Origin of the sequence: Methylobacterium thuringiense (genome assembly GCF_022179645.1) — a bacterium.
Lineage (GTDB): Bacteria > Pseudomonadota > Alphaproteobacteria > Rhizobiales > Beijerinckiaceae > Methylobacterium > Methylobacterium thuringiense.
The window spans coordinates 277,568-335,238 of record NZ_BPRA01000008.1 but is presented as its reverse complement, the minus strand read 5'-3'; the positions used below and the strand labels follow the sequence as shown (position 1 = coordinate 335,238).

Annotated in this window: 37 protein-coding genes, 3 tRNA genes and 6 pseudogenes (1 of these 46 cut by a window edge); 18 read left to right on the top strand and 28 right to left on the bottom strand. The window is 64.7% G+C overall.

Annotated elements, in window-relative coordinates; all coding sequences use genetic code 11:
- Positions 1–488 precede the first annotated feature (488 nt).
- From MFF07_RS10415 to MFF07_RS22520, 10 genes and pseudogenes are all read right to left on the bottom strand, one after another.
- A complete protein-coding gene (locus MFF07_RS10415; protein WP_238231826.1) occupies positions 489–1,238 on the bottom strand; it encodes a methyltransferase domain-containing protein in 750 nt (249 codons plus the stop codon).
- Positions 1,239–1,651: 413 nt separating this feature from the next.
- Positions 1,652–1,936 (bottom strand): annotated as a pseudogene (locus MFF07_RS10410) (IS481 family transposase); the annotation flags it as partial.
- 199 nt (positions 1,937–2,135) lie between these two features.
- A pseudogene (gene tnpC / locus MFF07_RS10405) lies at positions 2,136–3,657 on the bottom strand (IS66 family transposase).
- Between the two features lie 68 nt (positions 3,658–3,725).
- Positions 3,726–3,944, bottom strand: a pseudogene (tnpB, locus tag MFF07_RS10400) (IS66 family insertion sequence element accessory protein TnpB); the annotation flags it as partial.
- A gap of 22 nt (positions 3,945–3,966) precedes the next feature.
- Positions 3,967–4,227, bottom strand: a complete 261-nt coding sequence (locus MFF07_RS10395; RefSeq protein ID WP_238231822.1) for a hypothetical protein — start codon at positions 4,225–4,227, stop codon at positions 3,967–3,969.
- The gene (gene tnpC, locus MFF07_RS10390) at positions 4,194–5,801 is read right to left on the bottom strand and encodes an IS66 family transposase (protein WP_238231819.1); all 1,608 of its coding nucleotides are present in this window, start codon (positions 5,799–5,801) and stop codon (positions 4,194–4,196) included. Before tnpC (MFF07_RS10390) ends, MFF07_RS10395 begins: the two co-directional genes overlap by 34 nt.
- 111 nt (positions 5,802–5,912) lie before the next feature.
- Positions 5,913–6,260 (bottom strand): IS66 family insertion sequence element accessory protein TnpB, encoded by a 348-nt coding sequence (gene tnpB, locus MFF07_RS10385; protein WP_056483226.1) that lies wholly within the window; start codon positions 6,258–6,260, stop codon positions 5,913–5,915.
- Positions 6,257–6,658, bottom strand: coding sequence for a transposase (locus tag MFF07_RS10380; RefSeq protein WP_238231817.1), 402 nt, complete (start codon positions 6,656–6,658; stop codon positions 6,257–6,259). The genes tnpB (MFF07_RS10385) and MFF07_RS10380 overlap by 4 nt, the downstream gene beginning before the upstream one ends.
- Before the next feature lie 44 nt (positions 6,659–6,702).
- Complete coding sequence (gene tnpB / locus MFF07_RS22690; protein WP_373322306.1) at positions 6,703–6,882, bottom strand: IS66 family insertion sequence element accessory protein TnpB; 180 nt, start codon at positions 6,880–6,882, stop codon at positions 6,703–6,705.
- A gap of 55 nt (positions 6,883–6,937) precedes the next feature.
- Complete coding sequence (locus MFF07_RS22520) at positions 6,938–7,345, bottom strand: transposase (RefSeq protein ID WP_373322303.1); 408 nt, start codon at positions 7,343–7,345, stop codon at positions 6,938–6,940.
- Here MFF07_RS22520 and MFF07_RS22685 point away from each other — a divergent pair.
- Entirely contained in the window at positions 7,324–7,515 is a 192-nt protein-coding gene (locus MFF07_RS22685; RefSeq protein ID WP_373322305.1) for a transposase domain-containing protein, read from the top strand. The two genes, MFF07_RS22520 and MFF07_RS22685, sit on opposite strands and share 22 nt — an antisense overlap.
- A 534-nt stretch (positions 7,516–8,049) precedes the next feature.
- Here the strand turns inward: MFF07_RS22685 and MFF07_RS10365 are convergent.
- The 6 genes and pseudogenes from MFF07_RS10365 to MFF07_RS10340 all read right to left on the bottom strand — a co-directional run bounded on the left by MFF07_RS10365 (position 8,050) and on the right by MFF07_RS10340 (position 17,236).
- A complete protein-coding gene (locus MFF07_RS10365; protein ID WP_238231816.1) occupies positions 8,050–9,765 on the bottom strand; it encodes a glycosyltransferase family 61 protein in 1,716 nt (571 codons plus the stop codon).
- Entirely contained in the window at positions 9,759–10,583 is an 825-nt protein-coding gene (locus tag MFF07_RS10360; RefSeq protein WP_238231814.1) for a class I SAM-dependent methyltransferase, read from the bottom strand. Before MFF07_RS10360 ends, MFF07_RS10365 begins: the two co-directional genes overlap by 7 nt.
- Complete coding sequence (locus MFF07_RS10355; RefSeq protein ID WP_238231812.1) at positions 10,573–11,487, bottom strand: DUF4214 domain-containing protein; 915 nt, start codon at positions 11,485–11,487, stop codon at positions 10,573–10,575. The genes MFF07_RS10360 and MFF07_RS10355 overlap by 11 nt, the downstream gene beginning before the upstream one ends.
- Positions 11,488–11,722: 235 nt before the next feature.
- Entirely contained in the window at positions 11,723–15,769 is a 4,047-nt protein-coding gene (locus MFF07_RS10350; RefSeq protein WP_238231811.1) for a glycosyltransferase, read from the bottom strand.
- A gap of 452 nt (positions 15,770–16,221) precedes the next feature.
- Positions 16,222–16,444 (bottom strand): annotated as a pseudogene (locus MFF07_RS10345) (IS3 family transposase); the annotation flags it as partial.
- 162 nt (positions 16,445–16,606) lie between these two features.
- Positions 16,607–17,236: pseudogene (locus MFF07_RS10340) on the bottom strand (transposase).
- A 252-nt stretch (positions 17,237–17,488) separates the two neighbouring features.
- Here MFF07_RS10340 and MFF07_RS10335 point away from each other — a divergent pair.
- Together MFF07_RS10335 and MFF07_RS10330 are read left to right on the top strand one after the other, a co-directional pair.
- On the top strand, positions 17,489–18,799 hold the full coding sequence (locus tag MFF07_RS10335) for a UDP-glucose dehydrogenase family protein (protein WP_238231846.1): 1,311 nt from the start codon (positions 17,489–17,491) through the stop codon (positions 18,797–18,799).
- Positions 18,800–18,855: 56 nt separating this feature from the next.
- Positions 18,856–19,833 (top strand): UDP-glucuronic acid decarboxylase family protein, encoded by a 978-nt coding sequence (locus tag MFF07_RS10330; RefSeq protein ID WP_238231809.1) that lies wholly within the window; start codon positions 18,856–18,858, stop codon positions 19,831–19,833.
- Between the two features lie 382 nt (positions 19,834–20,215).
- Here MFF07_RS10330 and MFF07_RS22515 read toward each other — a convergent pair.
- From MFF07_RS22515 to MFF07_RS10300, 6 genes and pseudogenes are all read right to left on the bottom strand, one after another.
- Positions 20,216–20,422: pseudogene (locus MFF07_RS22515) on the bottom strand (transposase); the annotation flags it as partial.
- 196 nt (positions 20,423–20,618) lie between these two features.
- Positions 20,619–21,689: an IS630 family transposase gene (locus MFF07_RS10320; protein ID WP_238231807.1), complete on the bottom strand. Its 1,071-nt coding sequence runs from the start codon at positions 21,687–21,689 to the stop codon at positions 20,619–20,621.
- A 101-nt stretch (positions 21,690–21,790) separates the two neighbouring features.
- Positions 21,791–23,437 (bottom strand): DUF6538 domain-containing protein, encoded by a 1,647-nt coding sequence (locus tag MFF07_RS10315; protein WP_238231805.1) that lies wholly within the window; start codon positions 23,435–23,437, stop codon positions 21,791–21,793.
- Between the two features lie 86 nt (positions 23,438–23,523).
- Positions 23,524–23,599, bottom strand: a tRNA-Phe gene (locus MFF07_RS10310).
- A gap of 80 nt (positions 23,600–23,679) precedes the next feature.
- Entirely contained in the window at positions 23,680–23,883 is a 204-nt protein-coding gene (locus tag MFF07_RS10305; RefSeq protein ID WP_238231802.1) for a DNA gyrase inhibitor YacG, read from the bottom strand.
- The gene (locus tag MFF07_RS10300; protein ID WP_147816979.1) at positions 23,880–24,587 is read right to left on the bottom strand and encodes a Maf-like protein; all 708 of its coding nucleotides are present in this window, start codon (positions 24,585–24,587) and stop codon (positions 23,880–23,882) included. Before MFF07_RS10300 ends, MFF07_RS10305 begins: the two co-directional genes overlap by 4 nt.
- A 188-nt stretch (positions 24,588–24,775) precedes the next feature.
- On the opposite strand from MFF07_RS10300, the gene MFF07_RS10295 reads away from it, so the two are divergent.
- The 11 genes from MFF07_RS10295 to MFF07_RS10245 all read left to right on the top strand — a co-directional run bounded on the left by MFF07_RS10295 (position 24,776) and on the right by MFF07_RS10245 (position 39,089).
- Positions 24,776–24,849, top strand: a tRNA-Gly gene (locus MFF07_RS10295).
- A gap of 251 nt (positions 24,850–25,100) precedes the next feature.
- Positions 25,101–27,761 (top strand): pyruvate dehydrogenase (acetyl-transferring), homodimeric type, encoded by a 2,661-nt coding sequence (aceE, locus tag MFF07_RS10290; protein WP_238231800.1) that lies wholly within the window; start codon positions 25,101–25,103, stop codon positions 27,759–27,761.
- The gene (gene aceF / locus MFF07_RS10285) at positions 27,730–29,157 is read left to right on the top strand and encodes a dihydrolipoyllysine-residue acetyltransferase (RefSeq protein WP_238231844.1); all 1,428 of its coding nucleotides are present in this window, start codon (positions 27,730–27,732) and stop codon (positions 29,155–29,157) included. The genes aceE and aceF overlap by 32 nt, the downstream gene beginning before the upstream one ends.
- Before the next feature lie 53 nt (positions 29,158–29,210).
- Positions 29,211–31,019, top strand: a complete 1,809-nt coding sequence (gene lpdA, locus MFF07_RS10280) for a dihydrolipoyl dehydrogenase (protein WP_238231797.1) — start codon at positions 29,211–29,213, stop codon at positions 31,017–31,019.
- A 349-nt stretch (positions 31,020–31,368) separates the two neighbouring features.
- The gene (locus MFF07_RS10275) at positions 31,369–32,688 is read left to right on the top strand and encodes an MFS transporter (RefSeq protein WP_373322302.1); all 1,320 of its coding nucleotides are present in this window, start codon (positions 31,369–31,371) and stop codon (positions 32,686–32,688) included.
- 105 nt (positions 32,689–32,793) lie between these two features.
- Complete coding sequence (cyoA, locus tag MFF07_RS10270; RefSeq protein ID WP_238231792.1) at positions 32,794–33,933, top strand: ubiquinol oxidase subunit II; 1,140 nt, start codon at positions 32,794–32,796, stop codon at positions 33,931–33,933.
- Positions 33,934–33,988: 55 nt separating this feature from the next.
- Positions 33,989–35,992, top strand: a complete 2,004-nt coding sequence (gene cyoB / locus MFF07_RS10265) for a cytochrome o ubiquinol oxidase subunit I (RefSeq protein WP_238231790.1) — start codon at positions 33,989–33,991, stop codon at positions 35,990–35,992.
- A 5-nt stretch (positions 35,993–35,997) separates the two neighbouring features.
- Positions 35,998–36,627, top strand: coding sequence for a cytochrome o ubiquinol oxidase subunit III (gene cyoC, locus MFF07_RS10260; RefSeq protein ID WP_238231788.1), 630 nt, complete (start codon positions 35,998–36,000; stop codon positions 36,625–36,627).
- Positions 36,624–37,007, top strand: coding sequence for a cytochrome o ubiquinol oxidase subunit IV (gene cyoD / locus MFF07_RS10255; protein ID WP_238231786.1), 384 nt, complete (start codon positions 36,624–36,626; stop codon positions 37,005–37,007). The genes cyoC and cyoD overlap by 4 nt, the downstream gene beginning before the upstream one ends.
- A gap of 13 nt (positions 37,008–37,020) precedes the next feature.
- Positions 37,021–37,779 carry an SURF1 family protein gene (locus MFF07_RS10250; RefSeq protein WP_373322301.1) on the top strand — a complete coding sequence of 253 codons (759 nt, stop codon included), beginning with the start codon at positions 37,021–37,023 and terminating at the stop codon, positions 37,777–37,779.
- 488 nt (positions 37,780–38,267) lie between these two features.
- Positions 38,268–39,089, top strand: coding sequence for an SGNH/GDSL hydrolase family protein (locus MFF07_RS10245; RefSeq protein WP_238231784.1), 822 nt, complete (start codon positions 38,268–38,270; stop codon positions 39,087–39,089).
- A 79-nt stretch (positions 39,090–39,168) separates the two neighbouring features.
- On the opposite strand, the gene MFF07_RS10240 is transcribed toward MFF07_RS10245, so the two are convergent.
- Positions 39,169–39,243: transfer RNA gene (locus MFF07_RS10240), tRNA-Val, on the bottom strand.
- Between the two features lie 218 nt (positions 39,244–39,461).
- Here MFF07_RS10240 and MFF07_RS10235 point away from each other — a divergent pair.
- The 4 genes from MFF07_RS10235 to MFF07_RS10220 all read left to right on the top strand — a co-directional run bounded on the left by MFF07_RS10235 (position 39,462) and on the right by MFF07_RS10220 (position 52,259).
- Positions 39,462–41,681, top strand: coding sequence for a glycosyltransferase family 2 protein (locus MFF07_RS10235; protein ID WP_238231783.1), 2,220 nt, complete (start codon positions 39,462–39,464; stop codon positions 41,679–41,681).
- A 115-nt stretch (positions 41,682–41,796) separates the two neighbouring features.
- The gene (locus tag MFF07_RS10230) at positions 41,797–43,101 is read left to right on the top strand and encodes a UDP-glucose dehydrogenase family protein (protein ID WP_238231782.1); all 1,305 of its coding nucleotides are present in this window, start codon (positions 41,797–41,799) and stop codon (positions 43,099–43,101) included.
- 375 nt (positions 43,102–43,476) lie between these two features.
- Positions 43,477–50,889, top strand: a complete 7,413-nt coding sequence (locus MFF07_RS10225; protein ID WP_238231781.1) for a type I polyketide synthase — start codon at positions 43,477–43,479, stop codon at positions 50,887–50,889.
- A complete protein-coding gene (locus MFF07_RS10220) occupies positions 50,886–52,259 on the top strand; it encodes an aminotransferase class I/II-fold pyridoxal phosphate-dependent enzyme (protein WP_238231778.1) in 1,374 nt (457 codons plus the stop codon). Before MFF07_RS10225 ends, MFF07_RS10220 begins: the two co-directional genes overlap by 4 nt.
- 76 nt (positions 52,260–52,335) lie before the next feature.
- On the opposite strand, the gene shc is transcribed toward MFF07_RS10220, so the two are convergent.
- The 5 genes in view from shc to hpnA are tightly spaced (at most 39 nt apart) and all read right to left on the bottom strand, a layout consistent with a single transcriptional unit that may run on beyond the window.
- Positions 52,336–54,351 (bottom strand): squalene--hopene cyclase, encoded by a 2,016-nt coding sequence (gene shc, locus MFF07_RS10215; protein WP_238231840.1) that lies wholly within the window; start codon positions 54,349–54,351, stop codon positions 52,336–52,338.
- Positions 54,352–54,390: 39 nt separating this feature from the next.
- Positions 54,391–55,710: a hydroxysqualene dehydroxylase HpnE gene (gene hpnE, locus MFF07_RS10210; RefSeq protein ID WP_238231777.1), complete on the bottom strand. Its 1,320-nt coding sequence runs from the start codon at positions 55,708–55,710 to the stop codon at positions 54,391–54,393.
- Positions 55,710–56,552, bottom strand: coding sequence for a presqualene diphosphate synthase HpnD (gene hpnD / locus MFF07_RS10205; protein ID WP_238231775.1), 843 nt, complete (start codon positions 56,550–56,552; stop codon positions 55,710–55,712). Before hpnD ends, hpnE begins: the two co-directional genes overlap by 1 nt.
- The gene (gene hpnC, locus MFF07_RS10200; RefSeq protein WP_238231772.1) at positions 56,549–57,448 is read right to left on the bottom strand and encodes a squalene synthase HpnC; all 900 of its coding nucleotides are present in this window, start codon (positions 57,446–57,448) and stop codon (positions 56,549–56,551) included. The genes hpnD and hpnC overlap by 4 nt, the downstream gene beginning before the upstream one ends.
- Positions 57,445–57,671, bottom strand: the 3' end of a protein-coding gene (hpnA, locus tag MFF07_RS10195; protein WP_238231770.1) for a hopanoid-associated sugar epimerase. Its footprint extends 799 nt past the window's final position; only the last 227 of its 1,026 coding nucleotides appear in the window; its start codon lies off the right edge, out of view — the gene reads right to left on this strand; its stop codon occupies positions 57,445–57,447. The genes hpnC and hpnA overlap by 4 nt, the downstream gene beginning before the upstream one ends.

Genomic DNA, 57,671 nt, shown 5'->3' with positions numbered 1-57,671 from the left:
AAAATTTGAAATACGACTGTCGATCACCTTCGTAAGAAAGTCCGCATGTGCGCGCATGTCTTGGTTCGCGCTTGAAATCTTTTCCCATATATCAATAACGTCAGAGCGAGAAAGTACAATTTTTACTGTGCAATTAAAATACACATATTCACCACACAGGTAGTCAACGCGCTCTGGCCACACGTCATGGTCCCTCTCTGCTTTTTCCAAAGTCGAGTCTATATCAACCAGGTATTTTAGCCGCAGATGAGGCATCGGAATTGCGTGTCGCTACTCATGTTCTTGATTGATATTAGCATAAGGCCCCGAGTATGGCCGCGCATTTTTTGAATGGCAAGATGTCGACCATCCCGGCGCAGCCAGCCAGTGGCGTAAGGCTAACTTTCTTACCAGACCGCTTGCTACAACGTATGGGAGCAATTGCGGTACACTGATGTGTCGCGGTGCCCACTGGCGAAGAGTCGTAGGTCTGCCGCGACGAGGCCACCCTATAACTTAAGATGATACTTACCGCCATAAGTCGAAAAATCGACCGCCCCTGGATACCTCTTCCGCAGAGTCTGAAGCAGGTCCGAGGGCACATCCACTGTCATCAGTTCGGAATTTTCTATACGAAAATGCGTGGACATGAGACGGATATAATGGTCGTAAAAAACCCTATTTATGTGTTTCTTGAAGAAAACTTCCTCGACAACATCGTTGCCTACCGCAGGGTGGTAGCCTCTGTCATTGTAGAAATCTCGGATTTCTCTCTGAGAGCAGAGCAGGTGCATGAACGCCGGCATTTGCCAATGTGAGAACGCGAGCATTGGATCATCGCTGTTCGTAAACAGATGAGATCCGTAAGCGCAGGACCATGCGGGGCCGAACATATGAAAGTTCTCGCCTCCGCTGCGGGTGACACGCTTCATTTCAAGAAAAGCGTCTTCAAGTGGAGCGACATGCTCTAGAAGAGACAAGGAAACGACCGCATCGAAGCTTTCGTCTGCAAAGTTCGTGCGTTTTGTTATGTCTCCTATTGTAACTGGATACTTTCCTGCGTGTGCATCAATGTGGTCCTCCCACAGAGTTAGAATATGAATCTCGCTTGGTTTGAGCGGGGCTACGAATTCATCAATCTGACCTTCTGAATATCCAAGACACAGAACTTTCTTGCCTTCGAGGTTCGCATATCGACGGAGGTAGTGTCCGTCCCAATTGCTTATGACACCAAGGCACGGAAGGTCGGAGGGTTTCATTTTAGATCCCATTGATGCTCGGTCTGAGGTTGTACTAAGCGCCTTCCGCGCATTGGCAAACCCTTCTGGCCTGCTGCGCAGAAAAGTTGCCCCCTCTGACACCCTGGAGACAACCATGCCCGCACCAGCGGCGAGCGCTCCCGCTCGCGTGTATCAGATCGGGAAGCGGTAGATGGCTGCCCTCCTCGACCGAGCCGTGTTCTTCGCGGCTGCGCGCAAGGCGCCGTTCGGTGGCAGTCTGACCTAGCGCCAAGTCAATGGCATGCACGCGCTGCTTGCTGGACGCCTGTCCGACAGCGCTCGCGACGAACTAGCTGTCGTACTGCCTCGCGACCCGAAGCATGAGACCGAGCACACCATGTGGCCGGTCTCGGAGAACCAGAGCTATTGGACGGCCTCTCGTATCCGTCAGGTCTGGTCAGGTGCGGAATCGTCGGCTGCTGAACGTAGAGGCAGTCGTCGAGCGGCGGCAGGGTGTGCCGTCGAAAGGCGAGGATGATCGCTTCATCATTGACCGCGAGTACGGTGGAGCGCGGCTCGTTGGGCCCCATCTGGGCTTCCGCCGTCATCGCCCGTTTGCGCCGTCGTGGGGTTGACGCCGTAGTGCCGGGCCAGCGCCTTTGCGCTTTATTCAAGAGCTGGATCGCGCGATGAAGTGACTCCATGGTGGTGGCGCTTCTATGATGTATCCGGCCAATAGCGCGTCCCTCGCAGCATCGTGCTCAACCGTACCACCAGCACTCCCGGAACCATAGTCGATCGGCCAGATCGAAGGGCAGATCACCCGTCTGAAGCTCGTAAAAGCGGCAGATGTTCGGCCGCATCAAACACGACCTGCCCGAGGCCTGGCTGATATGAGCACCACAAATTAATCAGCATAGATAGTAAGCGCTGTTTTCAGGCCTCGGCTTTGAGGGCTGGCATTGCCGGGTAGGCCCATGGCAGTAGGTCGTCGAGACGACGTTGTGGGTGACCCTCGACGATGCGGGTGATGACGTCAGCGAGGTAGGCGTGCGGCTCGACGCCGACGAGCTTGCAGATCTCGATCAGTGAGGCGATCACTGCCCAATGCTGGCCGCCGCCATCCGAGCCGGCAAAGAGCGCGTTCTTCCGATTCAAGGCCAGGGGCCGGATAGCGCGCTCGACGATGTTGGAATCGATCTCCACCCGGCCGTCGTCGAGGAACAGATTTAGGCCGGCCCAGCGTGACAGGGCGTAGCGTATCGCATCGGCGAGCTTGCTCTTGCGGCTGACGAGGCCGAGCTTCTCGCGCAGCCACGGCTCCAGCGCCTCGATCACCGGCCGGCTTCGCTCCTGACGCATGGCGCGTCGCTGGTCGGCCGGGCGACCACGGATCCCGGCCTCGACCCGGTAGAGCGCAGCGATGCGTGCCAACGCTTCCGTAGCGATCGGCGAGGCGGCGGCGAGTTCATAGAAGGCGCGACGGACATGGCTCCAGCAATAGGCCAGCCGCACTGCGCCGCCCTTGGCCAGCACCTCGTAGGCCGCATAGCCATCGACCTGCAGCACGCCTTCGAAACCAGCCAGATGCGCGATCGGCCGGCTAGCGGTGCGGTCGGGCGCGTAGACGTAGGCGACGCCCGGAGGGTCCGATCCGCCCCAGGACCGGTCGTCGCGAGCGTAGGCCCAGAGCTGGCCGGTCTTGGTGCGCCCGCGCCCAGCGTCGAGCACGGGAGCCGTGGTCTCGTCGGCGAACAGCTTGCCCGAGCGCTTCAGGGTCTCCAGCAGTCGCTCGTGCACCAGCCGGAGCAGAAAGGCGGCGCGCCCGACCCAGTCGGCGAGCGTCGAACGATCGAGGACGACGCCCTGACGGGCGAAGATCTGGGCCTGGCGATAGAGCGGCAGATGGTCAGCGTATTTGGCGACGAGCACCTGCGCGACCAGCGCGTCGGTCGGCAGGCCGCCCTCGATCAGCCGCGCCGGTGCCGGGGCCTGCACGAACGCGTCCTCGCAGGTCCGGCAGGCGTAGCGCGGGCGGCGGATCACCAGCACCTGGAACTGCGCCGGCACCACGTCGAGGCGCTCGGATACGTCCTCCCCGATTCGGTGCAGGGTGCCCGCGCAGCATGGGCAGGCGGTACTGTCGATGTCGACAAGGGTCTCGACCCGCAGCAGATGAGCCGGCAGCGCCGCGGCTGGTGCGACGTTTGCCGACCCGGGCAGCCTTCTTGGCCGGCTCGGCCTCCTCGGCGGCAAAACCCGCGGCCTCGACCTGCTCGGCCTCCTCCAGCCCGAGCAGGAGTTGATCCTCGGGAAGGCTCTCGGCCCGGCGTCCGAAGCGGTGGCGCTGCATCGCCAGGATGATCTGGCGCAGCCGCTCGTTCTCGGCCTGCGCCTCGACGAGTTGCGCCTTGAGCGTCTCGGGATCGTCGGACGGGGGTGAAACAGGCTTGGCCACGGAGCAGATTAGAGCATATTCGCCAGTATCTTACCACAGTTCGAGAGCCGCCGGAGCAGCCTTTTTGCTCACCCTGCGACCGCCGGACCGATGACCGTGCGAGCCGCGTGAACACGCTTCCAGTCCTGACCTTCGAGCAGGGCAGCGAGTTGCGCCGCCGTGAGGCGTACGACGCCATCCTCGATCTTCGGCCAGCAGAACTGACCGGCCTCCAGGCGCTTGGTCGCCAGGACCACCCCGCTCCCGTCCCAGAACAATAGCTTGGCCCTGTCGGCTCGCTGTATTCGTCCGGCGTGGACCGCGGCGGCGTTATTTTGTCGTGCTGCGGTGGATTTCGATGAGGTTGCGGAGGCTCTCGATCCCGAACTCGGAGAACGCCATGGTTCCGTCCGGGTGCTCTGGGTCGTAGACCCAGATCAGCCCGTCTTCGGGCTCCAGGTCGATAGCGATATCGGCGAGCCAGTCCACATCCTCGCCGAGATCCCTTGCGACGAGCGCCAAGGTCCGGACCGAATGGACCTTGTTGATGTGCATCGTCAGGCGGCGATGGCGGTTGTCGAAGGCGGGCACCAGTTCCACGGCGGCAGGTCGTCGAGCCGATGGATCGGATGCTCGGCTACGCGGGCCAGGACGTCGGCGAGCCAGGCCTGCGGGTCGACATCGTTGAGCTTTGCCGTCTGGATCAGCGTCACTATTGCGGCGGCACACTCGGCGCCGCGGCTGGAGCCCGCGAACAGCCATGCTTTTCGACCGAGGGCGAAGCCGCGCAACGCGCGCTCGGCGGCATTGTTCGTGAGGCAAACCCGCCCGTCGTCGAGGAACGAGGCAAACCTGTCCCAGCGCCTGAGCATGTAGTCGATCGGCTTGGCAACGGTCGCCGAGCGCGAGAGCCTGACGCGCTGCTCACCAAGCCAGGCACGCAAGTCCTCGACGGGCGGGCGGCTCCGGTCCTGTCGGACCTGGAGGCGCGCGTCGGCGCTCAGACCGTTGATCTCGCGCTCGATGGCAAAGAGCACGTCGATGCGCTTCACGGCCTCCACGGCGATCGGCGACACCGGCGCGGCGCCAGGGCCACGCCGCGAACTCGCGGCGATGTCGGCGAGCTCGAAGAAGCCGCGACGGGCATGGGACCAACACAGCGCCGGTACGACCCGTCCGCCCGGACGCGCGGGATCGTAGAGCCCGTTGTAGCCGCCATAGGCGTCGGCCTGCAGGATGCCGGACCATGCCGCGAGGTGCGCGTCGGGATGCTCGTGCCGCCGGTCGCGCGAGGCGCAGTAGAGCGCCGCCGGCGGATCGGCGCCGCCAAAGGGCCTGTCGTCGCGCACATAGGCCCAGATCCGGCCCGTATCGGTTTTGCCTTTGGCCAGGATCGGCACCGTGGTGTCGTCGGCGTGCAGCCTCTCGGCCGTCATCACGTGCCGGGCGATCAGATCGTGCAATGGCGCCAGCGCTGCCGTCGCCGCGCCGACCTGGTCGGCCAGCGTCGAGACGGAGAGGTCGATGCCTTCGCGGCCGTAGCGTTCGCTCTGACGGTTGAGCGGTTGATGCTGACCGAACTTCTCGAACAGCACCATGGCCAGCAGGTTCGGCCCGACGAAGCCGTGTGGGGTCACATGGAAGGGCGTCGGCGGCTGGGTGATGGCCTCGCACGCGCGGCAGGTGAACTTCTCCCGGACCGTCTGGATCACCTTCCACTGGCGTGGGATCACCTCCAGGGTCTCGGTGACGTCCTCGCCGAGCTTCGACAGCTTCATCGAGCCGCAGCACGGGCACGACGAAGGCGCTGCGATCACGACCCGCTCGCGCGGAAGATGCTCCGGGAACGGCTTGCGTGATGGACGGCGGCGTGGCGCCGGAGCCGGCAACGAGGCCTGCAGCGCCGCAGCTTCTGCCGAGAGTTCGTCCTCCGTAGCTTTGGCCTCCAGCTCCTCAAGCTGCAGTTCCATCTGGTCGATGAGCCGCGCCGTGCGCTCCGATCGCTGGCCGTAGAGCTCGCGCCTGAGCTTCTCGATCATCAGCTTGAGGTGGGCGATCATCGCTTCAGTGGAGGACGCCGCGGCCTTTGCCTTCAGCGCTTCGGCGACGGCGTGGGACGCTGCAGTCTGTGCCTCGATCCTGGCCTGGCGCTCGCTGAGGATCATCGCATGCGCCGCCGCCAGATCGGCGGGAAGCGAGGGCGAAGACGGCGATGAAGGGGCGGCGCTCACGACGGTGAGGGAATCACATCCTCCTGCAAACGCAAGCAAAAAGGCCTATCCGATTGCCGTCGGACGCCAAGTCTCCACCGGATTGCGCCAGTCGATCCCGGAGAGCAGATACCCCATCTGTGCGGGCGTGATCGCGACGACCCCGTCGGCTGGGGACGGCCACAGGAAGCGGCCCTTCTCCAGCCGCCGCACGTAGAGGCTCGCCGCCTGCCCGTCGTGCCAGATCACCTTCAAGAGGTCGCCCCGGCGCCCGCGGAAGCAGAAGACGTGACCGCCCAGCGGATCGCGCTTCAACACCTCCTGCGCCAACAGCGCCAGCGAGGCGAACCCCTTCCTCATGTCGGTGTGACCGGTGGCCAACCAGACCTTTACCCCGAGCGGAACCGGGATCATCGCAAGCCCTCGAGGCCGCGCGCCAACGCGAGCATCGCGTCGACCTCGATGCCGCCTTCGACGATGATCCGGCGGCCGGCGGACAGGACGATCTCCACCCGCGGCGACCGCTCCGGCCGCGATGCCGGATCCCGATTCCTGCTCGCGCCATCCAGCACTGGTGCCGGCAGCGGTGCCGGACGCGACGGCTCCGGATCCGACGCGACCGCGACAGCCAGGAAAGCGCCACAGGCCGGCCGCGCTTCCAGCCGCTCACGCCAGCGATAAATCTGCTGCGCCTGGATGCCGTGGCGCTTGGCCGTCGCGATCACGTTGCCGCTGGCCTGGGCCTCCGTCACGACAGCGCGCTTCTCCTGAACACTCCAGCGGTGGCGCCGGACGTAGCTCGCATCGTCCACCCGAGCATCTCCAGCAGTGATGCCGGCACCGATGCCGGATCAGATCACCGAAAAGCTGGACGCCGACAGACCTCTGAACAAGACGGCCTTCGCCGTATGCGTACGGCTCGCTTCGAGCGGAACACGTAGACCGTGCCGGAGAACGGATCCGCGCCCATCGCATCCCGTACCATAACGGCCAACCCGTCCATGCCCTTGCGGAAGTCCACTGGCCGCGTTGCCATCATCACGCGCACCGTACCGGACGGCCCGATCATGCCGAGCCCTTCAGCGCCCGGATCACCGCCGCGATCTGAACTCCGCTCGCGCCCGGTCCGACGCGGACCGCGACGCCGGAGATCTCCAATTCGATCCCAGTGGCGGCCGGATCGCGCCGTCGCGCATATCGGGACCGATTCGCAGGTGCAACGAGCGGCTCAGGCGTCGGCTCCGCGACGAGAGGAGGAAGAATCCAACCGCTGTGGGAGCCCGCTCGGCCTCAAGCGCGCGCCGCGCCTCCCGCCGCCAGCCAAACACCTGTTGCGGCGTCAGCCCTTGGCGGCGGGCCACCACCGACACGACCGCGCCGGGCAGAAGCGTCTCATCCAGGACCGCAGCCTTGGCGTCGGCCGACCAGGCCCGCCAACCACCTGCGCCGTTGATGAACTCCAGCCGCCTCGGCTCAAATCTACTCTCAAATCCAGACACGAGCCGATCCCCACGCCCCCGGCAATGGACATCAGCATCCAAACTCGTCACGCCAACCGAAAGGGCGGCTCCAGACACCGCTTACCATCGACACGCAGGCGTGGCTGGTCGACGTGCTCCCGCGGCTACCCGACCATCCCGCCCGGCGCATCGACGATTTGCTGCCGTGAAACTGGACCGAGCCTCAGCCCCGGCAGATCGCCGCCTGACACACGCCGGAACCAAGACCGCAGCCTTCACCGCAGGCGTACGATGTGCGCGCACTCTGGCCGCGTCGTTCGTATGCGGATCGCCATCGTAGGCCCTTGACACCACATCCCAGAGCTCAACCGCCGGCTGCGGTCCTCATCGCCTTCGTATGGGACGATCGTCAGGTCAACGGGCTCGAAGCGGAGACGGCCGAAGCCGCGCAGAAGGCCAATCCGGCTGCGCGCGCCATTTCAACCTTGGGTTGCAGTACGCAGTACGCAGCCGCAGTCTATCGGAAAGGCCTAGCCAAGCGCAGATTGGTCTATACGATTAGTCAATCCGAAAACTACTACGACAAAGCCAAGGACGCACTTAACAAAATAGCTTCTCCATCTCGCAAAGGCCACCATGGCGGGCGTACTCGGCCGGCAGATTTAAATCTAGCGTCATCAGGGGTAGCCCACATTACATCGTCTTCGAATTTGCTGTAAACAACTTACCATTTCGAACTATATTCAAAAATGTTTCTCGATCACTCGCTGTAATTCTACACAGTCGACGATCATATCGCGCGATCGCTGAATTTCAGTATCAGGATACCCAAGTTGCCGTAGCTCACTCTCGTAAACTTCAGAATAGGAATCTTCACAGACAAGGATTGAAGCACAATGGCCGGAAATCTTCAGCATGTCCGCGATAAACTGATGTGCCCAACTGTTTTCAAGCACGACAGCATTAGCGTTCGGCGGGGCAAATACCATGTTAGCAAGACCCGCGCCATGTGGAGCGACTACGAAGGTAACCTCACGGAAAAGTGCGATTTGTTCGTCCATCGACATGCCACCAAGTTCCACCGCTTCAAACCCATGGATCGAAAGGTAAGCAATGACCTCCGCTTCGTTGATGACCTTCCGGCGCGGTGTACTTGCTGCGCGCGCATCTGCACGCGAAATATAAATTCGGCGCTCTCGGGTCGGTGGCCCGATTAGCAGCTTTGCCCGATACCAGTCGGCGACAGCGGGCGTCAATTCGTGATGAGAGAAAAAGCTTGGTATGATCAGATTTGAGAAACGGTAAGCTCCAACCTCCGGCACACGAACAAAATCAATCTCGCGTCCAAGCAGGCGTTCGATCAAGCTAGTCTCTTTGTGGGTAAACCGGTTTGAGATAGCAATTCGAGGATATTCGCCGACCAGCATCGCCACTCGTGGATCATCGAGCATTTTAAGCCGCGGTAGCCAATTTAGTAGCAAGTGGTAGTGAGCTGCATCGCCTCCGAGAAGAAACGTGAAGTGCCCGGCTGATGGTATATTGAAAACAGGTCCTGCAGCTCGAATCGTCCAGGAAGCTCCAAACTCTGGCCAGCACTCTACAAGATGGGGTCGCTCACGTTCGACATAGCCGACTTCCTCTATATATAGGCGATCAGCAGTTAGAACTTTCCAAGAAGCGGATGGAAGCACAATTGCATGCGAAAGCGCAGCAAATTCCAGTGGGCGAGCGAGCGGGTTATAAGTCCTTGCATGCATGTCGAAGATGGTATCGGCTTCTTGATGCCGCCCGAACTCGCCTCCTGTTGCCGCAGCTGCCGTACGTAATGACACGACCTCAACCCGCTGCGCCATCAGCGGCTCCAGAGTTTCGACGGCAAATTTGTTCGGGAGACCAATTGCCTCCCGGAATGCCCGCAAGATCTTCTCTGCCAGGCCCGTAGGAAGATTACCTCGCCAAACTAACCACGACCTCGCAAATACGGATGGTGAGAAATCATCTCGCGCTACGTCACCAAGAAAAGTCATGCCATTGAGTATAGGATCAGACAATATTTCTTGATTGAGTAACGCGCTTTCCTCAGACGACAAAGCCAACGCAATCACGAGAACCGGTCCCATGACGGCCTCTCCTAGTGTTGAGCGGAAGGCCTGCCAGCCACCACCGTTCAGCACACCGAATGTTGCTGAACCCTCATTCTGTGAATTAGAAAACCGCTCTCGTGTAATCTGGGCAAATTCGGACAGAATGGCGGAATGTCTGGTATCGACGCTGCTACCGGCCACATGTACAACCATGATACCAGCCGATTTAGCCGATGCGACCGCGGCGAGTTCTGCCACCACCACTTCGAAGCTGATACTCCTTGCGCTGAGCTGTGCCGCAAGCACTTCGCAGGCGTTGGACAGCGGAATCGCTGGGCTTGGCCCTTCCTCACGGGCTGGCTGCAGCGTCACCATGCCTTGACACCCACGAACTGGACGCCGCGCGTGACGAGTTCCTCAACGCCGTACCCGATGGCTCGGCAACGCTCGAAATTTGGATGGCGAGTCGCAGGTTCGTCGTGAGGGTCTGTGCTCCAGGATGCAAACGACGAGGTCAGAAATTGGTCTTTATAATCTTCCAGAAAAAGCCTTTTATAATAAGAAAAAGGTTTTCTGTTCATCGCAGTCTCAAAAATATGGATGTCGGTTTGGGTGCCGCCCAGTTCCAAGACCAGCGCACAAAATTCCTCTGCACTTGTCAGAAGATGTGCCCAAGGCTCGAAATTAAGATGCGGCAAGTGATGGCCCCAAGGCGAGTTCCAGATCGGATCAAATTGGAGATATATTGGAGCCCCCTTTCGAGCTACTCGCACTGCCTCGGAGAGGGCCAGTAATGGATTAGGAATGTGCTCAAACGCATTGATGCTGAAAACAAGATCAAAAAGACTATCTCGATAGTGAAGCCGCTGTGCATCGCAATAATGGAAATCGACCTTGCTTAGATCCAAGTGTCCACCATGAGCCTCGGACCGTGATGCTCTTTCCCGAGGATTAAATTGCTCGTCGTCTAGATAGTTAATGATGTCTATGGCAATGACATTCTTGATGCGGTCCATCAAGAATGGAAGATGATCACCATAGCCTCCACCGATATCTAGTGCGAACGCATAGTGATCATGCCGGCCCAAAATAAAATCGATCAGATCGAACATGTTGTGTGCTTCGGTTTTATGACGAAGAAGGAAATCCTTGTCGTCAAAAACTTGCATTACAGCGGTATCATTATCTGACATTTGAGTCCCCCAAGCGTGAATAATTTTCGCGAATAGTCCGATATTCTTCCGAGGCCATGAAATTGGCGACAAGATCTGAAGGTTTAATGGTTTTCAGATTTAATGCTGAAATATGGTGTTCAAGACCAAGCTCATCCGGATCTCGCTTAAGGAGAATTCTATAAAGAAGAATCAAAAATATTTCATTATCGTTTTCTGTGAGCAGCTCAGACATTATTGCAGAAATCTTTTCAGCCGCTCCTCGATCAGTAACTTCGTCTGCTGCTGTTAACAACGGGAGTAATCGTTGGTTGATTTCTGCTGTGTCGATCCCTCGGGATATGAGCGCCCGATCGTAGTTATTTTCGACCGATAGTGTGTCTGGAGCCATTGGCCTATGTTCGGCACACGGTATGAGCGAAAACGCGCGAATCAGGGGAAGAGCCATATAGCTCCCATCCATCACCCTCAAGGTCGTCTCGATTGCCAGGATCTCAGCACGGATGAGCGTCGTCGGAACGCGCCTGACGAGAGGATTACGGATGAGTGAAGGCTTCTGTCCAGACTGCCCATTCTTGTGTTGTAATCTACGAGCGACATGGCGAGTAAAAGATTGCATATCAGTCGGCCGCCGAAGAAGTGCTTTGAGATAGATGAGAATTTCTTGTGGCTTTGGCTCAGCTCGACAGTGTTTAAGATAGGTACGGATGACCGTCAGCGTTGGGCTTCCGGAGGACGAGCGCGAGTTGGGTCCACTAACCCCAAGAATACCATAAATGCGGCGCCAATCCGGTTGCTGGCTGGTGCGCAACGCCTGATGCATAGTCTGCATCATATTATATAGAGAAATATTTTGGACGCGCGCTTGCCAGTAGGTTATTTCGTCTTGGGTCGGCTGAGTACCGAAGATGATCCAATGCGACAACTCGATTGGGTTCGGTAACGGCTCCTCACTGCCTCCGGCAGGGCTATACGGAAGCTTTGCTCCCGAGCTGAGCCAACGGCCGAGTGGGGACGCCTTTTTGCCAAAGTGGTTCACTGGACCGAATCTCCCGTCGTGCGAGTGTCGACGGACAAGCAGTAGTATCCCGTCCGATCAAAACGAACCTGCATTCTTGCGCGGTACGCCGCGTCCAACCAAATTGATGTTAGCTCCCAGATCACGCAACAGCCTCATCAGAAACACGTCGGGCCATCACCTCGCAACACATCTGCTCGAAAGCCGCGCCGATTACCGACCAGTCGTAGCCAGCCGCCTCTTGGTAGCCGGCTTCTGCGAGCGCGCCTCGAAGTGCACTATCGGCGGTGAGGATTCGCATTACGCTCGCAAGGTCGTCTCGCGATGCAAGCAGTCCGGTCTCTCCGTGCCGAACCAAATCCTGAAACGCAGCACAGTTACGGTTGGCGATTACCGCTCGCCTTGCGAGCCAGGCCTCAAGGATCACCATGCCGAAACTCTCACTTGAGCTCATGTTTGTCAGGAATAGGCACGCGGCGAGCGCGCCCCGGACGATCGTCCGGGGTTGCTGCCCCAGATAGTTGACGTGCGTATCTGATATCGGCGCTCCATCATCGTCTGGCCCGATCATCACGATACGAAGACCTGCTTCCTTAGCCGCATCGATAATCCAGCGATAGTTTTTCGCCCCTGCCTTGCGTCCGAGTACAAGTACGAAGGGTTCAGCCCCGGGGTAAATTCTCCGGAACGCCTGGTCGTCGCTGACCGTCGGCACCTCCACAACGTCGACCCCGGGGCTGTGGTAATGTACCATCGGATTGAGGCGCCTCAGATATCGCACTGCTGCTAAGGGGGCCGCCAAGACAGCGGAGGCCTGCTGCACTGAGGCGACCATGTCTGGAAAGTGGTAGTAGTCGTCATCTAGGTGCGCATGTGGCACAAGAACTGACGGCACGCCTTTTGCGGCAGCGATCTCAAGGCTGCGCACGACGGGGCGGAAGATGTTGTTGTGGGTCAAGAGCAGATCATAACTTTTAACATTCAGCTCAATCCAACTCTCTAGAGCTGATGAGAAAGGCCCCCGTACGTCGGTGAGTGAGCACCCACGCCTCGTCTCCCGTGCTATCTCGGCGAGCCTCTCGATCGTATCGTCGGGGTCGGCAGACGGCATCGCCTTGACATTCCGCGGAGGTATCGGTTGCCCATTAAACGCGATCACTTCGGCAAAAACGCCGAGTGGTCGCGGATCGGTTGTGGGCGGCAGTTCGCTGCTGATCCTGAGCGAGAATACGCCGGGCGCGAGGTCCATTTCCAATTCGAACCGGCCATTGATGTGACGAGGCCCGAAGGCGGTTGCACTATCGCTCGCACTCGATATCACGCATGCCGCCGGCGCAAGACCGGCCAGCGTCAGCCGTCCGGCCTCAGGCGCAAATAAGGCCGCCTCGGTCGAAAGCCAGCAACCCTCCACAGTCGCTGTTCCTTCCGCAGTGCTCCAACCCCACAGAAGCAAGGGCTCGCTCCCGTTCAGCTCGGAGAATGATCCAACAAGCACACGCTCGAAGGCAGCCTGCGCCTCCCACATGCGCACAAGCGTCTCGGAGATGCCCTTTGGTTGAGATGTATCCAAAGGAAATCGAGCCCAATGAACGTGGGGCAATCCAAAAGGTCCAGAGGTCAACGGATCGCTGGCATACGTTCCTCCGAATCGACCCTCTTCGCCTATGGCATCGACATCAGGAGCGACAATGTCGATGTCGTAGCGACCGGTGCGTGCAAGGATCTCGATCAATTTCAGAAGATGCACCTCGGCTCCCCCTCGCGGCGGATAAGTCAGCCGATAGGTCACAAAGAGAATCCTGCGCCGAGGAACCGGAAGCGCACTGACCGCATCGGCAAGGGTCTGCCCAAGCGCGGCCGCATCAAAGTATTTTTTGAACAGGTACTTTCGGGACGCGATACCCATAGGATCAGCAGGTACGGCGAGAATTCGTTCGACTGCTTCAGCAAAGCCTCCAAGTTCGCAGACCTCCACCTCCATGGCAACCTCGGCTGGAAAGCCGCGCATACCGAAAGAAGTCGAAACGACAGGCAGTCCGTGCGAAAAGTAATCTGCTATCTTAACATTCGAGCCCCCGCCTGTGTTGACTGGATTTAGAGCTAGGCGGCAAGCATGTGCGAATGCAATTTTGTGGGGCTCGTCAAGCCTACCCCAGAGATGAACGTTCCCAGGTAATCGTGATTCTAGCCCTTCGCAAACACTTCCAATCAAGTGAAACTCGACATCCGGCAGGCTTGGCGCAAGTTTTTCGACAATAAAAATACATGCTAGTATATTTGGCGGATGAGACGAGCCAATAAAAATACATGACCGATCGGCAACCTTAATTGAAATTGATGCGGCTTCATTAAGGTATATTGGATCGGATGGTAAGATCCCATTGGGAATGACAATAGTGGGAACTGATGATTTTCGCCCAGCTACCATTTTGGCGGCATCATCTTCGGATACACAGACGACTAACGCTGCCCGACACATGGCATCGTCCTCGGCCGCAATAACTTTTTCAACGAGAAAGTCTCGTGAGGGGTGCTGAGCAAGAATCTCTGCCTTCAGGGACGCCTCGTGATTCTGCGACGAGTAAATCCAAACATCTTCAGGCCCAACAAGACTGGCCACGTAGATATGATCGGTAATAATGCAAATAGTCTGCTTCTTAAGTAATTCAACGAGTTTTACCAGAAAATAGTTTGATTGGTGCATGTAGAGACCGACAATATCGGCGGCTGAGAGATGATACTGCCCTTCAATGCGTGCTTCCTCAACGCGATGATCTTGCGCTTTTGGAACTTTAAATATCGTCATGCCTTGAGCGGATCTATCAATCGTCCACTCTCGCGAGTCGGTCAGCACGACGTAGAACACCTCACGCTCATGGCGCATGCGCTCGTAAAGGCCGCGGATACGCATGGCGCCACCACTTTTCATCAGCGAAAAGTCGTAGTCGTTGATAGCAAGCACAGGGGCGGCCGTACGATGCCGGCGTTCCTGACTTACGACCTTGATCTCGTCCGCGAATTGCGTTGCTATAGACGTCCACGACAACGATTGCTGGAATCGCAAGCGGCCAGCTCGCCCGATCTCATTCAGTCGTGAAGGATCGCGGAGTGCGTCTGCCAACACTGCCCCAAAATTCTCCCTGTCGGCTTCCAAGTACTCAAACCCTGGCGCCAAACCAAGGCCACGCACGCCAAACCGGGTCGACAAGACCGGGATTCCGTAGCTCAGGTAGTCAGTAAATTTCAGATTCGATCCGCCGCCGGCAACCATTGGGTTGAGGGCAATATCGCACGAGCGTAATAGCTCACGCTTGGTTTCATCCGAAACGAAACCTTGTCGCCGGACATTGGACGGATAGCAACCTTCAGGAAGGCAGTTGCCCGTGATCTGGAAGGTAACATTAGGAAGCTCTGGTGCCAGTTTCGTGGCGACGAAGTGGGCCGCTTCTCTATTGGGCTGATGACTGCTTCCAACAAAGATCGCCTGCGGCTGTCCGTGCGTGGGCTCTTTGCGCATTGTGCGGTGATTATTTCCGCCGTTCGGCACCAAGATCTTTCGGATCTGACGGTCCGTAAGGCAAGCTATCAGATCCATGTCCTCGGTCGAGCAGGTAGTTACAAGATCGACGCAAGCAAGCAGCCTGAGCTCAGCTTCGCGCACAAGGTCACGAATTGGCGCCGCACTCTCGTCTGGATGCATCTGAGCATAGAGTTGCGTCTCGCAATTGTAGGAATTGTAAATACGGGGAATGAGATCTGCCCCCGCCATCACGTCGTAGCTAATAGTAAAGGGCGAGTCATGGATAATGACGTCTGCGCCTTCATACTGGTCAAAATAGACTTGATGCATTTCGTTTGGCGTAAAGCCTGCCTTATAGACCATAGGACCCGAAACGTCGGCTCCGGAATTGGAAAAGGCGCTGAGCTCCGTAAAGATCTGATTGACCGCCGCAGGCTTGCGAACGCGGATCTCTCGAAAATTGGTGCCGTGACGGACCGTCGTGGTCGGCAAGTCCGACCAAGCCGAACTGATCAGTCGCACCGAATGGTGATGGCTCAGCGCAGAATAAAGCTCGAAAAGGCGCGTTTCACCGCCACTCGTTGGCGGCACGTTCGCGGGAAAGAATGATAAAACAAGAAGATTAAGCCTCGGGCTTTTTGCCCCATCTCCCTTCAGGACGGACCGCATTATGAATGCTCTTCTTTGCGATTTGAGCCGGCATCAGCGCCAATCTTAGATGGGCCCATCAAAGACAAGTCATCCGTTGCACTTATGTGCGTCTTTTCGCGATGTCTTTCGATGCAAATCATCATATTTCTATGTCCATTTTCTGTCTCAATAAACATGCTTTAGGTCATAACATCGCTATGACTGCAGATTATTCTCACTTGGAGATAGAGAGCAACAGTAAGTTCAGCTCGACGTATTTCCAAAAATACGGCGATTGTGGCGGCTTGTAGGTCATTCGGGCTAGCCTTTTCAAGATGTTTGTTTCAATCTGCGGTCGGTGCCGTTTGTCAGCTGGATCAATCCATCTGCTCTGTACGCTCTGGACCGCTCCAGGTTTTTCGAAGGCCATTTGGTTTGGCTGAGGCGGCCAACGCTTCCACTTTGGTCTGAGAAATGTGGCGCGCTTCGGCCTAAGCGGTAGCCAAGTTTCCCCTCGGTTCGAGAAAGCTGCGGGGGAGGTTGTACCAAAACATTCCATCTAAGAAAGGCGAGCTCGACCGCCTCGATGGACCGTCATGGGCCGCGCCGATGGATCGCTTCGGCCCCAAACAGGCGGTCGATTGTCTCGGCAAGGGCGTCGTCATAGTTACCGGCGACGCTGCCGACGGACGGCTCAACGTCTGCTTCCGCGAGGGCTGATGCCGAACAGGTTGGATCGTAGGCGTGGTATTCAGCGGCGTTGAAGCAGTTGCAGCAGGCCTGTGGGGTGAAGGTGTCGAAGGCTGACGAAATCGTCGTTTTCAGGTTTGGAGCAGCCTTGCGCGGCTCGGCTTTTTTTAGGCTTTGGACTCATAGCTAGTAGCTGACGGTTGCGGCGAGGCAGATGGTGGCGAAGAAGTTGGCGCACTGATCTGGCGTAATGGTGTCGAAGAGGTGTCCGATGGCCGACCAGAGGGTTCTCGACAGCGCGCTCGGTCGCTTTTCGCAGCATCGCCTTAAGTTTTGAGATGGGCACCTCGATCGGGTTGTGGTGGGGGCTGTAGTGCTGTAGGGGCATGAAGCTAGTGCTCGCGATTTCGATGCTGGCGCAGTTGGCCTGCTTCTTGTGACTGCCGAAATTGTACATTACGACGATGTTGCCGGACGGGAGGGAGGTCGCGAACACGCGATCGACGTGGGTCTGGAACGTCACGCGGTTGTTCGGTCCGTCGGGTACGATCATCGTAGCGACTCGCGCAGGCGCAGACCCTCCACAAAGCTTCACAGCGATCCCAGCCCGACCTTCAGGTCGCACTTGGATGGCAGGCGGGCCGCGAAGGAAAGTCTCGCGCGGGTCGAGCTTCGACGTGCGAGGGCGGCCCTGGAGGCACGCTGCCACCGTGCCGGTTGTCTCGACGGTGTTCATCTAGCGAATCGCCGTTGCATGGCCGACCTTGAGCGCGCCGCCGTCGGACGGCGCGAGGTCGCCGCTGCCGCGTTCACCATTTAGTCTCGTAGATCCAAGCTATAGAGTTGGTCTATGCTTCACTCCGCCTCCGGAGCGACCGATGAATCAGCTCGCCAGCGACCTGTGAACCTAAACCCAACTCCCGCCAAACCCAAAACGCTCAAAATCCATCGCCTCGCATAACCACAATGAGCAGAGCCAATAATCCCCTGCCGCTTAACACCTGTTGCCAAGCAGCCCGTATTCAACGATTGAAAGGCTTGAAAAAGACCATCGGGAGCTGAGTGCGTATGCGCATTGCGATGATCGGATCGGGCTATGTTGGGCTCGTCTCCGGGGCGTGCTTCGCCGATTTCGGCCACGACGTGATCTGCGTCGACAAGGACCCGGCGAAGATCGAGGCGCTGCAGGCCGGCCGCATGCCGATCTTCGAGCCGGGTCTCGACGCCTTGGTCGGCGACAACGTCCGGCAGGGGCGGCTGTCCTTCGTCACGGAACTGGCGCCGGCGGTGGCGGGAGCCGACGCGGTGTTCATCGCGGTGGGCACGCCCTCGCGGCGCGGCGACGGCTTCGCCGACCTCTCCTACGTCTACGCCGCGGCCCGCGAGATCGCCGGCGCGATTTCAGGCTACACCGTGGTCGTCACCAAATCGACTGTGCCGGTGGGTACCGGCGACGAGGTCGAGCGTATCGTCCGCGAGGCGGCGCCGGACGCGGATTTCGCCGTGGTCTCGAACCCGGAATTCCTGCGCGAGGGCGCGGCGATCGACGACTTCAAGCGGCCCGACCGTATCGTCATCGGCACCGAGGACGCCCGCGCGGTGGCCGTGATGAACGAGGTCTACCGCCCGCTCTACCTCAACGCCGCGCCGATCCTGGTCACCGGACGGCGGACCGCCGAGCTGACGAAATACGCGGCCAACGCCTTCCTGGCCACCAAGATCACCTTCATCAACGAGATCGCCGATCTCTGCGAGCAGGTCGGCGCCAACGTGCAGGAGGTCGCCCGCGGCATCGGCCTCGACAACCGCATCGGCAAGAAATTCCTCCATGCCGGCCCCGGCTACGGCGGCTCCTGCTTCCCGAAGGACACGCTGGCACTGGTGAAGACCGCGCAGGACCACGGCGCGCCAATGCGGATCGTCGAGACGGTGGTGGCGGTCAACGACCAGAGGAAGCGTGCCATGGCCCGCAAGGTGATCACGGCCTGCGGCGGCTCGGTGCGCGGCAAGACGATCGCGCTGCTCGGCCTCACCTTCAAGCCGAACACCGACGACATGCGCGACGCGCCCTCGCTCTCGATCGTGGCCGGGCTTCAGGATGCCGGCGCGCGGGTACGGGCCTACGATCCCGAGGGTATGGACCAGGCCCGGCCGCTCCTGAACGACGTCACCTATGCACAGGATGCCTATGATTGCGCCGAGGGCGCCGACGCCCTGGTGATCGTCACCGAATGGAACGCCTTCCGCGCGCTGGACTTCGCGCGGCTGCATAGTGTAATGATCGCCCCTGTCTTGCTCGATCTGCGCAACGTCTACACTAGAAGCGTCATTGAACTGCACGGGTTTTATTACAACGGAATCGGAACGACTCAGCGTTGAGGCGAACTGCGCCCGCCTGACCGAAGACGTTTCTTCGAACAGTAAGGAAGTACGACGTGCGCTATGACAAGACCAAGAAGATCCTAGTCACGGGCGGGGCGGGCTTTCTCGGCTCGCATCTCTGCGAACGGTTGTTAGGTCAGGGCCACGAGGTCCTGTGCGTCGACAACTTCTTCACCGGCACTCGCCGCAATGTCGCTCATATGCTCAGCGAGCCGCGCTTCGAGCTGATGCGGCACGACGTGACATTTCCCCTCTACGTCGAGGTTGACGAGATCTTTAATCTGGCCTGCCCCGCCTCGCCAGTCCATTACCAGTTCGATCCAGTGCAGACGACGAAGACCAGCGTGATCGGTGCGATCAACATGCTAGGCCTGGCCAAGCGCGTGAAGGCCAAGATATTCCAGGCCTCGACCTCGGAGATCTACGGCGATCCTGAGGTGCATCCGCAGCCAGAGGAATACTGGGGGCGCGTCAACCCAATTGGCTTCCGCTCCTGCTACGATGAGGGTAAACGCTGCGCCGAGACGCTGTTTTTCGATTACCACCGCCAGCACAAGCTGTCGATCAAGGTCGTGCGCATCTTCAATACCTATGGTCCGCGCATGCATCCCAACGATGGGCGCGTGGTCTCCAACATCATTCTGCAGGCACTGCGCGGTCAGGATATCACGCTCTATGGCGATGGATCGCAGACGCGCTCCTTCTGCTACGTGGACGACCTGATCGAGGCGTTCCTGCGCATGATGGAGACTGGACCAGAGGTGACGGGTCCAATCAACATCGGCAATCCGGGCGAGTTCACGATCCGGCAACTGGCCGAGATGGTGATCGACCTGACCGGCTCGCGGTCGAAGTTAGTTCAGTTACCACTACCTCCGGATGACCCTAAGCAGCGCCAGCCGGATATTTCAAAGGCGAAGCAAGGTCTGAACTGGGAGCCTAAGATTGCGCTGCGCGAGGGCTTGCAGAAAACAATTAAGTATTTTGAAGAGTTCAGTAGTTATCCTCCGGCACAGTTTGAGGCATTGTGAATTGGGTTACCCGCGGCGACTGCATGGATTGCTGATGCAGTCCCGAAGATTAGGATTATTTTGTGGTGGGCGACAGAGCCAAAGACTTAAATGCTACAGGCGCTGCTCAATCTTTTCGCGTTGCTTGATGTAGAAGTGGGTCACAACTCCAACGTGGCCCGTCGGCAGGGCGAAATTTTCTCTGGCGGTTGAACTCTGGCGGAAAGGGTGTGGGACTGGAGAATTTCGACGCAGTGCGGATCCGGTCAGCCTATGAGGATACGCCCGGACATCTCGTTCACATTGATTGCCTTAGATAGGAAGCTGTTTGTAGCTTTGGTCGCCGATAGAAGCACACCCCGGGAGTATGTCTGGTGTGTCTGCATTGTGCCGTGGGATGTGCCCAACGGCTGATACCGCGCTGCACTTTGACGCCATCGCCGAAACGTTCTGGCAGAATGCGCCAGGCGATGCCGGCCCGGTAGCGGTACACCACCGCCTCGACGAACCGGCGGTTGTCCTTGGCTGTCACTCCGACCGAGCCGAGCCGGCCCGACAACAGATCCCGGATCCGATCCCAATGATCGTCACGAAGGGCATAGCGGCGCAGCGGTCAGCTCCAAATCGCTGACCGCTTGAATCAAAATCCCCAACCTCGGGGAAATCCTCCAAATGACAATACGCCGTAGTTCCAGCTCGCTGGGTCAACGCAACCTTACTAGCTGGGGAGGAGTGGGGACTAAACCCTTCGGCTTCAGGCTAGAATAACGTCCGGTACCCTGGAGGCTACGTGGTAGTGCACTGACTCAGACGGATGGTGCAGGCAGTCGTCGGACGGCGCTGAGGATGGCGTCGGCGGGTTTCGTCCAGCGGAAGGGCCGCGGGCGCTCGTTGTGTTCGGTGATGTAGCGTTTGATGGCGGCTTGCAGGTCGACGATGCCAGTGAAGGTGCCGCGTCGCAGCCGTCTGCGTGAGAGGGCGGAGAAGAAGCCCTCGACGGCGTTGAGCCAGGAGGCTGAGGTCGGGGTGAAGTGGAAGGTCCAGCGCGGATGGCGCGCGAGCCAGGCACGGACTTTCGGGTGCTTGTGGGCCGCGTAGTTGTCGAGGATGGCATGAACCGTCTTGCCGGCTGGGACGGCGGCCTCGACGCTGCTTAGGAAGCGGATGAACTCACCGTTGCGATGGCGCTGCATGCAGCGGCCGAGCACGGTTCCTTTCAGGACGTCGAGCGCGGCAAACAGTGTGGTGGTGCCGTGGCGGGTGTCATCGTGGGTCTGGGCGGCGGGGTGCCCTGAGCCGAGCGGCAGGGCGGGGCGTGTGCGCTCCAGCGCCTGGATCTGGGACTTCTCGTCGATGGAGAGCACGACCGCGTGACGCGGCGGCTCCATGTAGAGGCCGACGATGTCCTCGACCTTCGCGGCGAAGGCGGCGTCGTTCGAGCGCTTGAAGGTGCGCACGCGGTGCGGCTGCAGGCGGTGGGCCTCCCAGATGCGTTGCACGGACCGCAGCGAGATGCCGACCTGTTCGGCCACGGCGCGACCTGCCCAATGCGTGACCTCGCCCGGCGGCTCGGAGCAGGTCAGGGCCAAGACCTCGGCGACGGTGCCGGCCGACAGTGGCTCCTTGCCCGGAGGACGGGTCTTGTCGTGCAGCAGACCCTCGACGCCTTCCTCGGCAAAGCGCTGCTGCCAGCGCCAGACCGCGGGACGACTGGCGCCCGCCCGCCGCGCCACCTCCAGCACCGACAGGCGTTCGGCCGAGAGCAGCACGATCCGGGCACGTTGGAGGTGCTTGAACGGACGAGACCGGTCGCTAGCAATCGCGGTCAGCCGCGCTTGAGCGGTTTCGTCGAGGAGAACACAGACAGTCTGAGCCATCCCCTCAGACTCGCATACCTCACCAAATTGGTGAATCCTCCGTATGCGTCAGTGCAGTAGCATAGTGGTTTGTCCGCAAAATCGGCACACTGCGCAACCAGTCATAAGGCAATCGGGGGCAAGCGCATGATCGCATCGGTCCGCGCTTTAAGCGAGACGCTGCCGTAACGCTCACCAACACTCCTCGCTGACCAGCCGCAGATGGCGTCGATGACGTTGCCCGGCACGCCTGCCTCGGTAGCGACCGTGCGGAAGCGGTGTCGCCAGCTGTGGTTCGGGCTCACCCCAGGATCATCGACATACCGGCGTGCAAATTCGCCGAGCCGATTCTTCACCGCCTGAAGTGGTCCCTCGATTTTGCCCTCGGTACCTGGTACCAGAAACAGCCGTTCATCGCGTGTTCCCTCAACAAAAGCCGGAAAGCCAAGCTCGACGAGTTGCGGGTGCAGTGGCACATCCCGTGCTTGCTTAGTCTTCACTGTCCCGGCCTCCGGCGTGATCTTCAGGACCCAGACCCCCTCGGGATGCCCCGGGACCGCCTCCCGCCGCAGATCCTGACGTCGCATCTGCGCGATTTCACCGACGCGCGCGCCGGTGAAAGCGAGAACCCATGGGATCCAGCGTTTAGCCGCAAAGGTCTGCGGAAGTTCCCTGCCCGGCTTTAGTTGCGATGCCTCTCGTAGAAGCGCACGGGCCTCATCCAGTGTGAACTCGCGCTCGCGTAGTATGGCTTTGGTGACCTTCGCGACCGTCACGCTCTTGGCGGGGTTCTCGGTTAGACGGCCATTGGCGACTCCCCAGCCGAACACCGCTTTCAGGGCAGCCAAGTCGCTGTTTTTGACCGTCGTAGGCGAAAGCAGCTGTCCGTTGCTCTTTCGACTCGCTAGTCGGTGGTCCTTGAAATGACGGACGTCGTCGACTGTGACGCGGTGGGCCTCGTTATGGCCTAGGAAAGCAGAGAATTGCCGAATCGCGTTCGTATATGATTCTCGGGTCGAATCGGATTTGCCAGTCCGTTCGGCCTCCTGCCACCATGCCTCGACGAGCTCAGTTAATCCAACTGCTTTGGTCGATGGTTTCGCTGTGGATACTGCAGCGCGGACGGTCGCCGAGCTGGCTTCGGGCTCGCCGCGCGCGAGGGCAGATAGTGTGAGGCTTGCGCGCTGGACCTGGGCAGCGACGGCTTTGGCAACGCGCAGGCTGCTTGCCTCGTCCGCCTCGATGTCGTGCAGGGCCAGCACCGTCTCGGCCTGATCCCGACACCACGCCTCAAGCTCGCTGACCTTCTCAGCCTGCGCGATATCAAGGATCGCTCGCACAGCGACTCGACCGTCCTCACGGCGCTCGATACGGTTACTCAGCGGGCGCCACAGGTGTCGGTAGAGATCAGTCGACCAATAACGTTGCTGGCTGGGGTTTTCGCGGTGCAGGCCGAGCCAGTGCGCGTACATCCACCCTGCACGCTCGCTCGCTTCGCGTTCGCTCAGGCTACGGGGAACTGTGCAAGCGTCTGCGGCTTCACCTGGAACGTCACTGATTTCGGCACGCCGAAGTTCCGCCCATCGCGCCTCAAGCCGAGCGATGGCTTCGCCATGGCGCTGCTTGGCCTCCAAGGGCTCCCTTGTCTGAAGGCTGAAGTACTCGACTGCACGTCCCACGCGAGCGACGAGGTCACGCGGCACGCGCTTGCGCAGCCAGAAAATGCCGGTCTTGGGATGGCGGGACGGTCGGGACATCGCGAGGACCATGTGCATCACCCGTGTGCATCACTCGAGCGACCCTAACCACATGATTTAACTGAACTTACCTGTGAATCAACCACTTAGAGGTGGAATGGTGCCCAGGGACGGAGTCGAACCGCCGACACTGCGATTTTCAGTCGCATGCTCTACCAACTGAGCTACCTGGGCGAGCGGCGGAGCGGCTAGGGCTCCGCGGCTGGAGCGGCGGTATAGTCAAGCGTCGGAGCGGTGTCTAGCGCCTCCGTGGCTCAATGTGAGCCGTCGGCGTCATGCCCCTCCTCCGGCTCCTCCTCGGGGCCGGGAATGACGTAGCGCTCCCCGAGCCAGCGGCCGAGATCGACGTCCGCGCAACGCTGCGAGCAGAACGGCGCGAAGGCCTCCTGCGCGGGCTTGCGGCAGATCGGACATGGCGCGGCAGCCTTGCGTTTCCCGGAGGCGGTCGCGCCCGTCATGCCGGGGCTCCCCAGCCGCGGCGGACCGGAAAGCCCTCGCCTTCGAGGAGGCTCATGGTCTCGTAGAGCGGCAGGCCGACGACGGCGCTGTGGGAGCCGACGAGCTTGATCACGAAGGCGCCGGCGAGCCCCTGGATGGCGTAGCCGCCGGCCTTGCCGCGCCATTCGCCCGAGCCGAGATAGCCCTCGATCTCGCGGGACGAGAGCCGCTTGAAGCGCACCCGCGCCTCGACCAGGCGCTCGCGCTGGCGGTCCTTCGGCGAGAGGATGCAAACGGCGGTGTAGACCCGGTGCGGGCGCCCCGAGAGCAGCCGGAGGCAGTCGGCCGCCTCGTCGAGGCGCTCGGCCTTGGGCAGCACCCGACGCCCGACGGCGACCACCGTATCGGCAGCGATCAGATAGGCGTCGCGCAGGGTGTCGTTGCGCCGGGCCGCGTCGCGCGCGACTTCGAGCTTGGCCCGGGCGAGGCGGCGGGCGAGTTCGCGCGGCGATTCCGACTTGCGCGGCGTCTCGTCGACGTCGGCCGGCAGCAATGCGTCCGGCTCGATGCCGATCTGCTGCAGCAGCGCGAGGCGGCGCGGCGAGGCCGAGGCGAGCACGAGCTTCGGGACGGCGATTCCGCCCGCGGCTCCCGGCCTCGCGCCCCTCGCGGCATCCGTGGCGGCGGCTGGCTCGGTGGCGGATTGCGTCGTCACGGCGCTCATTCGGGGGTTCGCAGAAGGGGATGGAGGCCCGGCGCCGGAGGGGCCGGGGCGGCGCGGACGCTAGCGGAAACGGGTTGGCATGGAAACGCCGCAACGCCCTCGCGCTCCGTGGACAATCGAAACGGCTCTGCTATGGTTCGCGCCTGCATGAGCCGATGCAGGCGGCCTCCCCCCGGCGGGAGCCCGGCGCGGGCGTAGTTCAGTGGTAGAACGTCAGCTTCCCAAGCTGAATATACGGGTTCGATTCCCGTCGCCCGCTCCAATCGATCGTATTGAGGCAGATCTGTCGCGGATCGCTCCCAGGATTCCACGCGGCAGCCCGATGTCTTCACTTTGCTGTTCGGTCGTGTCCTCGCGCTAACCAGACTTCGAGCGATCCAGGGTCGCGGATCTGTTCGGGCGCACGTGGAAATTCTGCAATCCATCGTGTTGGCGGGCCTCGCATTTCTCCAGTCGCTGCCCTAATCTTTCTCGTAACCCGCTCGTTCGAAGGGGGTGCCAGGGAGAAAACCGATGGAGCGCAGTCGCGACCTTGATCCGGTCGAGACCCGGGAGTGGCTCGATTCGCTGGACGGCGTGCTGGATGTCGAAGGGCCGGACCGGGCGCACTTCCTCATCGGGCAGGTGGTCGAGGAGGCGCGCAAGCGCGGCGCACCGGTCCCGTTCTCGGCGAACACCGCGTATCTCAACACGATTCCCGTCGACAAGCAGGACCCGCATCCCGGCGACCGGGCGATCGAGCATCGCATCCGTTCGGCGATCCGATGGAACGCCATCGCCATCATCCTGCGGGCGAACAAGGACTCGTCGGAACTCGGCGGCCACATCGCGAGCTTCCAGTCCTCGGCGACGCTCTACGACACCGGCTTCATGCATTTCTGGCACGGCGACTCGCCCGAGCGCGGCGGCGACCTGATCTACGTGCAGGGCCACTCCTCGCCCGGCATCTATGCCCGCGCCTTCCTCGAGGGCCGGCTGACCGAGGAGCAGCTTCTCAACTATCGCCAGGAGGTCGACGGCAAGGGGATCTCGTCCTATCCGCATCCCTGGCTGATGCCGGATTTCTGGCAGTTCCCCACCGTCTCGATGGGCCTCGGCCCGCTGATGGCGATCTATCAGGCGCGCTACCTGCGCTACCTGCACCATCGCGGCCACGCGAACACCGACGGCCGCAAGGTCTGGGCCTTCATGGGCGACGGCGAGATGGACGAGCCGGAGAGCCTCGGCGCCATCTCCATGGCCGCGCGCGAAAAACTCGACAACCTCGTCTTCGTCATCAACTGCAACCTGCAGCGCCTCGACGGGCCGGTGCGCGGCAACGGCAAGATCGTCCAGGAGCTCGAGGCCGATTTCCGCGGCGCCGGCTGGAACGTCATCAAGTGCCTGTGGGGCTCGGGCTGGGACGCGCTGCTGGCGCGCGACACCACCGGCATGCTGGCGCGGCTGATGGAGGAATGCGTCGACGGCGAGTACCAGGACTTCAAGTCGAAGAACGGCGCCTACATCCGCGAGCACTTCTTCGGAAAATATCCCGAGACCGCGGCGCTGGTGGCCGACTGGAACGACGACGACATCTTCCGCCTCACCCGCGGCGGCCACGACCCGTCCAAGGTGTTCGCGGCCTACTCGGCTGCCTCCAAGCACAAGGGCCAGCCGACGCTGATCCTCGCCAAGACCGTCAAGGGCTACGGCATGGGCGAGTCGGGCGAAGGCCAGAACATCACCCACCAGCAGAAGAAGATGGGCGAGGCGGTGCTGCGGCAATTCCGCGACCGCTTCCAGATCGATCTCACCGACGCGCAGATCACCGAGATGCCGTTCATCCGCTTCCCCGAAGGGAGCCCGGAGATGAACTATCTCAAGGCCCGGCGCGCGGCCCTCGGCGGCCCGCTGCCGGCACGGCGGCGCAAGTCGATCGACCTGAAGATCCCGCCGCTCTCGGCCTTCAGCGCGCAGCTCAAGGAGACGGCGGGTCGCGAGATCTCGACCACCATGGCCTTCGTGCGGGTACTCAACACGCTGCTGCGCGACAAGAACATCGGCAACCGCATCGTGCCGATCGTGCCCGACGAGAGCCGTACCTTCGGCATGGAGGGCATGTTCCGCCAGTTCGGCATCTTCAGCCAGGTCGGCCAACTCTATCGGCCGGAGGATGCCAACCAGCTGATGTACTACAAGGAGGACGAGAAGGGTCAGATGCTCCAAGAGGGCATCAACGAGCCCGGCGCCATGTCCTCGTGGATCGCGGCGGCGACCTCGTACTCGACCTCAAATGCGCCGACGATCCCGTTCTACATCTACTACTCGATGTTCGGCTTCCAGCGGGTCGGCGACCTCGCCTGGGCGGCGGGCGACAGTCGGGCGCGCGGCTTCCTGATCGGCGGCACCGCCGGGCGCACCACGCTGAACGGCGAAGGGCTGCAGCACGAGGACGGGCACAGCCACCTGTTCTCGGCGACGATCCCGAACTGCGTCTCCTATGACCCGACCTTCTCGTACGAGGTCGCGGTGATCGTGCAGGACGGCCTCAGGCGGATGTTCGCCGAGCAGGAGGACGTCTTCTACTACATCACCGTGATGAACGAGAACTACGAGCACCCCGGCATGCCGGAGGGGGCCGAGGCTGGCATCCTCAAGGGGATGTACCTGTTCCGCGAAGGCAAGGGGAAGACGGGCGGGCCGCGCGTCCAGCTGCTCGGCAGCGGCACCATCCTGCGCGAGGTGATCGCGGCCGCGGAAATCCTGGAGGCGGAGCACGGCGTCTCCGCCGACATCTGGAGCTGCCCGAGCTTTACGGAGCTGCGGCGCGACGCCATGGCCGTGGAGCGCTGGAACCTGCTCCACCCCACCGAGACGCCGAAGACGTCTCACGTCGAGACCTGTCTCGAAGGCCGCAGCGGGCCGGTGATCGCCTCCACCGACTACATGCGGCTCTTCGCCGACCAGATCCGGCCCTACGTGCCCGGCCGCTACCGCGTGCTCGGCACCGACGGCTTCGGCCGCTCGGATTACCGGGTGAAACTGCGCGACTTCTTCGAGGTGGACCGGCGCTGGGTCACGGTGGCGGCCCTGCATAGCCTCGCCGCCGAAGGGACGATCCCGATGACCAAGGTGGCCGAGGCCATCGCGAAATACGGGATCGATCCCGAGAAACCCGGTCCCTGGACCGTGTGACGTCCGCTCCGTCGCCTCGGCGGGCCGCCGGGGCGATCCTCTCGATCGCGCTCAGACATCAGACCAGGGCCCGGCAGAGGCCCGTCGGCTAGGGAGATTGCAAGTGGGTATCGAGGTCAAGATTCCCGACATCGGCGATTTCGCGGACATCCCGGTCATCGAGATCTTCGTGAAGGAAGGCGACACGATCGGGCCGGACGACCCGCTGGTGTCGCTCGAATCCGACAAGGCGACGATGGATGTGCCCTCGCCTCAAGGAGGCGTAGTCGAGAAGATCCTGATCAAGATCGGCGACAAGGTCAGCGAGGGCGCCCCGATCCTGATGCTCAAGGGCGAGGCCGCGACGGCCAAGGGTCCGGCCTCCGCTGCCGCCGACTCCGCCGCGGTCGCCGTCAAGCAGGAGGAGCCGGTCCCCACCGCGTCGGCACCGCCCTCGGGTCCGGTCGCCCAGCCTTCGGCCTCCGGCGCTCCCGATTTCACGAACGTCCATGCCAGCCCTGCGGTGCGGCGCATCGCACGCGAGTTGAGCGTCGACCTCAATGCCGTGAAGGGCACCGGCGAGAAGGGCCGCATCACCAAGGACGACGTGAAGGGCCATCTAACACGCTCGGCTGCCCCCGCTGCCGCCGGCGGCGGCGCGGTCATGGCGTCCGGCGGCATGGGCATCCCCGAGATCCCGGCCGTCGACTTCTCGAAGTTCGGACCGATCGAGACGCGGCCGCTGCCGCGGATCAAGAAGATCTCCGGCCCGCACCTGCACCGGGCCTGGCTCAACGTGCCGCTGGTCACCCACCAGGACGAGTCGGACATCACCGAGACCGACAAGTACCGGAAGGAGCTCGACACGGCCGGCAAGGACAAGGGCTACCGCGTCACGCTGCTGTCCTTCCTGATCAAGGCGGCGGTCTCGGCGCTGCGCCAGCACCCGGAGTTCAATGCCTCGCTGAGCCCGGAGAAGGATGCGCTGATCCTCAAGAAATACTACAATATCGGCGTGGCCGTGGACACGCCGGACGGGCTCGTGGTGCCGGTGGTCAAGGATGTCGACCGGAAGGGCATCGTCGAGATCAGCCGCGATCTGGGCGAGCTTTCGAAGAAGGCCCGCGACGGCAAGCTCGGCGCCTCCGACATGCAGGGCGCGACCTTCACCATCTCGAGCCTCGGCGGCATCGGCGGCACCGCCTTCACGCCGCTGGTCAACGCGCCCGAGGTCGCCATCCTCGGCGTGGTGCGCTCGAAGATGGCACCGGTCTGGGACGGCAGCGAGTTCAAGCCGCGGCTGATGCTGCCGCTCTCGCTGTCCTACGACCACCGCGTCATCGACGGGGCGCTCGCCGCGCGCTTCTCCCGCCACCTCGCCCACACCCTGGAGGACGTCCGCCGCCTCGTCGTCTGACGGGGAGGTACGACCGACGACCGGATCTGGATGACAAGGCGTGAGGTGAGGCCATGAGCAACGACGTCAAACTGCCCGATATCGGCGACTTCAAGAACATCCCGGTGATCGAGGTGATCGTCAGCCCCGGCGACCAGATCTCGGTCGACGACGTGCTGATCGTGCTGGAATCCGACAAGGCGACCATGGACATCCCGTCCCCGGTCGCCGGCACGGTGGCCGAGGTCAAGGTGAAGCCCGGCGACACCGTCACCCAGGGCGACCTGATCCTGGTGATGGCCGAGACCGCGGGAAGCGGGGCCGCCAAGCCTGCGGCGGCCGGCGGCCACGGTGCGGGCGAGGGGCAGGCCGGCTACGGCTCGTCGGCCGCCGGCGCCACCAACGGCGGCGCTCCGGCGAAACCCGCGCCGCAGGCGGCCGCCGCCGTCTCGGGCGAGGACAGCCGCGCCGAGGTTCTCGTGATCGGCGCCGGTCCGGGCGGCTACACCGCCGCCTTCCGCGCAGCCGATCTCGGCAAGAAGGTCGTGCTGGTCGAGCGCTGGCCGACGCTGGGGGGTGTCTGTCTCAACGTCGGCTGCATCCCGTCGAAGGCCCTGCTGCACGCGGCCAAGGTCATCGACGAGACCCATGCCATGGCCGCGCACGGCATCAGCTTCACCGCGCCGCAAATCGACATCGACAAGCTGCGGGAGTGGAAGGACGGCGTGGTCAAGCGCCTGACCGGCGGTCTCGTCGGCCTCGCCAAGCAGCGCAAGGTCACGGTGGTGACCGGCACCGCCCGCTTCGTCAGCCCGCATCAGGTCGAGGTCGAGCACGAGGGCAAGAAGACGGTGATCGGTTTCGACCAGGCGATCATCGCGGCTGGCTCCGAGCCGATCCAGATGCCGTTCATCCCGCACGACGACCCGCGGGTGATCGACTCCACCGGCGCGCTCGAACTCGACGGCATCCCCGGCCGCATGCTGGTGATCGGCGGCGGCATCATCGGGCTCGAGATGGCGACGGTCTACCATGCGCTCGGCGCCAAGGTGACGATCGTCGAGCTGATGGACCAGATCATCCCCGGCGCCGACAAGGATCTCGTCACGCCGCTGATGAAGCGGATCCAGAAGCAGTACGAGGCGATCCACCTCAAGGCCAAGGTGACGAACGTCGAGGCGACGCCGGAGGGTCTGAAGGTGACGTTCGAGGGTGGCACCGCGCCGCCCACCGACACCTTCGACAAGATCCTGGTCTCGGTCGGCCGCCGCCCGAACGGCAAGCTGATCGCGGCCGAGGCGGCCGGTGTCGTCGTCGACGAGCGCGGCTTCGTGCCCGTCGACCGGCAGATGCGCACCAACGTGCCGCACATCTTCGCCATCGGCGACATCGTCGGTCAGCCGATGCTGGCCCACAAGGCGACGCACGAGGCCAAGGTCGCGGCCGAGACGGCGTCGGGCAAGAACAGCTTCTTCGACGCGAAGGTGATTCCCTCCGTGGCCTATACCGACCCGGAGGTGGCCTGGGTCGGGCTCACCGAGAACGAGGCCAAGGCCAAGGGCATCAAGGTCGGCAAGGGCGTGTTTCCCTGGGCCGCCTCGGGCCGTTCGCTGGCGCTCGGGCGCGACGAGGGCCTGACCAAGGTGCTGTTCGACGAGGCCACGGACCGCATCCTCGGCTGCGGCATCGTCGGGCCTTCGGCGGGCGACCTGATCGCGGAAGCCGCGCTCGCCATCGAGATGGGGGCCGACGCCGAGGATATCGGTCTGACCATCCATCCGCATCCGACTCTGTCGGAGACGGTGGGCCTCGCGGCCGAAGCCTTCGAGGGGACGATCACCGACCTCTACATGCCGAAGAAGCCGCATCCGCGCCCGGCCTGAGCCGCTCGGCGGCACCGCGGAGACGGGCCGGCGTAGCGCGACCCGACGGCGGGTCGTTCTCTCGCCGGTCCGTGGCCGGCGATCGCCTGTTCGCGATCCGTCGCGATCACGGCTCGGCCGATCGAGGCCCCAGCCCCTCCGGCCGAGCCGACCTGTCCTGTTGGATTAAACGTCTACGGCCGGCTGAACTTGCCGCACCGCACCGATGGTCGCTGTGGCACTGCGGTAAGCGCATCCCCCTTTTGCCGGTACTGCCCATTGCGCTAGGTAGAGCGATGCCGCAGGAGGCGGTGCCTTCCGCACCTCCCATCGAGCAAGTCGGTCGCCCGCGATGACTCCCGAACCCTCCATGGCCCACTCCGCCGCGCTCGAGCGCGACGCCCAGCAGGCCCACAAGGACCACAAGGTCGCGCCGGGCGAGATCGCCATCGGCGTCGTGATCGGCCGGACGTCGGAATATTTCGACTTCTTCGTCTTCGGCATCGCCTCGGTCCTGGTGTTTCCGAAGGTGTTCTTCTCCTTCGAGCCCGACCAGCTCACCGCGACGCTCTATTCCTTCGCCGTCTTCGCCCTGGCCTTCGTCGCCCGCCCGGTCGGCACGGTGATCTTCATGGCCGTCGACCGGAAGCACGGGCGCAGCGTCAAGCTGACCACCGCCCTGTTCCTGCTCGGCGGTTCGACGGCGGCGATCAGCTTCCTGCCGAGCTATGCCAGCATCGGCTATGCCTCGATCTGGCTGCTCGCGGGCTTGCGCATCTCGCAGGGTTTGGCGCTCGCCGGCGCCTGGGACGGCATGGCCTCCCTGCTCGCCCTGAACGCCCCGCGCGAACGCCGCGGCTGGTACGCGATGATCCCGCAGCTCGGCGCCCCGTTCGGGTTCATGGTGGCGAGCGCGCTGTTCTCGTTCTTCCTCGTCAACCTCTCCACCGAGGACTTCCTCGACTGGGGCTGGCGCTTCCCGTTCTATTGCGCCTTCACCATCAACGTCGTCGCGCTGTTCGCCCGCCTGAGCCTCGTCGCCTCCGACGAGTTCAGGGCGCTGATGGAGAAGCGCTCGCTGGAGCCGGTACCGGTCTTCGAGCTCCTGCGCCGCCACGCCCTCGACGTCTGGATCGGCGCCTTCGTCCCGCTGGCCGCCTTCGCGCTGTTCCACCTGGTGACGATCTTCCCGATCAGCTGGCTGACGCTCTACACGGACCGTCCGGCCGGCGAGTTCCTGATCGTGCAGTTCTCCGGAGCCATCGTCTGCGCCGGCGCGATCTGCGCCTCGGGCCTGATCGCCGACCAGATCGGACGCCGCAACACGCTGCTGCTCTCGGCCGGCCTGATCGCAATGTTCGCCATGGGCAGCATCATCGCTCCGCTGATCTTCGGCGAGAGCGCCATCGGCCAGACCATGTACGTCACGGTCGGCTTCATGATCCTCGGCCTCGCTTACGGCCAGACCGCAGGCGCCGTCACCGCGCGGCTCGGATCGCGCTACCGCTACACCGGCGCGGCGCTGACCTCGGATCTCGCCTGGATGTTCGGTGCGGGCTTCGCTCCGCTGGTGGTGCTGTTCCTGGCGAGCCGTTACGGGCTCGCCATGGTCGGCCTCTACCTGCTGTCGGGCGCCGCCGCGACCCTGCTGGCGCTGTTCCTCGACAAGTCCGAGATGCGCCAGATGTGATCGACCGCGTCATCGGGGCGGCGCCGTCGTGCCGTCCCCATCGCCGATAGGAAGCGCCGCTTCGGCACGCGGCAGAGAAATGGGTCGAGTCCCGTGACCATCGCCATGCCAATCCCCTCCCCGGCGCGCAGAGCTGCCTGCCGGCTCCTGCAGGGCCTCGCCCTGCCGCCGCTGTTCCTGCTGCTGTCGGGCTGCAACCTCGTGGTGATGCAGCCGTCGGGCGACGTCGCCCTGCAGCAGCGCAACCTCGTCCTGGCCTCGACCGGGCTGATGCTGCTGATCATCGTGCCGGTGATCGCGCTGACGCTGTTCTTCGCCTGGCGGTACCGCGCCTCCAACGAGACCGCGCCCTACGATCCGGACTGGAACCACTCGACCCAGCTCGAGGTGGTGATCTGGACTGCGCCGCTGCTCATCATCATCGCGCTTGGCGCCCTGACCTGGATCAGCACGCACACCCTCGACCCGTTCCGGCCCCTCGGCCGGATCGACGCGACGCGGCCGGTGCCGGCGGATGCCAAGCCCCTCGTCGTCGAGGTGGTGGCGCTCGATTGGAAGTGGCTGTTCGTCTATCCCGAATACGGCATCGCCACGGTCAACGAGCTCGCCGCCCCGGTCGACAGGCCGATCACCTTCAAGATCACCGCCAGCTCGGTGATGAACGCCTTCTACGTCCCCGCGCTCGCCGGCATGATCTACGCGATGCCCGGCATGGAGACGAAGCTCCACGCGGTCATCAACAAGGAAGGCGTCTATGACGGCCTCGCGTCGCATTACAGCGGCAGCGGCTTCTCGCGGATGACCTTCAAGTTCCACGGGATGAAGCCGGATGGCTTCGACGCCTGGGTCGCGAAGGCCAAGGACAAGGGCGCCGACCTCAACCGCGAATCCTATCTCGAGCTCGAGAAGCCGAGCGAGGCCGTGGCCCCGCGCTTCTACAAGTCCGTGGCCGACGACCTCTACACCGCGATCCTGAACATGTGCGCGATGCCCGGCCGGATGTGCATGAGCGAGATGATGCACATCGACGCCACGGGCGGCGCCGGCAAGGAGAGCCACGGCAACCGTGAGCGGCTTCAGTACGACAACCGCCGGATCGAGCAGGGCGACGAGCCGAACGGCGCGACGGCCCCGGCCGCCGGCCGGGCGCCGCGCTCCGAGGGGGCTCCCAACCAGGAGGGCTCGCCGGAGAACAAGAAGGCCCCGCCGACCAGCTCCGACGACCTGCAACGCCACCATCACTAGACCCGCGCCGGCGAGACCGCGCCCCCGTCACCGAATTCCTTGAGCAGCCGATCCCATGTTGTCAGACCCGGATCTCCAGAAGCTGATCTTCGGACGCTTCAGTCTCGAAGACATCCCGTTCCACGAGCCGATCCTGCAAGTCACCTTCGCAGGCGTGGCCGTGGTCGGCCTCGCCGTGCTCGGCGTCATCACCTACTACCGCTTCTGGGGTCCCCTTTGGCGGGACTGGGTCACGAGCGTCGATCACAAGAAGATCGGCATCATGTACATCATCCTGGCCTTCGTCATGCTGCTGCGCGGCTTCGCCGACGCGCTGCTGATGCGGGCCCAGCAATCCATCGCCTTCGGCGCGAATGACGGCTTCCTGCCGCCGCACCATTACGACCAGATCTTCTCCGCCCACGGCGTGATCATGATCTTCTTCGTGGCGATGCCCTTCGTCACCGGCATGATGAACTACGTCGTGCCGCTGCAGATCGGCGCCCGCGACGTCGCCTTCCCGTTCCTGAACAACTTCTCGTTCTGGATGACGGTCTCGGGCGCGATCACGATCATGATCTCGCTGTTCGTCGGCGAGTTCTCCCGCGCCACCTGGCTCGCCTATCCGCCGCTCTCGGGGGCCGACATGAGCCCAGGGGTGGGCGTCGACTACTACATCTGGGGCCTGCAGATCGCGGGCATCGGCACGACCCTGTCGGGCATCAACCTGATCGCGACCATCGTGAAGATGCGCGCGCCGGGCATGAGCATGATGAAGCTGCCGATCTTCGTCTGGACCTCGCTCTGCACCAACGTGCTGATCACCGCCGCCTTCCCGATCCTGACCGCCGTCCTGACCCTGCTGTCGCTCGACCGCTACATCGGCACGCACTTCTTCACGAACGACCTCGGCGGCAACCCGATGATGTACTTCAACCTCATCTGGATCTGGGGTCACCCGGAGGTCTACATCCTCGTGCTGCCGGCCTTCGGCATCTTCTCGGAGGTGACCGCGACCTTCTCCGGCAAGCGCCTGTTCGGCTACGTGTCGATGGTCTACGCGACGGTGGTCATCACCATCCTCTCGTACCTCGTCTGGCTGCACCACTTCTTCACGATGGGCTCGGGCGCCTCCGTGAACTCGTTCTTCGGCATCACGACGATGATCATCTCGATCCCGACGGGGGCGAAGATCTTCAACTGGCTGTTCACGATGTATCGCGGCCGGATCCGGTTCGACGTGCCGATGCTGTGGACCCTGAGCTTCATGGTGACCTTCACCATCGGCGGCATGACCGGCGTGCTGCTCGCCGTGCCGCCTGCCGACTTCGTGCTCCACAACTCGTTGTTCCTGATCGCGCATTTCCACAACGTGATCATCGGCGGCGTGCTGTTCGGCATGTTCGCCGGCGTGAACTACTGGTTCCCCAAGGCCTTCGGCTTCAAGCTCGACGAGTTCTGGGGCAAGGTCTCGTTCTGGTTCTGGACAGTGGGCTTCTACGTTGCCTTCATGCCGCTCTACGTGCTCGGCCTGATGGGTGTCACCCGCCGCTCGCAGCACTTCGACGACCCGTCGCTCCAGGTCTGGTTCGTGATCGCGGCCTTCGGCGCCGTGCTGATCGCGGTCGGCATCGCCGCCATGATCATGCAGTTCACGGTCTCGATCCGGAACCGCGAGAAGCTGCGCGACCTCACCGGCGATCCGTGGGGCGGCCGCACCCTCGAATGGTCGACCTCCTCGCCTCCGCCCGACTACAACTTCGCCTTCCAGCCGCGGGTGCACGACCTCGATGCCTGGGACGACATGAAGCGGCGCGGCTACGAGCGTCCGCTCGACGGCTTCCAGCCGATCCACATGCCGCGGAACACCGGCACCGGGGCCGTCATCGCTGCCCTGAGCGTGGCGTTCTCCTTCGCCATGATCTGGTACATGTGGTGGCTGGCGGCCCTGACCTTCGTCGCCATGATCGCCGCCGCGATCATCCACACCTTCAACTACAACCGCGACTTCGACATCCCGGCCGACACCGTGGTGCGGACCGAGAACGAACGGACGTCGATGCTCGCGGTACGGGCCTGACAGCGATGGCGACGCAAGCTCACACCACCGCCTCCGGCGCGAAGGTCCCGGTCTTCTACGAGCGGGACGAACATGCCCACGAGCCCAGCACCATGCTGGGCTTCTGGATCTACCTGATGAGCGATTGCCTCATCTTCACGGTCCTGTTCGCCACCTATGCCGTGCTCGGCCGCAACTACGCGGCCGGGCCCTCCCCCGTCGACCTGTTCGACCTCAAGCTCGTCGCGCTCAACACCGCGATGCTGCTGTTCTCCTCCATCACCTACGGCTTCGCGATGCTGGAGATGGAGAAGGACAAGCTCCGGACGATGCAGCTCTGGCTGGTCGTCACAGGCCTGTTCGGCGCGGCCTTCATCGGGATCGAGCTCTACGAGTTCTCGCACCTGATCCACGAGGGCGCGACGCCGCAGCGTTCGGCCTTCCTGTCGTCGTTCTTCGCGCTCGTCGGCACGCACGGCCTGCACGTCACCTTCGGCATCGTCTGGCTGATCGTGCTGCTGATCCAGACCGCCAACCGCGGCCTGATCCCCGAGAACAAGCGCCGGCTGATGTGCCTGTCGATGTTCTGGCACTTCCTCGACGTCGTCTGGATCGGCGTGTTCACCTTCGTCTACCTGATGGGAGTCCTGCAATGAGCGCCGCCAGCGAAGCAGGCCACCACGACCATTCCGAGGGCGGCCAAGCCCACGGCAGCGTCAAGAGCTACGTGACCGGGTTCGTTCTGTCGGTGATCCTGACGGCGATTCCGTTCTGGCTCGTCATGGGCAAGGTGCTGCCGAACGTCGTCTGGACCACGATCATCGTGCTCGCGCTCGCCGTGGTGCAGATCGTCGTCCACATGGTCTACTTCCTCCACATGAACACGAAGTCCGAGGGCGGCTGGACCATCCTCGCGCTGATCTTCACCGTGACCCTGGTGGTGATCACCCTGACCGGCTCGATCTGGGTCATGCATCACCTCAACACCAACATGATGCCGATGTCCCCGCACGATTTGCTGCACCATCAGCCCTGAACCGGTGCCGGACGTGAGCGCGCCGGGCGCGGCCGACGGCCCGCCGGCGCGCCGCTCCCTCGGCACGCTCTTCGCGATCAATCTCGTCGGGCTGATTGTCGTCTCGGTCCTGCTCGGCCTCGGCGTCTGGCAGGTGCAGCGCCGGGCCTGGAAGCTCGACCTGATCGCCCGCGTCGAGGCGCGCGTCCATGCCGAGCCCGGCCCCGCGCCGGGGCCCGAGGCGTGGCCGGCCGTCAGCGCCGAGGCCGACGCCTATCGCCGCCTGCGCCTGACGGGCACCTTTCAGTACGACCGCACCAGCCTCGTCCAGGCCCTGACCGAATTCGGCGGCGGCTTCTGGGTGCTGACGCCGCTGCAATCCGAGGCCGGCTTCACGGTGCTGGTCAATCGCGGCTTCGTGCCCTCCGACCGTCGCGACCTGGCCGACCGGGCGGAGCCGGCAGGTCCCGTGACCCTGACCGGCCTCCTGCGCGTGACCGAGCCCGGTGGCGCGTTCCTGCGCTCCAACGATCCCGCCGCCGACCGCTGGTACTCGCGCGACGTCGCCGCCATCGCGGGGGCGCGCGGGCTGACCGGGGTGGCGCCGTACTTCGTCGACGCGGATGCGGGGCCCGATCCCGGCCGGCTGCCGGTCGGCGGCCTGACGGTCGTCGCCTTCCCCAACAGCCACCTCGTCTACGCGCTGACCTGGTTCGTGCTCGCCGCGATGAGCGCCGGGGCGCTCGTCTATCTCGATCGGGAGGCATTCCGGGAGCGCCGCAGGGCCGCGTGACGCGGACCGGACCATGCCTCCCGGGGACAGGCCTTCGCCCGTCATTGCGAGCCGAAGGCGAAGCAATCCAGGGCCAACGCGCCGACGTTGCGTGTGTGGCCCTGGATTGCTTCGGTGCTCGCAAAGACGAGGTTGGGTCGATCGCTTTGGCCGGAAACCGTATCCATTCCGGCATCACTGCTTAGTCCACATTATTCTTAATGCATTTTTATTGCTCGCGTTCGACGTTTCGCGTATTTCCAAGCCACACGGCCGGTCGAATCGATCAAGCTTTCGTCAAGGCTCCTGTCTAGAAAGACGAGTGCGACGAAGCAGAACGACGGCACGCCGGACTCGTCTCGAAGACGATTGGCGACAGACTGCGCCGGAGACTGTGCAGACGACGGCACCGGCTCCGTAATAGTCCCTTCGCCGCAGGCATCAACATCCGGCTGGGAAGACCCGGCGGATGGTCGACGGGGGGGGCGGACGTGGCGCGTGGATTATCTGTGAGGAGGCTCGGCCCGTCCGGTGCCCGTGGGCGGATCTGGGGGACCCTCCTCCTCCTCGGCCTCAGCCTGTCCTCCACGGCGGTGCTGGCCTATGCCGACCTCCTGCCCGAGACTTTCGACCTCGGCGTGTTCGACTTCGATTCCTTCCACGACGACGGCTTGCCGCACGTGGCCCGGCAGCTGGCGCTCGGCGCGCCGCTGCGCATCGTGGCCTTCGGCTCGTCCTCGACGCAGGGCGTCGGCGCCAGCACGCCGGCCGCCGCCTATCCCGCCCGCCTCGAAGCCGCGCTGAAGCGCGCCCTGCCCCGGCTCGGCGGCGGCGTCACCGTGCTCAATCGCGGCATCGGCGGAGAAGCCGTCGACGAGATGCTGGCCCGGCTCGACCGCGACGTGATCGGCGAGCATCCCGACCTCGTGATCTGGCAGACCGGCAGCAACGACGCCCTGCGCGACGTTCCCCTCGATCATTTTCGCGACGCGACGCTGAGCGCCGTGCGCCGCATCCGCGAGGCCGGCATCGACGTGGTGCTGATGGAGCCGCAATGGTGCCCGCGCTTCGACGCGACGCCGGGCGCCTATCGCTTCCGCGACGCCGTCCGCGCGGTCGGCGAGGCCCTCGAGGTTCCGGTGATTCGCCGCTCGACCCTGATGCGCGACTGGATCGGCCAGGCGCGGCTCACCCATTCCGAGCTCTTCTCCGCCGACGGCCTCCACATGGCCGACCGTGGCTATGAACTGCTCGCCCAGGCGGCCGCCGACGACCTGCTGCGCGGCGCCGCCGCGGTGAAGACCGCCGAACTCGGTCCGCTCGCGGATTGAGGTTCGAGCCACGCCGCAGGATACGAAAAAGGGCCCGGAAAGGGACCCCGTATCGTCACCCGCTGCGGTGGAGGCGGAATGGTGGGCGCGACAGGGATCGAACCTGTGACCCCTTCCATGTCAAGGAAGTGCTCTCCCGCTGAGCTACGCACCCGACCTGGGTCGAAGACCCTGGCGAGGCCGCGGCTATAACCTCTGCCGCACGGCTGTGCAAGCGATGGATCGCCCGGTTTTTCGCGGAATCGACATCGGGCGCCGGGGAACCTGCACCGCCCGCGAAAATCGGGTATCTCCCGCCGCCATGCTGGACATGCGGATTCCTCCCCTCGCGGATCGCAGCGCTCGCGCGGCAAACCGCCGCCCGGCGCGCCGATGATGGATGTCGCCGGCACGCCGCCGGCACCCTCCCGCACCCCGCCGCGTACCCTGCCCCGCGCGCAGCTTCGCCGTCGGCTCGGTCTCGCCGCCGAACTCCCGGTTGCACCGAACGCGGAAGGCGCGGCAGGGCTTCGGCTCGACCTTGCCGGAGTCCGGCTCGGCGGCGCCTGGGTCACCCTGTCCTGGCGGGATGCCGGCAGCGGCGGCGTGGCGCGCATCCTGGTCAACATCCTGTCGCACGGCGCGGCAGGTACCGGGACTATCCACGTCACCGAGGCGGCGACCGGCGGCGACCGCTTCGCCTGGACCGGCCGCCTGCCAGAATCCGCCACCGCGCTGCGCTTCACGGCCCTGTCGCGGGACGCGGAATTCGCCCTCGACGACATCGCGATCCGCCGCCACGGCCGCCCTGCCCTGCTCTGGCGCGCGGCCCTCCGCCAGCCGGACCTCGCCGGAAAAGCCTTGTTCTGGAGGCTTTTGCGCAAGCGCGTGCGGGCCCGGGGGATGATCGCCCGCGCCCTCGGCAATCGCGGCGAGACCTCCTACGCCGCCTGGATCAAGCGCTTCGACACGTTGACGAATTTCGACCGGGACCGCATTCGCGCAGACGCGGCCTCCTGGGAGGCGCCCCCGCTGATCTCCGTGCTGATGCCGGTCTACGATCCGGCTCCCAAGGTGCTGGAGGCGGCGCTCAACTCCTTGCAATCGCAGCTCTATCCGCATTGGGAGCTCTGCGTCGTCGACGACGCCTCGACCGATCCGGCGATCCCGCGTCTGCTGGCGCAGGCCGCCGGCCGCGACCCGCGCATCACGGTGAGACGGCGGGGCGAGAACGGCCATATCGCGCGGGCCACCAACGACGCTCTGTCAATGGCTTCAGGCACTTACGCGGCGTTCCTCGACCATGACGACATTCTGGCCGAGAGTGCTTTCTACGAGGTCGCCCGGGCGATCCGCTCCGATCCGGCCCTCGATCTGATCTACAGCGACGAGGATAAGATCGACGGCCGCGGAAGGCGGTTCGAGCCGCACTTCAAGTCGGACTTCAACCGAGAATTACTCTACGGACAGAACTACTTGAACCATCTTACGGTCGTCCGGACCGCGCGCCTCAGGGCGCTTGGCGGCCTGCGTCCGGGCTTCGAGGGTAGCCAGGACCACGACCTGCTCCTGCGCCTCACCGCCGGACTGCCCGCCGCGCGCGTCCGCCACATCCCGAAGGTGCTCTATCATTGGCGCGCCGCCGGCGGTTCGGGCACCTTCTCGGACAGGGCCCTGGCCGCCGCCGAGGCGGCCCGCCTCCAGGCGCTGGCCGAAATCGCCGCGCCGATGGGCGCCACGGCGGCCCGCGGCCCGCGCGGCTTCAACCGCCTCGTCCGCCCCTTGCGCGAGCCCCCCCTCGTCTCCGTCGTCATCCCAACCCGAGACCGCGCCGAACTCGTCGCCACAGTGCTCGACGGCCTGTTCGCGGCGACCGACTACCCCCGCCTCGACGTGATCGTCGTCGACAACGACAGCCGCGAGCCGCAGACCGCCGCCCTGCTCGCAAGGCATATGCAGGATCCCCGCTTTCGGGTCCTGCCGGTGCCGGGCGCCTTCAATTTTTCGGACCTCTGTAATCGAGGCGCCGAGGCGGCGCGCGGCGATATGCTGCTCTTCCTCAACAACGACGTCGAGGTGATCGAGCCGGGCTGGCTGACGGAACTGGTCTCGATCGCCCTGGATCAGAGCATCGGCGCGGTCGGCGCCAAGCTGCTTTATCCGGACGGCACCCTGCAGCACGGAGGCATCGTCCTCGGCATCGGCGGCGTCGCCGGCCACAGCCATCTCGGGCTGCCGGCGGAGGACCCCGGCTATTTCGAGCGTATGGTGCTGTCGCAGGAAGTCTCGGCCGTCACCGGCGCCTGCCTCGCCATGCGCCGGTCGGTATTTTCCGAAGTGGGCGGTTTCGATGCGAAGCACCTGAAGGTCGCCTTCAACGACGTCGACCTCTGCCTGCGGGTGCGCGAGGCCGGTTATCGCATCGTCTGGACGCCGCATGCGCGGCTGATCCACCACGAATCGAAGAGCCGCGGATCCGAGGATAGTCCGGAGAAGCGCGCGCGCTTCGAGTCGGAATGTCGGGTGATGCGCGAGCGCTGGGAGCCGCTTCTGCGCGCCGACCCCTACTACAATCCGAACCTGTCCCGCGTCGCCGCGCATTTCCGGCTCTGATGCCCGGCACCGCGTCAGGTCGTCGTCGGCGCTTTGCCAGACGGACGATCTTCGCTAGAGGTTGCGCCGCAACACGGAGCCGGTTCCTCGGCTCCGGCGTCGGGGAGTCCGCCACTTGCGCATAGCGATGATCGGCTCGGGCTATGTCGGCCTGGTCTCCGGCGCGTGCTTCGCCGATTTCGGTCACGACGTGATCTGCGTCGACAAGGACCCGGCGAAGATCGAGGCGCTGCAGGCCGGCCGCATCCCGATCTTCGAGCCGGGTCTCGACGCCTTGGTCGGCGACAACGTGCGGCAGGGGCGGCTGTCCTTCGCCACGGAACTGGCACCGGCGGTGGCGGGAGCCGACGCGGTGTTCATCGCGGTGGGCACGCCCTCGCGGCGCGGCGACGGCTTCGCCGACCTGTCCTACGTCTACGCCGCGGCCCGCGAGATCGCCGGCGCGATTTCAGGCTACACCGTGGTCGTCACCAAATCGACTGTGCCGGTGGGTACCGGCGACGAGGTCGAGCGTATCGTCCGCGAGGCGGCGCCGGATGCGGATTTCGCCGTGGTCTCGAACCCGGAATTCCTGCGCGAGGGCGCGGCGATCGACGACTTCAAGCGGCCCGACCGTATCGTCATCGGCACCGAGGACGCCCGCGCGGTGGCGGTGATGAACGAGGTCTACCGCCCGCTCTACCTCAACGCCGCGCCGATCCTGGTCACCGGACGGCGGACCGCCGAGCTGACGAAATACGCGGCCAACGCCTTCCTGGCCACCAAGATCACCTTCATCAACGAGATCGCCGATCTCTGCGAGCAGGTCGGCGCCAACGTGCAGGAGGTCGCCCGCGGTATTGGTCTCGACAACCGCATCGGCAAGAAATTCCTCCATGCCGGCCCCGGCTACGGCGGCTCCTGCTTCCCGAAGGACACGCTGGCACTGGTGAAGACCGCGCAGGACCACGGCGCGCCGATGCGGATCGTCGAGACGGTGGTGGCGGTCAACGACCAGAGGAAGCGTGCCATGGCCCGCAAGGTGATCACGGCCTGCGGCGGCTCGGTGCGCGGCAAGACGATCGCGCTGCTCGGCCTCACCTTCAAGCCGAACACCGACGACATGCGCGACGCGCCCTCGCTCTCGATCGTGGCCGGGCTTCAGGATGCCGGCGCGCGGGTACGGGCCTACGATCCCGAGGGCATGGACCAGGCCCTGCCGCTCCTGAACGACGTCACCTATGCACAGGATGCCTATGATTGCGCCGAGGGCGCCGACGCCCTGGTGATCGTCACCGAATGGAACGCCTTCCGCGCGCTCGATTTCGCGCGGTTGCGCAAGGTGATGTCCGAGCCCGTGATGGTCGACCTGCGCAACGTCTACAGTCGCAGCGTCGGCGAACGGCATGGCTTTCGCTACACGAGCATCGGTACGGCGTGATCGATCCGAGCCGGCAAGCGATCGAACGACGTCTCAGGCCGCGCGGCACCCCTCCGGCGGCGCGGGACGGCCCAGGGTCCGATTTACATCGATCGCCTATGTTTGCATCATCTTCGAATTGCCGCAATTGTTTATGGCGTTCTGCGGCAATACTGACGGTCGTGAGATCGAATGCGGTGCGATTGGATCGTTTGCAAATCCTAATCTGATGAGTGACGGCCACACGGCGGGGTAATCGCTACCCGAGGCCTGCCTTCCGCCGCTGCCTGCAGTGACGACCACATCGATGCCATACTAAGGGTCGATGGAACGCCGACGAACAGGCTTCCATCCCTCCGCCTGGCGTACCCCTTCACGAGCGTGTGCGAATCGAACGTGACCAAGCGAACTGACATCGCGATCATCGGTCGTGCCTGCCGCCTGCCCGGCGCTTCGAGCGTCGACGGCCTCTGGCAGCTTCTCAGCGAGGGCCGCTGTGCCGTCTCCACGATCCCGGCGGACCGCTGGCCGCTCGAGCGCTTCGGCCATCCGCGGGCGCAGGAGCGGGGCAAGAGCTACACCTGGGCCGCGGGCGTCGTCGACGACGTCTGGTCGTTCGACCCCGGCGTGTTCGGCGTCTCGCCGCGCGAGGCCGAGCAGATGGACCCGCAGCAGCGGATCCTGCTCGAACTCACCTGGGAAGCTCTGGAGGATGCGGGCCTGCGCCCCTCCGGCGTGGCCGGCAGCCAGATCGGCGTGTTCGTCGGCGCGTCGTCGCTCGACTACGGCAACCTGCGCATCCTCGATACCTCGTCGGGCGATGCCTACGCGGCGACCGGGAACGTCCTGTCGATCCTCTCGAACCGCATCTCCTACATCTACGACCTGAAGGGTCCGAGCTTCACCCTCGACACCGCCTGCTCATCGTCGCTCGTCGCCCTCGATACCGCGATCGTCGCCTTGAACAGCGGGCAGGTCGATACCGCGATCGTGGCCGGCGTGAACGTGCTGGCTAGCCCGTTCAATTTCGTCTCGTTCTCGAATGCCGGGATGCTCTCGCGCACCGGGCTCTGCCAGGCCTTCTCGGCCAATGCCGACGGCTACGTGCGTGCCGAGGGCGGCGTCGTGCTGGTGTTGCAGACCGCCAAGGCGGCGGCGCGTGACGGCAGCCTCGTGCGCGGCGTCATCGCCGCGAGCGGCGTGAATTCGGACGGCCGCACCTCCGGCATCTCGCTGCCGTCGAGCACGGCCCAGGGCGCGCTGCTGGAACAGGTCTATCGCGATGCCGGGATCGCACTCGATTCCATCGCCTTCGTCGAAGCGCACGGGACCGGCACGCCGGTGGGCGACCCGATCGAGGCCAACGCGATCGGGTCGAAGCTCGGGAAGGGTCGCAAGAGCCCGCTTCCGATCGGCTCGATCAAGACCAATATCGGCCATACCGAGCCGGTCTCCGGCCTCGCCGGCCTCCTCAAGGCAAGTCTCGCCCTCGAACACGATCTGATGCCGCCTTCGCTGCACGCGGCCGAACTCAACCCGGAGATTCCGTTCGAGGCGCTGAACCTCTCGGTCAACCGGGCTCCGCTCAAACTGGTGCGCGGCAAGGCGGAGCGCTTCGCCGGCGTGAATTCCTTCGGGTTCGGCGGCACCAACGCCCACGTCGTCCTCACCGACCCCGCGCCCGCCGCTGCGCCGGCCGCCGGGGCTCATAAGCCGGAGGTGCTGCTGCTCTCGGCCCAGAGCCGGGCAGCGCTCAACGAACTCGCCCTCGACTATGCCGACCGGCTGGAAACCGCCGATCCGTCCGAGGCCGGCCGCATCGCCGCCGCCGCCGCCCATCGCCGCGAGCGCCTCCCGGCGCGTCTCGCCGTGCCGCTCAACGCCAAGGCCGACGCCGTCCAGGCGCTACGGGCCGTCGCCGAGGGCGAGGATACGGATGCCGCCCTCGTCGGCATGGCCGCCGAGCGTTCGGCCGAGACGGCCTTCGTCTATTCCGGCAACGGCAGCCAATGGGGCGGCATGGGCCGTGAGGCCTACGATGAGAACCGGGTCTTCGCAGAGACCTTCGACCGGGTCGACGCCCTGTTCACGCCGCTTGCCGGCTGGTCGCTGAAGGAGGCGATGTTCGCCGAGGATATCGAGGAGCGGCTCGGTCTCACGCGGATCTCGCAGCCTCTGATCTTCGCGATCCAGGCGGCGTCCACGGCAGCGCTCAAGGCGCAGGGCCTCGCGCCTTCCTACGTGCTTGGCCACAGCGTCGGCGAGATCGGCGCGGCCCACGCCGCCGGCATCCTCAGCCTGGATCAGGCGGTGAAGGTGATCTTCCACCGCAGCCACCACCAGGAGACGACCCGCGGCCTCGGCTCGATGGCCGTGCTGCTCGGCCCCGTCGAGGAGATGGAGGCGTTCCTCGCGGATTACCCGACCCTCGACATCGCCGCCTACAACAGCCCGAAGGCCATCACCGTCGCCGGGCCGGTCGAGACGATCGAGGCGGCGATGAAGGCACTTGCGCGCAAGCGCCGGCGCGGCCGCAAGCTCGACCTCGACTACCCCTTCCACGGCCGGCTCATGGACCCGACCGAGAAGCCGCTGCTGCGCGACCTCGCGGGCCTCGAAGCCTCGGCCGGCCATACGACGATGATCTCCACCGTCACCGGCGGCATCGAGCCAGGCTCGGCCTATGGTGCCGGCTACTGGTGGCGCAACATCCGCGAGCCGGTGCAGTTCTGCGACGCCCTCCAGGAGGCTGCGCGCCGGGGCGCGCGCGTCTTCGTCGAGGTCGGTCCGCGCGCGACCCTGCTCTCGCATGCCGGCGACGCCATCGAGCCGCTCGGCATCGAGATCGCCACCGTCGGCGTGATGCACCGCAAGCAAGCGGGCGGCGATCCGATCGCCAAGGCGCTTGCCGCAGCCCTCGTCGCGGGGGCAGCGGTCGACGAGACCAAGGTCTTTGGTGCCAATCCGGCCGGCGCCGTCTCGCTGCCGTCCTATCCCTGGCAGCGCCGCAGCTTCCGCCTGCCGGAGACGATCGAGGGCTTCGGCCCGATGACGTCGAGCCATTATCATCCGCTCGTCGGCGTCCGCCTCGCGGCGGACGGCCTCGAATGGCGTGCCGCCCTCGATGCCAAGATGGTGCCCGAACTCGACGACCACCGCATCGAGGATCAGGTCATCCTGCCCGGCGCGGCCTTCGTCGAGATGGCGCTGCAGATCGCTCGTGAAACGCATCGCTCCGAGAGCGTGGTGCTCGCCGACCTGGAAATCCAGGCGCCGATGGTGTTCGCCGACGACGCGCTGCGTGAAGTCTCGGTGCGGATCGCCGGCAGCGGTAACATCGTCCAGATCCTGAGCCGCCCGCGCCTGACGCAGGCGCCGTGGCAGCTCCACGTCTCGGCCAAGATCGTCGACGGGACCTATGCGCCCGCGGGACGGCTCGACATCGAGATGCCGGCCGGCCATGCGGTGGCGGGGGAGGATCTCTATCGCCGTGCGGCTGCCTCCGGCCTCGGCTTCGGCCCGAGCTTCCGGCAAGTCGCGCTGGCGGCCCGCATCGACGACACCACGATCGTTTCCGAGCTGAAACCGGCCGAGGCGGATGCGCGCTACGGCCTCTCGCCCGCGCGCCTCGATTCCTGCTTCCATGGTCTGATCCTGCTCTTCGCCGAATTGCTCGGCGCGGATTCGACCAAGGCCTACGTGCCGGTCCGCTTCGGCGAGATCCGGCTGAACCGTCCGGGCGCGGTGATCCACCGCGCGATGATTCGCGTGCGCCGTTGCAACGAGCGCAGCATCCTGGCCGATTTTACCCTTACGGACGCCGACGGAGAGATCATCGCGACGATCCGCGAGGGCCGCTTCCAGGCGCTACGCGTCAAGGGCGGCAGCGAGCTGTCGGCCTACGCCATCGCGCAGACCACCGAACTCGCCACCGAGCCCACCGCGATCCCGCTGGAGCGCCAGCCGAACATCGCCGAGACCGTCAGGCCGGGCGCTGCCAAGGCCATTCTGTCGGACGAGGAGCCGCTTGGACCGGGTCACCTCCTCCTCGAAGGCTGGGCAACGGCGGTGGCCTACCGCCTCGCGAACGGGCTCTCGCGTGGCGGCCGGGTCGAGCTGACGAAGCTGCCCGAAGGCCTGCGCCCTTGGGCGCTCAATGCCCTTTACGCCCTGGAGAGCAGCGGGCTCGCCACGCATGACGGCCGGGTCTGGAAGGTGCGGGGCGACGTGACCCTGCCGCGTCCCGAAGAAATCATGCGTTGGATCGCGGCGGACCATCCCGAACTCTCCGCCGAGTTGGTTCTGATCGCCGACGTGACGGCCCTCGTCGCGCGTCTCCTCGACGGCACGCTGGCGAGCGCACCGAGCCTGCCGCAGGCGGCGCTCGACGCCTTCGTCATGCGCAGCGCCACGGCGCGTGCTTCGGCCGACGTCGTCGCCCGGATCGTTGCCGCGACCCGCAAGTCCCTGCCCCAGGACCGGGCCCTGCGGATCCTCCAGGTCGGCTTCGGCCCGCTGTCGAGCAAGGCCGCCGCCTTCGCCGGCTCGGTTCAGGCCCAGATCACCGTCTTCGATGCGGACCGACGGCTGGCCGAGCGTGCCCGGCTCGCCCTACCGCGCCGGGTCACGGTGGTCGAACTGGTGGAGGATCTCGCTCCGGCCTCCTTCGACATGATCCTGGCGAGCGACGCGTTGCATCGCGCCGACCGCGCCCTGCTCGATGCATTGGCGAGCGCCCTCGCCACCGGCGGCGTCCTCGTCGCCGTCGAGCCCACCAACGCCCTGTTTCGCGACATGGTCTTCGGGCTCGATGCCGGCTGGTTCGCGGGGACCGCCGAAATGCCGCATAGCCGGCTGGAGGACGTCGCCGGCTGGCAGCGTGTGCTCAGCGCCGCCGGGCTCGTGCGTGTCACGGCCGACCGTGCGGCGTCGGCCAACGGCAACGACCTGCTGCTGGTCGCCGAGGCGCCGGTGCGCCAGCGGGCGGCCCACGGCCAGAGCTTCGCTTTCGTCATCGGCTCCGAGGACGCGTTCGCCGCCGAGACGGCCTCCTCGCTGGCGACCCTGCTGGTGGCTGCCGGAGTCCATGTCTCGATCATCCTCGATTCCGAGCAGTCGCTGCTGGAACTGGAGCGCGAGAGCCCGGACACCGTGGTGTTCCTGGCCGGCGCCTTCACCCATGGCGGCGAGGCGGCCGAGCGCCTGCGTGACCGCTGCCTCAGCCTGAAGCGCTGCGCCGAGCATCTCGGCAGCCGCCAGACCCGCCTTTGGGTGGTCGCCCCCGGCGCGACCCGCGACCGCGGCGGCCATATCGGCGCGATCGAGGCCGGTCTCTGGGCCTTCAGCCGGTCACTCGCCAACGAGACCGCGACGCTCGACGTGCGTCGCGTCGACCTCTCGCCCGCCATGTCGTCGAAGCGCTCGGCCGAGCGCCTGCGCGACCTGATCCTCTCCGGCACGCCTGAGACCGAGATCGTCCTCGACGACGAGCGCACCAGCGTCGTGCGCTTCCATCCGGGCCTCGCGGCCCGCCGCATCGGCACCGATGCCGAGGCGGCCCCGGCCGCGCGGCTGGAGCGCAGCAATGCCGGTGGCCTCAACGAGATGGCCTGGGGACCGGCCGAGCGGGCCAAGGCCGGACCCGGCGAGATCGAGATCGCGGTCGAGGCCACCGGCCTCAACTTCCGCGATGTGCTCTGGGCGCTCTCGATGCTCCCGGAGGAAATCCTGGAAGACGGCTTCGCCGGCCCGCGCCTCGGCCTCGAAGTCGCCGGCCGCGTAGTTTCGCGGGGACCGGGCGTCACCGACTTCAACGTGGGCGATCCCGTCGTCGCCTTCGCCCAATCGGGCTTCGCCACCCATGTCGTGGTGCCGGAGGCGGTCGCCGCGCCGATGCCCTCGGGCATGGATCCGTCCGCCGCCGCGACCGTACCGGTCGCCTTCCTCACGGCCTATTACAGCCTCGTCAGCTGCGCGCGGTTGCGCAAGGGCGAGTGGGTGCTGATCCATGGCGGCGCCGGCGGCGTCGGCCTCGCGGCACTCCAGGTCGCCCGCTGGAAGGGCGCCCGCGTCATCGCCACCGCGGGTTCTCGCGAAAAACGGGCGCTGGTCGAGGCGCTGGGTGCCGAGCACGTGCTCGATTCCCGCTCCCTCGCCTTCGTCGACGACGTCCGCCGCATCACAGGCGACGGCGTCGACGTGGTGCTCAACTCGCTTTTCGGCGAGATGATGGAGCGCTCCCTGAACGTGCTGAAGCCGTTCGGCCGCTTCGTCGAGCTGGGCAAGCGCGACTATGTCGCCAACACCCATATCGGCCTGCGGCCGTTCCGGCGGAACCTGTCGTATTTCGGCGTCGATCTCGATCAGGTGCTGCAGCATCAGGGCGAGGACGGCGCGCGGATGTTCCGCGAGGTGATCGCGCTGTTCGCCGACGGCGGCCTGAAGCCCCTGCCCTACCAGCCCTTCACCGCGGACGAGGTGTCGGACGCCTTCCGGCTGATGCAGCAATCCGGGCATGTCGGAAAGATCGTCATCACACCGCCGAAGGCCGGCAGCGTGCCGCGCGAGCGCAAGGCGCCCTTCGCGGTGTCGAGCCACGGCGTGCACCTGATCACCGGCGGTCTCGGCGGCTTCGGCATCGAGGCGGCCCGCTGGCTGGCCGACCGCGGCGCAAAGCGGCTGCTGCTGGTCGGACGCTCTGCCAAGCCGAGCGAAGAAGGCCTGACGGCGATCGCCGAACTCGAAGCCAAGGGCGTCGCCGTCGAGGTGAAGTCCTGCGACATCACCAGCCGCAAGGCGGTCGATGCGCTGATCGCTGACGTCGAGAAGACGGGCAAGAAACTCGCTGGCGTCATCCACGGCGCCATGGTGCTGCAGGACGGCCTGATCGCGAATCTCGAGCCCGAGGCTCTGGAGGCGGTGATCCGGCCGAAGGTCATCGGCGCGCAGGCGCTCGATGCCGCCACCCGCAACCGCCAGCTCGATTATTTCGTGCTGTTCTCCTCGGCCACCACCTTCATCGGCAATCCCGGACAGGGTGCCTACGTCGCCGCCAACGGGTTCATGGAGGGCCTCGCCCGCCAGCGCCGTCGCCTCGGGCTGCCCGGTCTGGCGGTTGCCTGGGGCGCGATCGGCGATGTCGGCGTGCTCGCCCGCAACCGTGCGGTGATGGAGACGCTGGCCGGTCGTGTCGGCGTGACGCCGATGGACGCGCGCCACAGCCTCGACCTGATGGCCGAGGCGCTGGCCGCTCAGGGGCCCGCCTCGGACGAGGGGGTCGTTGCCATCGCCTCGATGCATTGGGGCAAGGCGCGCGAGCGCCTCGCGACCATGCGTTCGCCGAGCTACGGCGATCTCGGCTCCGACCAGCAGGCCGAGCCCGGTACGGTCGCCGCCATCAACATCGCGGCGCTTCTCAAGGGCGCCGACATCGACGCGGTGCGAAAGGTCGTCGCCGACGCCATCGTCGAGGACATTGCCCGCATCCTGCGGCTGCCCAAGGACGACATCAGCCGGACCCGGCAGCTCTCGGAGATCGGTCTCGATTCGCTCATGGGCGTCGAGCTCGGCGCCAGCCTGCAGGAGCGCTTCGCCCTCGATGCGCCGCCGGCCGGCATCTCGTCGGGCCTAACGGTGAACGAACTCGCCGACACCCTGATCCAGGCGGTCGCGACACCGGTCGACGAGAGTGCGGGTGCGTCCCTGGTTCTCGCCCAGAAGCATCTCGGCGACATCGACGCGAAGATGCTGGTGCCGTTCCAGGACCTCGTCGAGCAGAACACCCTGGACATCAAAGAGATCCTGCAATGACCCAGTCTGCGAAGCCGGACGACGGCCGCGCCGCGCTTGCGGGTTTCGTCACCAACCGCCTCGGACGCAGCGCCAGCCGTCCCGCCCCCGCGCCGGCGGGAAACGCGGGCGCCGACAAGGAAACCGCCCAGGATTTCGAGAAGCTGGCCGGCTACCGTGAACTGAAGCTGCAGCGCTCCGCGGCCGACCTGATCGGTCTCGCCAACCCGTTCTTCCGCGTCCACGACGCCAAGGCCGGCGCGACGACGCGGATGGAAGGCCGGACCTTCACCAACTTCTCGTCCTACGATTATCTCGGCCTGAACGGGCATCCCGCCGTCAGCGGCGCTGCCCGAAAGGCAATCGACGCGTTCGGGACCTCCGCTTCGGCGAGCCGGATCGTGGCGGGCGAGCGGCCGGGCCATCTCAAACTCGAAAAGGCGCTCGCAGCGCATTACGGCACTGAGGCCTGCGTAGTGATGGTGAGCGGGCACGCCACCAACGTCACGGCGATCGGCGCGATCCTGGAGCCGGCCGACGTGATCTTCCACGACGCGCTGATCCACAACAGCGTGGTCACCGGAGCGCAGCTCTCCGGGGCGCAGCGCCGTTCTTTCGCCCACAACGACGCCGCCTCGCTGGAGAAGCTGCTGGAGGCGACCCGGCACGAGCATCGGCGCGCGCTGATCGTGGTCGAGGGGCTCTACAGCATGGACGGCGATGCACCTGACCTCGCCGCCTTCGTCGAGCTGAAGCGCCGCTACGATTGCTGGCTGATGGTCGACGACGCCCACGGGCTCGGCGTGCTCGGCCGCAGCGGTGCGGGCCTGCACGAGCATTGCGGCGTCGACGTCTCCGACGTCGATATCTGGATGGGTACGCTCTCGAAGACGCTCTCGGCCTGCGGCGGCTACATCGCCGGCCCATCGGTGCTGATCGAGTATCTCAAATGCACCGCGGGCGGTTTCGTCTACAGCGTCGGCCTCTCTCCGCCCCTGGCCGCGGCTGCCGATGCGGCCCTGACGGTGATGCTCGCCGAGCCCGAGCGCGTCGAACGCCTCCGCCGCAACGGCAACCTTTTTCTCGCGATCGCGAAGAAGAACGGCCTCAACGTCGGGACCAGCCTCGGTCTCGCGGTGATCCCGGTGATCGTCGGCGATTCGCTCAAGGCGGTCACGCTGTCGAACCGGCTCTATGCCCGCGGCATCAACGTCCAGCCGATCATCCACCCGGCCGTGCCGGAGCGCGCCTCGCGTCTACGCTTCTTCATCACCTCGGAACACACCACCGACCAGATCAAGGAGACCGTCGCCGCGATCACCGAAGAGTTGGCGGCGTTGGAAACCGGCAGCACGCTGATCGAACAGCTGATGGCGCGCCGCGGAAGCTGACCGGCCCTGCCGGCATTTCAAACGAAAACGGCCCCGATCGCGAGATCGGGGCCGTTTTCGTTCGGAAGCGTTCGGATCACATCCCGTAGGCGACCTGCCGGCTGTTGCCGAGCTTGAGGTTGCGGAAGCGCGCCATCGCCCAGAGCGGGAAGAACTTCGGGTAGCCGTGGTAGCGCAGGTAGAACACCCGCGGGAACCCGGTCGCCGTGTAGCGCTCCTCGGACCAGAAGCCGTCCAACCCCTGCGTGCGCGTCAGGAAGTTGACGCCGCGGGCGACCGCCGGATCGTCGACCTCGCCGGCCGCCATCAGCGCGAGCAGCGCCCAGGCCGTCTGCGAGGCGGTGGAATAGCCCGCCTCGAATTCCGGGTCGACCTTGTAGGACGAGGCGTCCTCGCCCCAGCCGCCATCCGGGTTCTGGATGCGGATCAGCCACTCCACCGACCTGCGGATCTGCGGATGGCTGCCTTCGACGCCGGCGGCGTTGAGCGCGCACAGCACCGACCAGGTGCCGTAGATGAAGTTCATGCCCCAGCGGCCGTACCAGCTGCCGTCCGTCTCCTGGTCGTTGAGCAGGTAGGTCACGCCGCGGTCGAGCGCCCGGCTCGACTCGAGGGTTTCGCCGAGCTGCGACAGCATCGAGACGACGCGGGCTGTCACGTCCGCGGTCGGCGGGTCGAGCAGCGCGCCGTGATCCGAGAACGGGATGTGGTTGAGGTAATGGTGGTTGTTGTCGGCGTCGAAGGCCGCCCAGCCGCCGTCGGCGCTCTGCAGGCCCTCGACCCATTCGCGCGCGCGGGCGATCGGGGTCGAATAGTCCGGCATGTCGGAGACGAGGCCGTGCTGGCGCATGGCCCGGTCCATCGCCATCACCACGACGGCGGTGTCGTCGAGATCGGGATAGTGCGGGTTGGCGTACTGGAAGGCCCAGCCGCCGGGGCGCACGTCGGGCTTGGTCGCGGCCCAGTCGCCCTTGATGTCGAGCACCTGAAGCGGGGTCAGCCAGTCGAGGCCGTCGCGCGCCGCACCCTCGGCCTGGCCGCCGCCCGCCTCGAGCAGGGCATGCGCCGAGAGCGCCGTGTCCCAGACCGGCGACAGGCAGGGCTGCACGTAGGCTTCGTGCTCCTTCTCGGCGACGAGCTTCTCGATCGCCTCGCAGGCGATCCGCACCTGCGGGTGGTCGGTGGCATAGCCGAGCACGTCGTACATCAGCACGGAGTTGACCATGGCCGGGAAGATCGCGCCGAGGCCGTCTTCGCCGTTCAGCCGCTCGCTGACCCAGGCCACGGCCTTGTCGATGGCGCGCCTGCGCGGGGTCTTCGGGAAATAGCGTTCCGTCTTCTGCAGTACCCGGTCGATGCCGCCGAAGATCGGGGTCCACGGCCAGGTGGCGTGTGGGCTGCCGGGCCAGGAGCGCACCGAGTCGGGCGGGGTCGTGAACAGCTCTTGGATGCGAATGCCGCGCGGATTCTTCGCCAGCGGCTTCTTCGCCTGCAGCACGAAGAGCGGCACCATGGTGCAGCGCGCCCAGTACGAGACCTTGTCGAGGTGGAACGGGAACCACGTCGGCAGGTGCATCACCTCGACTGGCATGGCCGGCACGGCGCGCCACGGCACCTCGCCGTAGAGCGCGAGCATGAAGCGGGTGAAGACGTTGGCGTTGCGCGCGCCGCCGCGGCTGAGGATCGCCGCGCGCGCCTTGCGCATGTGCGGGGCCTCGATGTCGTCGCCGATCATCTTGAGCGCGAAATACGCCTTGACCGTGCAACTCATGTCGAAGGCACCATCATGGACGAGCGACCAGCCGTGGTGCTTGCCGCTCTGCGTCCGGCGCAGGTAGTTGCCGATCTTCTGTTCCAAACCGGGACGCGGGTTGGTCGCCCGGAACTGGTGGAACAGAATGTATTCGGATGGGATGGTCGCGTCCGCTTCGAGCTCGAAGCAGATATGGCCGTCGGGCTGGACCAGATCGGACAGGGCGCGCGTGGCGGCATGGATGCCGCGCTCGACCGAATCGAGGGAGATGTCGCGCGTCTTCGCGCGCTGCAGCGACTCGACCTTGGAGTCGGGCTTGTGTGCAGCAGCCTCTCGCATCGTGTCCGCCTCGAAGATCCTCGTTCCTGCCGTCATGCGTCAAGCCGCTCCGCGTGCCTGTGTCCGCACGCACGCATCGGATCGGGCAGACTTGCCCGAACCGATGATCGCATGCGCGGCGTTCGTTCCCGACCGGATGGCGCCCTCGATGGTCGAGGGCAGTCCGGTCGCCGTCCAGTCGCCGGCGAGGACGAGATTGTCGTAAGCCGTCGATGCTCCCGGGCGACGTGCGGCTTCCGCGGGCGTCGCTGCGAACGTCGCCCGCTTCTCCTTCACGATCTGCCAGCTAGGCAATTCCCGTGCAAGTCCGTGGAGATCCGCGATCTCCCGCCAGATCTGCCGGGCGAGTTCGTCGCGCGGCACGTCGAGCAGGCGGTCGGCGCCGCTGATCGTCACCGAGAAGCGGTCGGGATAGGCGAACAGCCATTCGGTCAGGCCGCCGACGACGCCGAGCACCAGCGGGCTGCCGGGGGGTGGTACGCCCACGAAATGCGCGTTGACGATGGAGCGGAATTCCCGCGGCGCCGGCAGGCCGGGCATCAGGTCCGAGGCAACCCAGGGCGGCACGGCGAGGACGACGCCGTCGTCCGGCCCGATTACGGTCGGCTCGTCGGTGAAGTCGAGGCGGGTGATGGTCTCACCCTGAGACTCGATCCCGCGCAGGCGCCGGCCGAACCGAATCTCCGCGCCGCGCCGCGTGAGATACGCGATCGCCGGGTCGACGAAGGCCGTCGACAATCCCTCCACCGCCACCAGCGGCCGGCAGGCATTGCCCCCGGCGCCGAGCGTCTCGCGCAGGATGGTCGCGGCGAGGCCGACATCGCTCTCGCGCGGGTCGGTATTCAGCGCGGCGAGAAGCACCGGCTGCCAGAGACGCTCGTAGAGCGGGCCCTCGCAGGGAATCGTCTCGCCGATGGTGCCGGCCTTGCCCGGTTTTTTGCCGGAGGCGGCCAGCATCAGGGTCAGCGGCGCGAGATAATCGCGTGCCCGGCTTCCCGGCACGCGGCGCGAGGAATCGAGCACCCACCAGGGCAGCCGCCCGGCATTGGGCCGCAGCGTCCAGCGCTCGCCCGTGCGCAGATCCGCAAAATCGAAGGCGGCCTCGTCCGGCCCCTGCAACGCGTCGGCCGGCGCGCCGATCGTCTTGAGGAAGTCGAGCGCCGAGCGGTTGCCCGACAGCAGCAGGTGGTTGCCGTTGTCGATGGTCAGGCCGAGGGTGGGGTCGAAATACGAGCGGCAGCGCCCGCCGGCCTGCTTCGCCGCCTCGTGCAGCACGACGCGGTGGCCGGCCTCCGCGAGGGAGACCGCGGCCGACAGCCCGGCGAGCCCGGCGCCGACGACGTGGACGGCTGCCCCCATCACACGATCCCGTGCCGCAGCGCGACGCCGATGAGCGACAGCTTGCCGGGCTTCACCCGCGCCCGTGGAGCCTGCCAGCCACGCTTCACGACCGCGTCGAGATATAGCGAATAGGCGCCGGCCATCAGGCGCGCCGCCTTGGTCGCGCTGCGCGAATTCCGGCCGATGATCTCCCAGGTCGCGCGGTAATGCGCTTGCGCCTCCGCCGCGACGCCGGCGCAGACTTCGGCGAGGCGCGGATGCGTCAGGGCGCTCTGCGGCGTCGGATGTTTCAACCCGACCGCCTGGAATTTCTCCAGCGGCAGGTAGAGGCGACCGCGCTCGGCGTCCTCGTCGATGTCGCGAAGGATGTTGGTGAGCTGGAGCGCCCTGCCCTGGTGCCAGGCGAGCTTGATCCCGTCCTCCTCCGGCATGCCGAAGATGCGCACCGAGAGCCGGCCGACGGCGCTGGCGACGCGGTCGCAATACAGGTCGAGTTTCTGCTCGCTCGGCGCGACGATGTCCTCGACGGCGTCCATCGCCATGCCGTCGATGACGTCCTGGAAGTCCTGACGCTTCAGGCCGAACTGCTTCACCGGGCCTGCTAGCGGCTCTACACGCGGCGCCGGGTTTCCTGCGTAGAGGGCGTCGATGTCGGCGCGCCAGCGGTCGAGCTCGGCCGCACGAACCTCGCGCGCGCCGCCGTCGTCGGCGACGTCGTCGACCGAGCGGCAGAAGGCGTAGACCGCGTACATCGCCTCGCGGCGCTCGGGCGGCAGCAGCCGCATCGCCGTGTAGAACGACGAGCCGGCGGCCGGCAGCGCAGTGGCTTCCGCTGCGGCGGGAATGGCGGTGGCGCTCATCGGCCGGCCTCGGCCGTGGCTTGGCGGATCGCACGTCCGCGGAATGGCCGGCGCACCAGCGTTTTCGCGATGCCGCCGAGCGCCGTCACGGCGAAGCCGGCCTTGCCGTGGTGGACCTTTTCGGAAAGCGGATCACGCGTGAGCAGGCCCTTGGTCAGCACGACGGCGAGGCGGTGGATCGCGGCGATCTCCAGGCTGAGGCGTAAATCGTCGATCAGGTCGGGCAGGACGGCACCCTCTTCGAGCAGCACCAGGGTGCAGCGGGCCAGTTCGCGGATCACGCCGAGCAGTTCCGGCGAAGCCTTGTCCGCGCCGAGCATCGCGACGTCGGCGCCGTATTTCGCGAGCGTGTCCGCCGGGATGTAGACGCGGTCGAGGTTGCGAAAGTCCTTCCCGCAATCCTGGAGGTGGTTGAGAATCTGGAGCGCCGCGCAGATCGCGTCCGAGGCGGCCCAGACCCGGGCCGGGTCCTCGCCGTGCAGGTCGAGCACGTAGCGGCCCACCGGCATCGCCGAGTAGCGGCAATAGTGGATCAACTCGTCCCAATCCGCGTAGCGGTTCTTGCGCGCATCCATGCGGAAAGCGTCGAGGAGTTCGAGCGCGTGGGTCGGCGGCTCGGAATGTTCGGCGAGTTCGCGCCGCAGCGGCGCGGCCTCCGGGTCGGGCGGCCCCTTGCCGGTGAGCGCTTCGGCGAGGCCGTCGAGCATCGCGATCTTGCGCTCTGGCGTCAGGTCGGTGTGGTCGGCGATGTCGTCTCCGGCCCGCACGAAGTCGTAGAAAGCCAGGATCGCCCCGCGGTAGCGCGGATGGATCAGATGCGAGGCGACGGGAAAGTTCTCGTCCTTATGGCCCTTGCCCGAACGCGTCTCGGTGGCGGTCTGTATGCCGGCGCTCATCTCAGGGCTCCCGACTGCTTGAACCAAGCCAGAGCGTCGCTGAGACCCTCGCGGTAGGGCCGCGAGGTGTAGCCGAGCTCGGCCCGCGCCTTGGCGTCGGAGAAGAACATCCGGTATTTCGACATGCGCACGCCGTCGATGGTGGCGAGCGGCGCCTTGCCCGTCACCCGCGCGATCTGCTCGGAGATGAAGGCGATCGGGTAGATGACCGCGTAAGGCAGCC

Coding starts and splice junctions, on each gene's coding strand:
- aceE (WP_238231800.1), top strand. CDS start 25,101: ATGGAGCGCAGTCGCGACCTTGATCCGGTCGAGACCCGGGAGTGGCTC.
- hpnE (WP_238231777.1), bottom strand. CDS start 55,710: ATGGGGGCAGCCGTCCACGTCGTCGGCGCCGGGCTCGCCGGGCTGTCG.
- hpnD (WP_238231775.1), bottom strand. CDS start 56,552: ATGAGCGCCACCGCCATTCCCGCCGCAGCGGAAGCCACTGCGCTGCCG.
- cyoB (WP_238231790.1), top strand. CDS start 33,989: ATGTTGTCAGACCCGGATCTCCAGAAGCTGATCTTCGGACGCTTCAGT.
- tnpB (WP_056483226.1), bottom strand. CDS start 6,260: ATGATCCCGGTTCCGCTCGGGGTAAAGGTCTGGTTGGCCACCGGTCAC.
- MFF07_RS10335 (WP_238231846.1), top strand. CDS start 17,489: ATGCGCATTGCGATGATCGGATCGGGCTATGTTGGGCTCGTCTCCGGG.
- MFF07_RS10275 (WP_373322302.1), top strand. CDS start 31,369: ATGGCCCACTCCGCCGCGCTCGAGCGCGACGCCCAGCAGGCCCACAAG.
- shc (WP_238231840.1), bottom strand. CDS start 54,351: ATGCGAGAGGCTGCTGCACACAAGCCCGACTCCAAGGTCGAGTCGCTG.
- MFF07_RS10220 (WP_238231778.1), top strand. CDS start 50,886: ATGACCCAGTCTGCGAAGCCGGACGACGGCCGCGCCGCGCTTGCGGGT.
- MFF07_RS10235 (WP_238231783.1), top strand. CDS start 39,462: ATGATGGATGTCGCCGGCACGCCGCCGGCACCCTCCCGCACCCCGCCG.
- cyoA (WP_238231792.1), top strand. CDS start 32,794: ATGCCAATCCCCTCCCCGGCGCGCAGAGCTGCCTGCCGGCTCCTGCAG.
- MFF07_RS10415 (WP_238231826.1), bottom strand. CDS start 1,238: ATGAAACCCTCCGACCTTCCGTGCCTTGGTGTCATAAGCAATTGGGAC.
- MFF07_RS10360 (WP_238231814.1), bottom strand. CDS start 10,583: ATGTCAGATAATGATACCGCTGTAATGCAAGTTTTTGACGACAAGGAT.
- cyoD (WP_238231786.1), top strand. CDS start 36,624: ATGAGCGCCGCCAGCGAAGCAGGCCACCACGACCATTCCGAGGGCGGC.
- hpnC (WP_238231772.1), bottom strand. CDS start 57,448: ATGAGCGCCGGCATACAGACCGCCACCGAGACGCGTTCGGGCAAGGGC.
- MFF07_RS10300 (WP_147816979.1), bottom strand. CDS start 24,587: ATGAGCGCCGTGACGACGCAATCCGCCACCGAGCCAGCCGCCGCCACG.
- cyoC (WP_238231788.1), top strand. CDS start 35,998: ATGGCGACGCAAGCTCACACCACCGCCTCCGGCGCGAAGGTCCCGGTC.
- lpdA (WP_238231797.1), top strand. CDS start 29,211: ATGAGCAACGACGTCAAACTGCCCGATATCGGCGACTTCAAGAACATC.
- MFF07_RS10365 (WP_238231816.1), bottom strand. CDS start 9,765: ATGGTGACGCTGCAGCCAGCCCGTGAGGAAGGGCCAAGCCCAGCGATT.
- MFF07_RS10305 (WP_238231802.1), bottom strand. CDS start 23,883: ATGACGGGCGCGACCGCCTCCGGGAAACGCAAGGCTGCCGCGCCATGT.
- MFF07_RS10315 (WP_238231805.1), bottom strand. CDS start 23,437: ATGGTCCTCGCGATGTCCCGACCGTCCCGCCATCCCAAGACCGGCATT.
- tnpC (WP_238231819.1), bottom strand. CDS start 5,801: ATGATCCTCAGCGAGCGCCAGGCCAGGATCGAGGCACAGACTGCAGCG.
- MFF07_RS10320 (WP_238231807.1), bottom strand. CDS start 21,689: ATGGCTCAGACTGTCTGTGTTCTCCTCGACGAAACCGCTCAAGCGCGG.
- MFF07_RS10350 (WP_238231811.1), bottom strand. CDS start 15,769: ATGCGGTCCGTCCTGAAGGGAGATGGGGCAAAAAGCCCGAGGCTTAAT.
- tnpB (WP_373322306.1), bottom strand. CDS start 6,882: ATGGCAACGCGGCCAGTGGACTTCCGCAAGGGCATGGACGGGTTGGCC.